Here is a 51557-nt window from a genome sequence, read left to right on the forward strand (position 1 = left end):
GCAGCCGGGTGTTCCACCGCGGCGACCAGCGCACCGCCACGTCGCCGAGGGCGAGGACCCCCGGCAGCGAGGTGCGCAGGTGCTCGTCGACCACCACGCCCCGGTCCAGTTCGATGCCGGAGCCCTCCAGCCAGCCGGTGTCGGGGCGGACCCCGACACCCACCACGACGACGTCGGCGTCCACGTGGCCGCCGTCGGTCAGCCGGACCCCGGTCTCGGTGACCTCCGCGACCCCCGTGTCGAGCCGCAGGTCCACCTCCGACCACCAGGGCAGGAAGCGGGAGCCCACCGCCGGCCCCAGCGCGGCGGCCAGCGGCGCCGGTCCCGCCTCGACGCAGGTCACCGAGCAGCCCTGGCGCAGCGCCGCGGTGGCGACCTCGGCGCTGATCCAGCTCGCGCCCACCAGCACCACCCGCTGGCCGGGCTTCAGCTCGGCCCTGAGCCGGACCGCGTCGTCCACGGTGCGCACCGTGAACTGGCGGCCCGGACCGGGAAGCCGCACGGGGGAGGCGCCGGTGGCGATGACGAGCGTGTCGTAGGACAGTTCGCCCTCGCTGGTCCGCACCGTGCGGGAGGCGGGGTCCAGACCGGTGGCGGCGACGCCGAGACGCACGTCCACCGACAGCTCCGCGTAGTCGGTGGGGAAGGTGGAGTCGTGCTCCTCCTCCGTGAGCGCGGCCTTCGACAGCGGCGGCCGGTCGTAGGGCGGGTGCGGCTCGGCGCAGAGCATGACCAGCTCGCCCGTGTAGCCGCGGGAGCGGAGCTGCTCGCAGGTCCGGACCGCGGCCAGGCCGCCGCCCGCGATGACCATCCGTTCCATGTTCGGGACGTCCCTGTCAGTTCGGTCAGCCGATGACGGCTTCGGACTCGGGGAGCACGCGCTTGCCGGGGGTGAACCGGGCGGGGATGCTCCGGAAGCCCACGTTGGTCCCCTGGTCGTGGAAGTGCTTCAGAGCGTCGAAGTCGATCGTGTAGTCGGGCATGCGGGTGAGGATCTCCTGCAGCAGCCGCTTGGCCATCAGGCGGCCGAGGTGGGAGCCCGCGCACCGGTGGACGCCGATGCCGAAGGCGACGTGGCGGTTGGGCCACCGCCGGATGTCGATGGTGTCGGGGTTCTCGAACTGCTCCTCGTCGCGGTTGGCCGAGGCCCACGACAGCAGGACCCGGTCGCCCTTCTTCATCGGGCAGCCGTGGAACTCCACGTCGCGGGTGACGGTCCGGGCCAGCGCCTGGGTGGGGGAGAAGACGCGCAGGAACTCCTCGACCGCGCGGTCGAGCAGGCTCAGGTCGTCGATGAGCTCCTGGCGGACGTCGGGGTTCTTGGCCAGCCACACCAGGGCCTGGCTCACCAGCGAGGCCGTGGTGCCGGTGCCGCCGGAGACGAGCAGGTCGACGATGGCGAAGACCTCGTCGTCGGTGATCGGGCGGCCGTCGATCTCCTGGGCGACCAGGAAGCTGATGACGTCGTCGGTGGGCTGCTCGCGCCGGGCCCGGATGGTGTCCCACATCTGCTGGGCCAGGGCGGGCATCTCCACCTCGACGGCGTGGCGGAACGCCTCGCTGTCCTGGGGCTCGGCCAGGGTGGCGCGGTGGGCGTCGGCGTAGCGCTTCCAGTCCTTCACGGGCAGGCCCAGCCAGTCGATGGTGACGATCGCGGGCACGCCGATGACCGTGGTGAAGTCGCACTCGCCGGACTCGATGACGCTGTCGACGAAGGCGACGGTGTAGCGCTCGACCATCTCCGTCATCCGGTCCACCGCGGAGGGAGCGGTGATCCGGTTGACGATCTTGCGGTACTTGCGGAACTCCGGCGGGTCCACCTCGATGGGGATGTGGTGGTGCACCGGGGTCGGGGGGATGACGATCGCCAGGCCGTCGGTGCCGGCCGCCTCGCGGGTGGAGGAGAACAGGTCGTCGTCACGGGCCGCGTCGAACACGCTCTGGTAGTCCGACAGCACCCAGTAGCCGCCGTGAGCCTCGGTCCAGCCCCGCTTGTGGGACTGCCGCAGGGCTCGGTACGAGGCGACCGGGTCCGCCGCGTGCTCTGGTGAGTGGTGGTCGAAGTGGATCACCGGGCAACGCGTGGGGTTGCTCATGCTCAATACCCTTCCTGTAGTGCGCGGAAGTCCGTTGTGACCTGGGCGGCTGTCGTCTGTGACGAAGGCGCGTATTCATGTGATCTTTATTGCGGTCCTACTGATAATCGTTATACTGAAAATCATCGATGTCAAGACGGCTGGAGGACAGGAACTCCGGCTTCGAGGAGGGCAACATGCGCGTCCGAGTCGACGGAAAGCAGTGCCAGGGGCACGGCGTGTGCTACATGACCGCGCCCGACGTCTTCGCACCGCGCGAGGAGGACGGGCACGCCGAGGTGCTCCTCGACGAGGTGGGACCGGACCTGGAGGCGGCGGCGCGCGACGGCGCGGAGGCCTGCCCGGAGCGGGCCATCACCGTCGAGTAGCGGCCACGACTCCGCGGCGGGGCGTGTCCCGGAGCCGGGCCTCCGCGGGGCGCGGCCCCGGGACACGCCCCGGGGGCAGTGGATTCCGCAGATGGGGGCGGGTTCTATACTCCGGCAGACCGATGGCGGCCACGAGTGAGGGGGAAGTGGATGTTCGCTGTCTACGCCGAGAGTTTTTCGCCCGATGATCCGCTGTCCGCGCTGCGCCTGGGGGAGCGCCCCGAGCCCGAGCCGGCGGAGGACTGGGCGGTCGTCACGGTCCGGGCCGCGGCGCTCAACCACCACGACCTCTGGTCGCTGCGCGGTGTGGGCCTGCGCGAGGAGTACCTGCCGATGATCCTCGGCTGCGACGCCGCCGGCTACGACGAGGACGGCAACGAGGTGGTCGTCCACGCCGTCGTCGGCAGTGCCGACTGGACCGGCGACGAGACCCTCGACCCGGGCCGCACCCTGCTCAGCGAGCGCTACCAGGGCACCCTGGCCGAGAAGGTGGCCGTGCCCAGGAGCAACCTCGTCCCCAAGCCGAAGTCGCTGTCGTTCGAGGAGGCCGCCTGCCTGCCGACCGCGTGGCTGACCGCCTACCGGATGCTGTTCACCCAGGCCCAGCTCAAGCCGGGCGACAGCGTGCTGGTGCAGGGGGCGGGCGGCGGCGTGGCCACCGCGCTGATCGCCCTGGCCCGCGCCGCGGGGCTGCGGGTCTTCGCCACCAGCCGCGACGAGGCCAAGCGCAGGCGCGCCCTGGAGCTGGGCGCACACGAGGCCCTCGCCTCCGGTGAGCGCCTCCCGGTCAGGGTGGACGCCGTCATGGAGACCGTCGGCCGGGCCACCTGGTCGCACTCGATCCGGTCGCTGCGTCCGGGCGGCACCCTGGTGATCTCGGGGGCGACCTCGGGCGCCAACCCCGACGACGCCGAGCTGACCCGGATCTTCTTCAAGCAGTTGCGGGTGCTGGGCTCCACCATGGGCAGCCGCCGCGAGCTCGCCCAGTTGCTGGACTTCCTCGACGTCACCGGGGTGCGTCCGGTCATCCACGACACGATGCCGCTGGAGCGGGCGCGCGACGGCTTCGCGGCCATGGCCGAGGGGGAGCTGTTCGGCAAGATCGTCTTCACCCGGTGAGCGCCCGGCCCTGACCGAGTGCCTCCGGCGAGCCACGACCGTGTGGGCCGCCGCTCCTCACGGAGCGGCGGCCCACACGCTTTTCCCCGACGCGCCGACGCTGCGGCCGGGACCGCTCGTAACGAACGTGTTTCGCAACGTAGCAGGGAAAAGGTAAAATGAACTAACTATGCGTATCATTAGTCTATCTGGTGACGTCTGTGTCGCCGGAGGACCGACCGAGACGTGAGGTGCTTGCCATGGCACAGCCGCCGCTGCGGCCGCAGAAGACGGCGATGCTGGTCGCCCAGCAGATCGTCGCCGACATCAACCGACGGGGCAACACGGTGGGCGACCGGCTGCCCCCCGAACGGGTCATGCTCGACGAGTACTCCGTGGGGCGGGGGACCCTGCGCGAGTCGCTGCGCTTCCTGGAGCTCCAGGGGGTCATCTCGCTGCGCCCGGGTCCGGGCGGCGGCCCCGTCGTCCAGCAGCCGGACGCCAGCAGCCTGACCACCACGCTGACCCTGCTCATGCAGTTCGAGAAGGCGCCCTTCCGCACCATCACCGAGGCGCGCACCGCGCTGGAGCCCATGATGGCGCGGCTGGCCTCGGAGCGCATGAGCGACGAGAAGCTGGAAGAGCTCAAGCAGAGCCTGGACACCATGTACGACAACCTGGAGGACCAGGAGGTCTTCCTGGAGGAGAACAAGCGCTTCCACGACCTCATCGCCCACGGCTCCGGCAACGTGATGTTCGGCTACCTGGTGGACTCCCTGCTCGGCATCCTGGACGGCTCGGCCATCGGCATCGACTACCCCCAGTTCCGGCGCGCCGCGGTGCACAAGGCCCACCTGAGCATCTACGAGGCGATCGCCTCGCGCGACCCCGACGCCTCCGCCGAGGCGATGTCCCGGCACATCCAGGAGTACGTCCGCTACGCCGAGAAGAAGTTCCCCGACGTGCTCGACGCCCCCATCGTCTGGAGCTCCTGACCGCTGCTGTGGTGACGGCGACGCCGTCCCCCTCCCCAGGAGCAGCGTCGCCGGGGATCGCGCTGTGCCCAGATATAGACGAATGATCCAAATCATGATAAGAAATATTCATGTCAAAAGCGCGATCCAACGATGTGGTCATCGTCGACGCGGTGCGCACCGCCGCCGGTCGCGGCCGTGAGGGCGGAGCCCTCGCCGACGTTCACCCGGTGGACCTGCTCGCCCAGACCCTCCAGCAGTTGATCTCGCGCCACGACCTCGACCCGGGGACCGTGGACGACGTCATCATCGGCTGCGTGTCGCAGGTGGGCGAGCAGTCCGCGACACCGGGACGGATGGCCTGGCTGGGCGCCGGCTTCCCCACCCACGTCCCGGCCACCACGATCGACCGCAAGTGCGGCTCCAGCCAGCAGGCGGTCCACTTCGCCGCCCAGGGCATCATGGCCGGCTCCTACGACATCGTGGTCGCCGGCGGCGTGGAGTCGATGAGCCGCGTCGTCATGGGCTCCGCGCGCATGGGAGCCGACCCCTACGGCACCATGGTCGCCGAGCGCTACGCGCCCGGGCTGGTCTCCCAGGGAGTGGCGGCCGAGCTGGTCGCGGCACGCTGGAAGCTGGACCGCACCGCGCTGGACGAGTACTCCGTCCGCTCCCACCAACTGGCCGCCCGGGCCCAGGAGGCCGGCCAGTTCGACCGGGAGATCGTCCCGGTGCGCACCCCGGCCGGCGTCGTCGACCGCGACGAGACGATCCGCCCCGGCAGCACCGTCGAGAAGCTCGCCGGCCTCAAGACCGTCTTCGCCACCCACGAGCTGTCCGAGCGCTTCCCCGAGATCGACTGGAGCATCACCGCGGGCAACTCCTCGCAGATCACCGACGGGGCCAGCGCGCTGCTGCTGATGAGCCGTGCCAAGTGCGAGGAGCTCGGCTACACCCCGCGCGCCCGCGTCCACTCCATGGCGGTGTGCGGCGACGACCCGCTGCTCATGCTGACCGCTCCCATCCCGGCCACCCGCAAGGTCCTGGAGCGCTCTGGCCTGTCGCTGTCCGACATCGACCACGTCGAGATCAACGAGGCGTTCGCCCCCGTCCCCCTGGCCTGGCTCGCCGAGTTCGACGTCGACATCGCCAAGGTCAACCCGCGGGGCGGTGCGATCGCGCTCGGCCACCCGCTCGGCGCCTCGGGCGCGCGGCTGATGACCACGATGCTGCACGCGCTGGAGGACAACGACCAGCAGTTCGGCCTGCAACTGATGTGCGAGGCCGGGGGCATGGCCAACGCCACCATCATCGAACGCATCTGACAGCGACTTTCGGAGGAGACAGCGTGGACGTCAACGGAGCTTCCGTCGTGGTGACCGGAGGGGCCTCCGGTCTGGGCGCGGCGACCGCGGCGCGGCTGGCGAAGCAGGGGGCGCACGTGGTCATCGTCGACCTGCCCCAGTCGAAGGGAGCCGAGGTGGCCGAGCAGATCGGCGGGACGTTCGCCCCCGCGGACGTGACCGACCCCGCGGCGGTCGACGCGGCGCTCGACCGCGCCGAGGCCGCCGCCCCGCTGCGCGCTCTGGTGCACTGCGCCGGACGGGGCGCCACCGTGCGCGTGGTCGAGAAGGACGGCAGCCCCGGCTCCCTGGAGACCTACGAGGAGATCGTCCGGATCAACCTGTTCGGCACCTTCAACGTGCTGCGCCTGGCCGCCGCCCGCATGGCGAAGAACGAGGTCGTCGACGAGGAGCGGGGCGTGTGCGTGCTGACCGCCTCGGTCGCCGCCTACGAGGGCCAGATCGGGCAGATCCCCTACGCCTCCGCCAAGGCCGGCGTGGCCGGCATGACCATCGTCGCCGCCCGCGACCTGGCCTCCAAGAAGATCCGGGTCGCCACGATCGCCCCGGGCGTGTTCGACACCCCCATCCTCAGCCGCTTCTCCCAGGAGATCCGCGACGCCCTCGGCCGGTCGGTGCCGCACCCCAACCGCCTGGGCCACGTCGACGAGTACGCCATGCTCGCCCAGCACATCATCGAGAACAAGATGCTCAACGGCGAGGTCATCCGCCTGGACGGCGCCCTGCGCATGAGCGCGCGCTGAGGACACCGGACCCGCCCGCCCCGGCGGGCAGCAGGAGAGAGAACCCAAGATGAGCAGCACCACCAACGACGACGCACCCGAGCTCCTCGTCGAGGAACGCGGGCGGGTGCTCGTGCTCACCATGAACCGCCCCCGGGCCCGCAACGCGATGTCGCAGGCGATGGCCTTCCAGATCGCCGAGGCCCTGGAGACCCTGGACAGCCGACCCGACCTCAGCGTCGGCGTCATCACCGGGGCGGGCGGCACGTTCTGCGCGGGGATGGACCTCAAGGGCTTCGCCCGCGGTGAGCGGCCGATCGTGCCGGGCCGCGGGTTCGCCGGACTGGTGCAGCAGCCGCCGAAGAAGCCGCTCATCGCGGCGGTGGAGGGCTACGCCCTGGCCGGGGGCTTCGAGATCGTGCTCTCGTGCGACCTGATCGTGGCCTCCTCGGAGGCCAAGTTCGGCCTGCCCGAGGTCAAGCGCGGCCTCACCGCCGCCGCGGGCGGCCTGCTGCGCCTGCAGCACCGCATCCCCTACCACCTGGCCATGGAGCTCGTCCTCACCGGCCGGATGTGGCCGGCCACCGAGGCCGCCGAGGTGCGCCTGGTCAACCGGCTCACCGAGCCCGGCAAGGCGTTCGAGGCCGCGCTCGACCTCGCGGAGGAGGTCGCCGCCAACGCGCCCCTCGCCCTGGCCGCCTCCAAGCAGGTGCTGGTCAACTCGGTGGACTGGCCGCTGGACACCCAGTTCGAACGCCAGGAGGAGTACGTCGACCCGGTGCGCAAGTCGGCGGACGCCAAGGAGGGCGCGCTCGCGTTCGTCGAGAAGCGCGAGCCGCGCTGGACCGGCCGGTAGCTCCGACCCGGGGCGCGCCGCCGCGCTGTTTCGCCCGTCTCCACGCATGCCGGGGGCGTCCCGACACGGGGCGCCCCCGGCATGTTGTGGCGTCTGAGGAGGATCGGAACCCAACATTCCCATAATTGCTGATCAACATAACAATGATTATGGTACGCTGATCTCCAATGCCGGAGGTGTGCGACGGTCCCGCCGGCGCCTCCCGGGGGTGCCCGTCCCGGGGTGGCTCGCGGGCGGGGTCGGCGGGGCGTACGGCTTTCCGGTGCCCCCGGGGCTGCAGAGGGCTGCTTCGGAGGCGGGTTGCGGTGGCGGCGCGGCGGCTGTTGACCCGGGGACTGCTGGATGCTGAAATCTAGTATAATGATTAACCAAGACCGGAAGGGGGTAGCCCCATGACGGCCAGACCCGTCGATGAGTACACGGAGATCCGTGAACTTGCTGCGAAGGTCGCCCGCGAGGTGTACGGGCCGATCGCCGAGCAGTTGGACGTCGAGCGCAAGCCGATCTCGCGCGAGGAGCGGCTCCGCCTGGGCGAGCTCGGGTTCCTCGGTATCGCCCACCAGGAGCGCTACGGCGGCGCCGGTGCGCCGCTGGCCCAGGCGCTGGCGGTGATCGAGGAGTTCGGCCGGGTCTGCCGGCCGGCCGCCTTCCAGATCTTCGAGGCCAACACCGGACCGGCCCAGGTGATCAACTACCTGGGCACCGAGGAGCAGCGCGAGCGCTGGCTCCCCGACATCATCTCCGGTGCCAAGACCATGGCCGTCGCCATCTCCGAGCCCGACGCCGGCTCCGCCGCGACCGACATGCGCACCACGGCCCGCCCCTCCGGCGACGGCTACGTCATCACCGGCACCAAGCGCTGGATCTCCAACGGCGGCGAGGCCGACCAGTACCTCGTCTACGCCCGGCTCAACGACGAGCCCGGCTCCCGGGCGATCGGCGCGCTCGTCGTCGACAAGGGCACCCCCGGTCTCAGCTTCGGCCCCCCCGAGCGGCTCATGGGCTTCCGCGGCATCCCCTCGGCCGACGTCATCCTCGACGAGGTGTGGGTGCCCAAGGAGAACCTGGTCGTCCCCGCGGGCGGTTTCGGCAAGCTGTTCGGCGTCTTCTCCATCGAGCGCCTGGGCAACACCACGATGAGCCTGGCCATCGGCCAGGAGGCGCTGGACCGGACCATCAAGTACGTCCAGGAGCGCGAGCAGTTCGGCAAGCAGCTCATCGAGTTCCAGAGCGTCCAGCTCACCCTGGCCGACATGGTGATGCAGGTCGACTCCTCGCGGCTGTTGCAGCAGCGCGCCGCGGCCAGCGCCGAGGGCGGCAAGCTGCCCGACCCGCTGCTGGTCTCCCTGGCCAAGTGCTCCGCCAACGAGATGGCCAAGCGGGTCACCGACCTGGCCATGCAGTTGCACGGCGGAAACGGGTACACGGAGGAGTACGGCCTGGAGCGGCTGCACCGCGACGCCCACGGCTGGGCCATCGCGGGCGGCACGCCGAACATGCAGCGCATGCGCATCGTCTCCGAGCTGCTGGGCCGCAAGTTCAACCAGCGCCGCTGAGCCGTCCGGCGGCGGCCTCCGGCGGGCGGACGGCCCGCCGACCGCACCCGGGGGAGCCGCCGGACCGGCCCGGACCGTTTCAGCACACCGCTTCGAGGGAGAAGGCGATCGTGGAAGAGGGGCAGTTGTTCGACCTGGGTCCGCGCCACCGCGAGATCCAGCAGCTCGCGCGTTCCGTGGCCGAGCGGGTCGAGGAGTTCGCCGACGAGGCGGACGCCGCAGTGGAGGTGCACGAGGGCGTGGCCGAGGTGCTGCGCGACAGCGGCCTGGCGCGCCAGGTGGTGCCCGCGGCCTACGGGGGTGAGAGCGACGTCCTCGACCCGCTCGCGATCGCCGTCGTGCGCGAGGCGCTCATGTACACCTCGGCCCACCTGGACTCGCTGTTCGGCATGCAGGGGGTGGGCAGCTACTCGCTCACCGTCGGCGGCACCGAGGAGCTCAAGCGCGAGTGGCTGCCCCGGGTGGCGCGCCTGGAGGCGATCGCCGGGCTCGCCCTGACCGAGCCGGACATCGGCTCCGACCTGCGCGGCGTCACCACGACGATCCAGGCCACCGCCGCGGGCGTGCGGGTCGACGGCCGCAAGTCGTTCATCACCAACGGCGGCGCCGCCGACTTCTACTGCGTCCTCGGCCGCGAGGGCGAGGGCTACTCCATGGTGCTGGTCCCCGCCGACGCGCCGGGCCTCACCGTGCGGCGCGGCGACGACCTGATCGCCCCCCACATCCTGGGCGAGCTGCACTTCGACGGCGTCGAGGTGCCCGAGAACCACCGCCTGGGCGTTCCCGGCAAGGCGTTCTCCCTGATGTTGCAGACCCTGGCGGTGTTCCGGGTGACCGTGGCGGGCTCGGCGGTCGGCCTGGCCCAGGCCGCCCTGGACGAGGCCCTGCGCCACGCCCGGAACCGCAAGCAGTTCGGCCGCCCGCTGCTGGAGCTGGGCGCGGTCTCGCAGAGCCTGGCCCTGTCGTGGAGCGAGGTCGAGACGGCCCGGGCCATCACCTACCGGGCGGCGGCGCTGGCCAAGAGCGACCCGCTGGGCCACCTGGACTACTCTTCGATCGCCAAGGTCAGCGCCACGGAGGCCGCCGGAAGGGTGGTCGACCGCTCGGTGCAGACCATGGGGCGCTTCGGGCTGGTCCGCGGCTCCAAGATCGAACGCCTCTACCGGAACGCGCGTCCGCTGCGCATCTACGAGGGGGCCACCGAGGTGCTGCTCGACTCCCTGGCCCGCCGACTCGCCAAGCAGCGCGGCTGACCCCGCCGCGGCAACCGCCCCGGACCGTGTGGCCTGGGCCGGGGACACCCTTGACCTACATCACATAAACCATTATGATGATTAGAAGTAATAGGGTGCGCGGATTGTGTGAGCCGCGGTGGACGCAGGACGGCGCACCCCCGCCGGTGCGCCCCGCACGACGACCAGGCCGAACAAACCACTGTTGGGAAAGGACGCGATAATGCGCCGTTTTGAAGGACGTGTCGCCGCCATCGTCGGTGGCGGATCCGGCATGGGCCGTGCCATCTCGCACCGCCTGGCCTCCGAGGGAGCCACCGTCTACGTGGCCGACCTCAGCGAGGACGCGGCGCGCAAGGTCGCCGAGGAGATCACCACCGCGGGCGGCAAGGCGACCCCGGTCCAGGTCGACGCCACCGACAACGACAGCCTCAAGGCGCTGTTCGACCGCATCCGCTCCGAGCACGGCGTCCTGCACGTCCTGCACGCCCAGGTCGGCATGCCCGGCCCGGCCGGCATCGAGACCGACGACGCCCAGTGGCAGAAGAACATCGACGTCAACATCAAGAGCGCCTACTACACCTGCACCCTCGGCTACGACCTGCTCAAGGCCGCCGAGGGCAAGGGGTCGATCACCATGACCTCCTCCACCTCGGCGCTCGTCGGCTCCCCCTTCAGCCCGCTCTACTCGCTGACCAAGGGCGCCCTCGTCCCCTTCACCCGCGCCCTCGCCCTCAAGGGGGCCCCCGACGGCATCCGTGTCAACGTGATCTGCCCCGGGACCGTGCAGACCCCCATGCTCGCCCAGTTCTTCGGCCGTGAGCCGGGGGCCGACGTCTCCGAGCTGACCAAGGACTTCATCAGCGGCATCCCGCTCGGCCGCGGCGCCCAGCCCGAGGAGATCGCCTCCGTCATCGCCTTCCTCGCCAGCGACGACGCGAGCTACGTCACCGGCGTCACCATCCCCGTCGACGGCGGGCTGACCGCCAAGTAGCGACTGGACACCGACCCGCCCGCGCGGCCCGAGCCCCGCGCGGGCGGGCCCACCGGGAGGACCCCATGGACTTCAGCAAGGACACGGTGCACGAGGACATCCGCGCCGCGGTGCGCGACCTGTGCGCCAACTTCTCCGACGACTACTGGATGGAGCACGACCAGTCGCAGGAGTTCCCCTGGGACTTCTACAACGCCGTGGTCAAGGGCGGCTGGCTGGGCCTGACCGTGCCCACCGAGTACGGCGGCGGCGGACTCGGCGTCACCGAGGCCGCCATCGTGGAGCAGGAGATCGCCGCCTCCGGCGCCGGCATGAACGGCTGCAGCGCGGTCCACATCGGCATCTTCGGCTTCGAGCCGATCATCAAGTACGGCAGCGAGGACCTCAAGCAGCGCTTCCTGCCCCGCCTCGTCACCGGCGACCTGCACGTGTCCTTCGCCGTCACCGAACCCGACGCGGGCACCGACACCACCAACCTGTCCACCTTCGCCCGCAAGGTCGACGGCGGCTGGCTGATCTCCGGCAAGAAGGTGTGGATCACCAAGGCCCAGGAGGCCGAGCGGCTGATCCTGCTGGCCCGCACCACCCCGCGCGACCAGGTCGCCAAGAAGACCGACGGGCTGACCCTGTTCTTCGCGCCCCTGGACCGCGAGCGCGTCACGGTGCGCCGCATCCCCAAGATGGGCCGCAACGCCATCGACACCAACGAGCTGTTCATCGACGACCTGTTCGTCGCCGACGAGGACGTCATCGGCGAGGTCGGCAAGGGCTTCAAGACCATCCTCGCCGGCCTCAACGCCGAGCGGGTCATCTCCGCCAACGCCGCGATCGGCATCGGCCGCGCCGCGCTGCGCCGGGCCACCAACTACGCCAAGGAGCGCACCGTCTTCGGCCGCCCCATCGGCAAGAACCAGGGCATCGCCTTCCCGCTGGCCGAGGCCCTGATCAAGCTCGACGCCGCCGACGTGATGTGCCAGCGCGCCGCCTGGCTCATCGACAACGGCCAGCCCAGCGGCCGTGAGGCCAACGCCGCCAAGTACCTGGCCGCCGAGGCCGGGTTCTTCGCCGCCGACGCCGCGCTGAGCGTCCACGGCGGCTACGGCTACAGCAAGGAGTACCACGTCGAGCGGTACTTCCGCGAGGCCCGGCTGATGCGCATCGCGCCGATCAGCCAGGAGATGGTCCTCAACTACGTGGCCGAGCACGTCCTGGGCCTGCCGAGGAGCTACTGATGCAGCCCTACCGTTCCGTCCTCTTCGTCCCCGGCCACCGCCCCACCTGGGTGGCCAAGGCGCTGGCGTCCGGAGCCGACGCGATCGTGCTCGACCTGGAGGACTCGGTGCCCCAGGCGGAGAAGGCCGCCGCCCGGGCCACGGTCGCCGAGTCCATCCGCCGGGTGCGCGCCGACCACCCCGACGTCGGCCTGTTCGTCCGGGTCAACCCGCTGCACACCAAGATGACCGGCGCCGACCTGGAGGAGGTCGTGGTCCCCGGGCTGACCGGCATCTTCGCCCCCAAGGTGGAGCAGGCCACCGACGTGCTGCGCTACGACGCGCTGCTGGACCACTTCGAGGCCCGCAACGGCGTCAGCGGTCTGGAGTACATCATCCCGGTGGAGACGGTGCGCGCCATCCACTCCTGCCTGGAGGTGGCCACCGCGTCCCCGCGGGTGGGCGCCATGATCGGCCCGACCGCCGAGCACGCCGACATCGCCCGGGCCGTGGGCTACGAGTGGACGCTGGAGGGCACCGAGACGCTCTACCACCGCAGCCGCATCCTGCTCGCCTGCCGCGAGGCCGGCATCCACGCCCTCACCGGGCTGTGGGAGGACCTGGAGAACCTCGACGGCCTGCGCGAGTTCGCGCGGCGGGGCCGCCAGCTCGGCTACCGGGGCATGATCGCGATCCACCCCAGCCACGTCGCGGTCATCAACGACGTGTTCACCCCCTCCGACGCCGACGTCGCCTTCTACCGGGGTCTGGTCGAAGCCTACGAGAAGGCCGCAGCCGAGGGGATCGGAGCGCTGCGCTACCGGGGCGTGCACATCGACAAGGCCCACTACGACAAGGCACTGGAGTGGCTGGAGCGTGCCGAGCGCCTGCGGGCACGCGACGCGAAGAGCGCGGAGGAAGCGAAATGACGATGAGAGGGCTGTACTTCGAGGAGTTCGAGGTGGGCAAGGTGTACAAGCACCCGTTCACCCGGACCGTCACCGAGATGGACAACATTATGTTCACCTCGCTGACGATGAACCTCCAGCCGCTGCACCTGGACGAGGAGTTCGCCAAGACCACCATCCACGGCCGCCGCGTCTTCAACAGCCTGTTCACCCTGGCGCTCATCGGCGCGTTCCACGTGCCCGAGCTGACCATGGGCACCACCCTGGGCAACCTCGGCTACGACGAGGTCAAGTTCCCGCACCCGGTCTTCCACGGCGACACCCTGCGCGCCGAGACCACCATCCTCGACAAGCGCGAGTCCAAGAGCCGCAACGACTCCGGGATCGTCTGGTTCGAGCACCGCGGCTACAACCAGGACGACGTCCTGGTCTGCCTGTGCCGCCGGGTGGGCCTCATGCTCAAGAAGCCCGCCGACGCCGACAAGAAGGAGGAAGAGGCCTGATGGCCATCAGCGCTGAGACCATCGCCGCCATCCGCGACTACGTCCCCGGGGTGCGGGACCTGACCATCGGAGGCCGGCCGGTCGAGCCGGCCGGCGAGCAGTGGGACGTCTACAACCCCACCACCGAGGAGGTCATCGCCACCGTCCGGGGCGCCTCCCTGGAGCAGGTCGACCAGGCCATCCGGGCGGCCCGGGACGCCTTCGGCCCCTGGTCGAGGATGTCGGGCGAGGAGCGGTGCGCCGCCATCAACAGCCTCGCCGACCTGATGGAGGAGCGCTGGGAGAAGCTGCTCGCCTCCATCGTCAACGAGGTGGGCACCCCCGTCTCCCTCGCCGAGTTCCTCCAGGTGAAGATGGGCATCGGCCACCTGCGCTGGCAGGCCGAGGCGGCCAAGAAGGACCGCACGGTCCACCTGGGCTCCTACGACATCCCGGTGCCCACGATGAGCGACGTCGACCACTTCCCGGTGGGCGTGGTCGCCGCGATCACCGGCTACAACTACCCGCTCAACCTGGCGATCTTCAAGTTCGGCGCGGCGCTGGCCGCGGGCTGCACCGTGGTGCTGCTGCCCTCGCCCCGCACCCCGCTGACCACCCTGCTGCTGGGCGAGCTGGTCCGCGAGTCGGACCTGCCCGACGGCGTGCTCAACATCATCATCGGCGGCGCCGACGTCGGCCAGTACCTCTCCTCCCACGCGGGCGTGGACAAGGTGTCCTTCACCGGCTCCGACGCGGTGGGCGCCAAGATCATGGCCCAGGCCGCGGCCAACCTCAACGGCGTCACCCTGGAGCTGGGCGGCAAGTCCGCCAACATCGTGCTGCCCGGCTGCGAGGTCGAGTCCTTCGCGGTCGACATGCACCTGCGCTGGTCCCGCAACGCCGGCCAGGGCTGCGCGGCGCTGGCCCGGCTGCTGGTCCACGAGGACCTCTACGAGCGCTTCCTGGCGGCCGGGGCCGAGGCCTTCAAGCACATGAAGGTCGGCGACCCGTGGGACCCGGCCACCAACATCGGCCCGCTGATCCGCCCCGACCACCGCGACCGGGTCAACGGCTTCATCACCGAGGCGCTGGAGCAGGGCGGCAAGGCGCTGCTCCAGGTGGAGACCCCGCTGCCGGAGAAGGGCTGGTACGTCAACCCCGTGCTGCTGGGCAACCTGCCGCACAGCGCCCGCGCGGTGCAGGAGGAGATCTTCGGCCCGGTCGCCGTGGTCCTGCCGTTCCGCGACACCGACGAGGCGATCCGCCTGGCCAACGACACCGCCTACGGCCTGGCCGCCAACGTGTGGGCGCCCGACCTGGCGGAGGGCCGCCGCGTCGCCGAGCAGTTGCGCGCCGGCACGGTGTGGATCAACGGCGGCGGCGCGATGCGCCCCGACGCCCCCTTCGGCGGCGCGGGACGCTCCGGTGTCGGCCGGGAGCTCGGCGAGTGGGGAATCCTGGAGTTCCTGGAGCCCCGCCACATCCAGTGGGTCGTCTGACCCCGTGTCCCCCTTTCGGTCGGCAGGGTTGCGAAGGTAGGCGAACATGACGGAGCACAGGGCCGCAGCGGACGGCCCCCTCACCGGAGTGCGGGTGCTCGAACTCGGCTCGATGTACGCCGCTCCCACCGCGGGGCGGATGCTGCGGGACTTCGGCGCCCAGGTCATCAAGGTCGAGGACCCGGTCGCCGGGGACTACGCCCGGCAGTGGGTCCCCCAGAAGGACGGGCTGTCGCTGGGCTTCGCCCGGCTCAACGCGGGCAAGCGCTCGGTCGGCATCGACCTGCGCCGGCCGGAGGGCCAGCAGTTGGTCCGGCGGCTGGCCGCCGAGGTGGACGTCGTGGTCGAGTCCTTCCGTCCGGGACGCCTGGAGGAGTGGGGGCTGGGCTACGACGCGCTCAGCGAGCACAACCCCGGCCTGGTGCTGACCCGGGTCTCCGGGTTCGGGCAGACCGGCCCCTACCGGGAGCGGCCCGGTTTCGGCACCGTGGCCGAGACCTCGTGCGGGTTCGCCAACATCAACGGGTGGCCGGACACCCCGCCGACCGCACCGCCGTTCGGGTTCGCGGACTCCATCGCCGGGATCTCGGCGGCCCTGGGCACGGCCATGGCCCTGTACCGCAGGGAGCGCACCGGCCGGGGCGACGTGGTGGACGTGGCGCTGTACGAGCCGCTGATGTTCATCATCGGCGACCTGGTGCTGCGCTACACCGGACTGGGCGAGATCCAGACCCGCATCGGCAACGACACCGGAGCGGCCTCGCCCCGCGGCATCTACCAGGCCGCCGACGGCAAGTACCTGGCCATCGCCGCCTCCAGCCAGACGATCGCGGCGCGGCTGTTCGCGGCCATGGGGCAGCCCGACCTCATCAAGGACCCGAGGTTCGCGACCAACGCGGCCCGGCTCGCCAACAACGAGCTGGTGCAGAAGCAGGTCGCCGACTGGGTCGGCTCCCTCCCGCGCGACCAGGCCCTGGCCGTGCTGGAGGAGTACGAGGTGGTCAGCTCCCCGGTCAACGACGCCAGCGACATCGTGGCCGATCCGCACTTCCTGGAGCGCACCCTGGTGCCGATCACCGGCAACGAGACGCTCCGGTCGGTGCTGATGCCCGGCCCGGTGCTGCACCTGGCCAGCTACGCGGGCCCCAGTTACCACGGGGTGCCCGCGGTCGGAGAGCACACCCACGAGGTGCTGTCCGAGGAGTTCCGGCTCACCGACGAAGAGCTGGCGGAACTGGTCGGCAGCGGGGTCGTCAGCGCCACTGCGGGCCGGTGAGCTGAGAAATCGCGAAGCCACTCCTCCGCCGCCTCCGCGAAACGGTGACATTCGGGATTTGGGTCCTGTTCTTTTCCCGGAGATAAACCGCCGCGAAATCGGCGGGGGAGTGGAACAGCGGTATGCTGCCGAACATTATGAGTGGATTTGGGTCATCCGGCGTCACATGGGAACGGCGCAGTGAGAAGGTCTCGGAGATCGTCGCTCGGGAGATCGTGCGCGACATCGCCAAGAGGCGCCCCGCGCCGAATTCCGTACTGGAATCCGAGAGCGCCATGATCAAGCGCTACCAGGTGGCGCGCGGTTCACTCCGCGAGGCACTGCGCATCCTCGAAGTGCACGGACTGATCCGGATGAAACCGGGACCGGGCGGCGGCCCGGTGCTGTCGGAGGTGGACAGCCGCGATTTCGGGCGGATGGCCACCCTGTTCTTCCAGGTCCTCGACATCCGGTTCAGCGAACTCGTCGAGGCGCGGCTGATGCTGGAGCCGTTCATCGCCCGGCTCGCCGCCGAGCGGCACGATCCGGACGACAACGAGGAACTGCGGGCCATCGTGCAGCAGGGTTTCGAGGCGCGCAGTACCGATCCCTGGTTGCAGGCCACCGACGCATTCCACACCAAGGTGCTGTCGATGTCCGGCAACGGCTTGCTCACCCTTATCGCCTGCGCGTTGAAGGACATCTTCACCGAACGGGCCTCGACCGTCTATATCGCCAATGAGGGCGACCACGTCAGGGAGACGCACGCCCGGATTGCCGAGGCCGTCATCAACGGCGACGCCGAGACGGCGGAGCGGCTGATGCGCGAGCACCTCCAGGAATACGCGGACACGGTCGCCGAACGCGAGCCGAATCTGATGAACGAAGTCGTCGACTGGCGGTAGCGCGGGAATTCCCGCGCTACCGCCGTCCGGCGGTCCTGTCCTCTCTCCCGCGGCGCCCCGGTCGCCGCCGACCCCGCACGGGGTCGGCGGCGACCGGGGCGCCGCCGTTGGTCCCCCCGTCGGTCGGCGTCGGCGGGAGGGATGCGCGCCACTACAGGACTCGCCAGGTAATGATGTTAATAGTTATAATCTCGTGAATCTTTAGAGCGTTGCGCCCCAGTTGGGTGACTTTCGGTTGTTTGCGCAGGTCGCGAGCGGTGTGACGGGGGTCCTGCGGCGCTCGGGCGGGTCTCATCCGTGCCGACGGGGTGCAGCGGGGGGCTGGACAGGGGTGACCCAGGCCTCTAACGTGACAACCATCACGATAATCATCATGATTATGTGGTTGCGATTGGATGGTCCATGAACATGCGTAAGAGTTGGTCTCGTTCCGTCTTCGCGGTCACCGGGATCGCGGCGCTGCTCGCAGGGGCTGCCGGCTGCGGAAACGGCAGCTCTGAGGGGACCCAGGCCTCCGAAGGCCTGCCGGAGACGATCACCATCATGTCCATCAAGGAGATGACCGGCCCCGTCTCCTTCGCCGGCGAGAACAGCACCAAGGGCATCGACCTGGCGGTCGAGCAGATCAACGAGCAGGGCTTCCTCGGCGACACCAAGCTGGAGGTCGAGCTCAAGGACGCCTCCGACAGCACCCAGGAGGCCGCCAGCCTCGCGACGCAGGCGGTGTCGGACAGCACCTACTCCGCGATCCTCGGCCCCGGCCTGAGCAGCCAGGCGTCCGCCATCTCGCCGATCGCCGAGAAGGGCCAGATCCCGGTCGTCTACTACCAGGCGGGCAGCGACGGCGTCCTGGTCGGCGACTACACCTACCGGGTCACCGCACCGGCCCACTCCTACTACCACATCATCGGCGACTACCTGGCGGAGAAGAAGGTCGAGACCGCCGCAGTCCTCTACACCAGCGGCAACCCCACCCTCACCGAGCTCGGTGAGAACGCGGTTCCCGGCGTGATCGAGGACAACGGCGTCGAGATCAAGCGCTCCGACACCGTCGCCAACGACACCCAGGACTTCACCGCGGTCACCTCCGAGATCGTCAAGGCCGACCCGGACGCGGTCTTCCTGCTGCTCCTCGGCCCGCAGAACCCCCGCGCCGTCAGCCAGCTCAAGCAGAAGGGCTACGACGGCGAGATCATCGGCATGAGCACGATGGGCGCCGGAAACCTGGAGACCGCGGGCGAGGACGCCGCCGGCGTCGTGTGGCCCAGCAACTTCAGCGCCCGCAGCGAGGTGCCCTCCACCCAGGAGTTCGTCAAGGCCTACCAGGAAAAGTACGGCGAGATGCCCAACAACTACGCCGCTGAGGGCTACGACGCCGTGTGGCTGCTGGCCCGCGGCATCAAGGAGGCCAACAGCGCCGACCGCACCGCCATCCAGGAGGGGATCGCCAAGGTCGCCGCGGAGGGCTTCGACGGCGCCCAGGGACCGCTCACCTTCGAGGGCAACGACGTGCGGGTCGAGGGCGTGCTGGCCAGTTGGGACGGCTCCGAGGAGGTCGTCATCACCCTGGGCGAGTCCTGACCTGTCCGATCCGCGGCCAGCGGAGTCCAACAACCATTCGGAACCGTGATGAACAGGCATGACACAGGCGTGCGACAGGAGACGAGCGAGAGGAGGTGCCCGCTGTGCTGGAGATCCTGATCAACGCGGTCACCCTCGGGTCGCTCTACCTGCTGTTCGCACTCGGTATGAGCGTGGCGTGGGGAACGATCGGCATCCTCAACTTCGCCCACGGCAGCACCTTCATGTTCTCGGCGATGGTCGCCTACTTCGTGGTGCAGACGGTGGCGCTGCCGATGTGGGCCATGGTCCTGCTCGGCGCCGCCGTGGGCACGGTGCTGTCGGTACTGACCCAGGCGCTGGTCTTCAACCTCATCCTGCGCCGCAACCCCGATCTGCTCAAAGCCGAGATGCAGATCGTCGTGGGCGGTATCGGCACCGCCAGTGTCCTGCTGGCGATCGCCCAGCACTACACCAAGAGTGTGCCGTTCGGTTTCTCCGCCAGCACGTTCAAGGTCGCCACCTACCAGCTCGGCCCGGTGCACATCTCCAACGTGCAACTGGTCATCCTGGTGGCGGCCCTCGGCCTGGCGGGCCTGGCCGCGTGGTGGCTCAAGTCCGCCCGCGCCGGCCTGGCCCTGCGAGCCATCGGCGTCAACCCCGAGGTCGCCAGCCTCATGGGGGTCGACCGCAGCCGGATGGCGTTGGGCACCATGGCCGCGGCCGGAGCACTCGCCGGCATCGCCGGCGTCCTGCTCACCTACTACCTGGGATCGATCGCGGCCGAAACCGGTGACAGCTTCCTGATCAGCGCTTTCGCCGCGATCATCCTGGGTGGCATCGGATCGGTCGCCGGAGTGGTCACCGGGTCGATGATCCTGGCGCTCGCCGAGACGCTCGTGGTGACCCAGTTGTCGGGCACCTGGGCCAGCGCGGTCGCCTTCGGGCTCATCTTCGTGGTGCTGCTCTTCCTGCCCCGCGGCATCTTCGGCCGTAAGGAGGTACGGCGGACATGATCGGCTGGTACGAGGCCAACCTGGTCCTCATCGAGGCCACCTTCCTCAACTTCCTGCTGGCCCTGAGCATCCAGGTGCCGCTGCGGCTGGGCGTCTTCTCCTTCGCCGGGGTCGGCAGCTACGGGCTCGGCGCCTACACCGCGGCCATCCTCACCCTCCGCTACGACGTTCCGGCGTTCGTCGCGATCGGTGCGGCCGTCCTCCTCGCCGCGGTGGTCGGCTACCTGTTCTCCCTGCTGGTCGCCCGCCTCAACGGGCTGTACCTGGCCATGGCCACGATCGCGTTCGTGCTCATCATCGCGGTGCTCGCCACCAACGGCGGCGAGCTGACCGGCGGCGCGAACGGGCTGTACGGGGCGCTCAGCGACCTGACCACCGGCGGTGTGGTCGCGGTGTGCGTCGTGGTGGCGGTGCTGCTGGCGCTCACCGAGCGCGGTCCGCTGCGCCGCCGGATCGAGGCGGTCCGCGAGGACCCGGAGCTGTCGCTGTCCATGGGCATCGGAGTGGTGCCGATGCGGCAGATGGCCTTCGCGGTCAGCGGCGCGCTGGGCGCGTGCGCCGGCGCGATGAACGCCCTGCTGCGCACCACGGTCTCCCCCGAGGAGATCAACTTCCACCTGATCGTGCTCGCGCTGACGATGGTCATCATCGGCGGCTCGCGGTCGTGGATCGGGGCGTTCATCGGCTCCGTCATCTTCACCTGGCTGCCGAGCGTGCTGGCCTCCGCGGGCCGGTGGCAGGACGTGGTCTACGGCGTGATCATCATCCTCGCCGCGATCTTCATGCCCACCGGACTGCTCGGCCTGGTCCAGACGCTCTACCAGAAGCTGCGCGGACGGCGGTCGGCCGCGGTGACCGCCGAGGCGCCGGCCGACGACACCGCGGAGGAGCGCGCCCTGCTCCAGGCCCTCGGCGGCGAGTCCAGGGGAGGGGTGCAATGACGACCACCGAGACCGCGCCCCCCGTCCTCGAAGCCGAGGACGTGGCGGTGCACTACGGCGGCATCAAGGCCGTGGACGGCTTCGGACTGCGGCTGCCCGCCGGGAGGATTTACGGCATCCTCGGCCCCAACGGCTCCGGGAAGAGCACCTTCCTGGCCGCGGTGACGCGGCTGGTGCCGCTCACCCGGGGGCGCCTCCTCATCGACGGCGAGGAGTACCACACCGCGCCGCCGACGAAACTGGCCCGTCGGGGACTGGCCCGCACCTTCCAGACCGTGCGGCTGCTGCCGGAGCTGACCGTGCTGCAGAACGTCCAGCTCGGCGCGGACCTGCACGCTCCGGGCGGGAGGCTGCGGTCCTGGCTGGGCCGCGACCGGCCCTCCGAGGCGGTCGAGGAGGCGATCGAGCGGACCGGCCTGGGCGACGTCCGCGACGCCTGGCCCACCGAGCTGTCCTACGGCATGGCCCGCCGGGTGGAGATCGCACGCGCCCTGGCGTCACGGCCCAGGCTGCTCCTGCTCGACGAGCCCACCGCGGGCATGAACCACTCCGAACGGCAGGAAGTCTCGGAGTTGATGCGCAAGCTGCGGGACGAGGGACTGGCCCAACTGATCGTCGAACACGACGTCCAGATGATGGTCGACACCTGCGACCACCTCGTGGCGATGAACTCCGGCACGCTCGTGGCCGAGGGCTCGCCCCAGGAGGTCGTCTCCCATCCCGCGGTACAGGAGGCCTACCTGGGAAAGCGGTGGCGGTCCCATGCTTGAGATCCGAGATCTGCACGTCAGCTACGGCAAGGTCGACGCGGTGCGCGGGGTCAGCGCGTCCGCGGCCCCGGGCAGGATCACCCTGGTCCTGGGGGCCAACGGCGCGGGCAAGACCACGACGCTGCGGGCGGCCATGGGGCTGCTGCCGGTGCGCTCCGGGCAGGTGCTGCTCGACGGCAAGCCGATCACCGGCCGCCCGACCCACCGCATCGTCCGCGACGGCCTGGTGCTGGTCCCCGAGGGGCGGCAGGTCTTCGCGCCCCTGACCGTGGAGGAGAACCTCGTCCTCGGCGGCTACACCACCTCCCGGGACAAGGCCGCCGAGACCATGGAGCGGGTCTACGAGATGTTCCCCATCCTCAAGGAGCGGCGGAACGGACCGGCGGGCCTGCTCAGCGGCGGCGAGCAGCAGATGCTCGCCTTCGGACGGGCGCTGATGTCCTCCCCGCGGGCGATGATGCTGGACGAGCCCTCCATGGGCCTGGCCCCCACGATGGTCGAGTCCGTGCTGGGCACGGTCCGCACCATCGCCGACTCCGGCATCGCGCTGCTCATGGTGGAGCAGAACGCCGACATGGGGCTGGAGATCGCCGACGACGTCGTGGTCGTGGCGCGCGGCGAGGTCGTGTTCAGCGGCCCCGCCGAGCAGGCCCGACGCAACACCTCGGTGGTCCGCGCCTTCCTGGGGGAGGCGGCGCTGGGCGCCTGACCCCCGCGGCGGCGGGGCCGTGCGCGGCACGGCCCCGCCGCCGCGCGTCCGGCACCCGTCCCGGACGCGTGTCCGTTCCCACAGCGAAGGCGGTGAAGCGTGTCGCCCACCCCCACCGGTCCGCCCGAGGTCCCCGCGGCGCGGATCGTCGCCCCCCTGGTCCTCGGCGGGCTGACCTACGCCATGTCGCAGAACGCGATCGTCCCGGTCCTCGCCGAGATCCAGCGCGCCACCGGCTCCACCGCCAGCGAGGCGGCCTGGGTGGTCACCGGCTTCTTCATCTCCTCGGCGGTGCTGACCGTGATCGCCGGACGGCTGGGCGACCTGCTCGGCCGCAAACCGGTGCTGCTGGCCGTGCTGGCGCTGTTCGCGCTGGGCAGCGTGGTCGCCGCGGCGGGCGGCTCGCTGGGCGCTGTGGTCGCCGGACGGGTGGTCATGGGCGTGGCGGGCGGCATCTTCCCGCTGGCCTTCGCCATCCTCGGCCGGCAGCTTCCCCCGGAGCGGGCCGCGGTCGGCATGGGCATGGTCAGCTCCATGCTCGGCCTGGGCGGCGCGCTCGGGCTGCCCGTGGGCGGCCTGGTCGCCGACCACTTCGGCTACCAGGGGCTCTTCTGGGGGTCGGCGGGCATGGCGGCGGTGTCGCTGGCCGCGATCGCGCTCCTGGTGCCCAGGGCGCCCGGGCACGGCGGCGGCCGGATCGACTGGGTCGGCGCGCTCCTGCTCACCTTCGCGCTGAGCACCGCGCTGCTCGCGGTCAGCCGGGGCGCGGAGTGGGGCTGGCTGACGCCGCCGGTCGTCGCCCTGTTCGGCGCGGGGGCCGTCGGCCTGGCCGCGCTGGTGGCGGTGGAGCGCCGCGTCCGCGACCCGCTGATCGACCTGGACCTGATGCGGCAGCGCAACGTGTGGCTGGCGCACGCCATCGGGTTCCTGGTGAACTGCGGGCAGATCACGGCCTTCCTGCTGGTGCCGCAGATGGTCCAGATGCCCGCCGGGGGCGGGGTCGGCCTGGGGGCGGGGGCGACCCAGGCCGGGATGTACCTGCTGCCCTTCTCGCTGACCACCCTGGTGGCGGGGGCGCTGACCGGCAGGGCCGTCGCGCGGTTCGGCACCCGGCCGCCGCTGGCGGTGGGCGCGGCCTCGGCCGTCGTCGGCCTGGCGGTCCTGGCCTTCGCCCCGGTCGGCCCGGCCGCGGTCCTGCTCGGGGCGGGGATCACCGGGATCGGGGGCGGGACGGTCTACAGCGTGCTGCCGGTCCTCATCTCCCAGACGGTGCCCGAGCACGAGGTGGGCACGACCAACGGGATCAACACCATCGTCCGCACCCTCTCCATGGCGATCCTGTCTCAGGTCACCACGGTGGTGCTGGTGCTGTGGACCCCCGAGGGGCAGGAGCACCCGCTGCGGACGGCGTTCACGATCGACTACGGCCTGGCCGCGCTGCTCAACCTGCTGGCCCTGGTCCTGGTGCCGCTGGTGCTTCCCGCGGCGCGTGTCCGGGGAGCGCACGGGCGGCCCGGAGGGGCACAGCCGCGCCCAGAGACATCGGATGACAGGAGGACAGGGAGATGAGTGGAGACGTCGAGCGGCGCCTGCGCCGCCTGGAGGACCGCGCCGCGATCCACGACCTGGTCGCGCGCTACGCCCTCGCGGTGGACGACCGCGACTACGCCGCGCTGGCCGGGATGTACGCCGCCGACGCGGTCTTCGACCACGCCGGGGCCGTCCTGCGCGGCCGCGAGGCGATCGTGGACTTCCTGCGCGAGCGGGCGCGCCTGAACGGCAGGACCGTGCACTCGCCGCACACTGTCGCGATCGAGTGGCTGGACGACGACACGGCGCGGGGCACCGTCGCCGGCCACGCCGAGATCGAACGCGGCGGGGAGTTCCTCGTCGCCGCGTTCCGCTACCACGACTCCTACGTCCGCGAGCAGGGCGTCTGGCGGTTCCGGGAGCGCAGGTCGAAGTTCCTCTACGTCTCCCCGGTGCAGCACCTCGCCGAGCTCTTCCGCACCCCGCTGCGGGTGCGCTGGCCGGGGGCCGACCCCGCGCCCAGCGAACTGTAGCCGACGGAGCAGGGGCGGACCCGCGACCGGGTCCGCCCCTGCCGTGTCCGGGGGCCGCCGGGCACCTGGCCGCCCCCGCGGACCGGTTCCGGCACCGGTCCGGGCCCGCCCTGTGCCGCCGCACCAGGGGGAAGAACAGGGGCACGGGGCGGGAGTCCCGCGGCGCGGCGGGTGCGGTTCCGCGCCGCGGCGGCCTGCAGGCCTGCGGGCTCAGCTCTGCATGCCGAGGATCCGGGCGAGGTTGCCGCCCAGGATCGCGGCCTCGTCGTCGGGGTGCAGCTCCAGCCGGCGGATGGCCTCGATCTCGTCGGCCGGGTCGACCATCGGCCAGTCGGAGCCGAAGATCATCCGGTCCGGGCCGTGCCGGTGCACCAGGGCGCGCAGCCGCTCGGTGGGGATCTCGGACAGGCCCGGCGGCCAGGAGGTCTCCAGCACCACGGGCAGCCCGACCACGTACTTCTCCGCGTCGTCCAGCCGCCGGAAGCCGCCGAAGTGGCAGGCCATCAGCCGCAGCTTGGGGAAGTTGCGCACCACCTCGGCGAGCATCTGCGGGGTGGAGTTCTCGTTGGCCGAGCCCTCCCCGCCGAAGCCCACGTGGGCGATGACCGCGATGTCGGAGCCGAAGGCGTCGAACAGGGCCCACAGGCGCCGGTCGTCCAGGGCGAAGCGCTGGAACAGCGGGTGCAGCTTCACGCCCTTGATGCCGTGGCGTTGCAGGATCTCCATGTTCTCCTCGACCGACAGGTCGAGGTGGACGGTGCCGAACGGGGTGAGCCAGTCGCTGCGCTGGGAGGAGATGAACTCGTTGGCACGCTCGACGTGGCGGGCGTGGTCGGCGATACCGAAGGCGACGCAGTGGTCGATCCCGGCGGCCTCCATGGAGCGCTTCAGCCCGGGGACGGTGCCGTCGAACCGCGCCTCCATGCCGGGAACGCGTCCGGCCAGGGCCTTGGCCGCGATCTTCTCCGGCCAGACGTGGGTGTGCGCGTCGATGATCATGGTTGCCTCACAGTTTTCCGGACTCGCCGCCGTCGACGACGAAGACCGACCCGGTGATGAAGTCGGAGCCGGGCGCGGCCAGCAGGCAGGCCAGCGGCACCAGTTCGGAGACGTCTCCCATGCGCTTGGCCGGGATGCGCCGCACCCTGCGGTGCAGCAGGTCGGGCGACTCCAGCACCGCGCTCTGCGCGTCGGTGGCGAAGGCGCCGGGAGCGATGCAGTTGACCTGGATGTTGTGGCGGGCCCACTCCGCGGCCAGCGACTCGGTGAACCGCACCATCGCGCCCTTGGAGGCGGAGTAGCCGACCAGGCCGGGCTTGCCGCGCACGCCGGTGGTCGAGGCGATGTTGATGATCTTGCCGCCGCCCTGGGCGATGAAGTGGCGTCCGGCGGCCTGGGCCAGCGTCATCGGGGCGATGACGTTGACCTCCAGGGTGTTGCGCCACTGCGCGACGGGTTCGGTGGCGAAGTCGGCGGCGGGGGCCACGCCGGCGTTGTTGACCAGGACGTCGATCCGGCCGTGCCGTTCGACGACGAGGTCGACCAGGCCGCTCAGCGACTCCTCGTCGCGCAGGTCCACGGTGGCGGTGGAGATGTGCTCCGGGTCGGTGGCCGCCAGCGCGCGCAACTGGTCGGCGGAGCGGGCCGCGCCGACCACCAGTGCGCCGCGCTCGGCGTAGCCGCGGGCGATCGCGGCCCCGATGCCCCGGCTGGCACCGGTGACGAGCGCGACCTTGCCTTCGAGCTCTCCCGCCATCAGGCCCACCTCCCGGTGCGACGCGGAGCCGGGAGTGCGGGGCGGGGATGGGTCAGGGGTCGGTCCAACACCGGTGACTCTCCTACTCGTGGTTGACTGCTGCGGTACCTCTGCCGTCGGCCGGGCGGGCGCCGCGGTGGGCCCGGGATCCGCACCGGACCTCTGCCGCCAGAAGCCGCAATTAATTATTATAATGATTATGACGCCATGGCGCCAGGGGGTGTCGGACTGGGTGGTGGAGGGGTGTGACCCCTCGAACATTAATCATGAATATGATTATATGGTAAGCATGGGAGGTGCCATGGCAGAGGAAGACGTGCTCGTCGAACGGCGAGGACAGGTCGCCTGGATCCGGCTGAACCGCCCGGAGCGGTTCAACGCCTTCGACGGGCCGATGGCGAGGTCCGTGGTCAGGGCGATCGAGGACAGCGTCGACAGCGGTGTGATCGTCATCACGGGTCAGGGGAGGGGGTTCTGCGCGGGCGGCTACCTGGCCACCATGGACGACCCCGACCCGCGCGAGGTGCGCGCCATGTACGAGGGCTCGCTCGCCCTCCTCGACGCGATCCGCACCTCCCCGCGCCCGGTCATCGCCGCCGTCAACGGCGCGGCGGCCGGCGGCGGCAACGAGCTGGTCATCGCCTGCGACCTGGCCATCGCCTCGTCGAAGGCCACGTTCGGCCAGACCGGCCCCCGGGTCGGCAGCGCCCCCGTCCTCGGCGGCACCAACATCATGCCGATCCAGATCGGGGAGAAGCGCGCCAAGGAGCTGTCCTTCCTCTGCCGCCGCTACACCGCGGCCCAGGCACTGGAGATGGGACTGGTCAACGCGGTCGTCGAACCCGAGGAGCTGGAGTCCACCGTCGAGGAGTGGGCCGCCGAGCTCCTCGCGCTCAGCCCCCGCTACCTGGAGATCGCCAAGATCAGCTCCAACCTGTGGTGGAACAGCGCCCGCGACTCCTTCCGCTCCGGCATCGGCATGCTCGCCCAGGCCATCGCCAGCCACGACATGCTCGAAGGCGCCCGGGCCTTCGCCGAGAAGCGGCCCCCCCGTTTCGCCCCCCTCTTCACCAGCCCCGAGGAGAACTGATGCGCACCTACAAGGATCTCCGCCCCGCCTTCCCCGACCGCGAGGACTGGGCACTGCCCACGGTGCTGCGCCGCCGTGCCGAGCAGGCGCCCGACGCGATCTACCTCGACGCCCCGGAGGAGGGCCGGCGCTGGACCTACGCCGAGACGCTGGCCACCGCCGAGAACGTGGGCCGCTCCCTGCTCGTCGACGGCGCGCCCGGCGACCGGGTGCTCATCATGGCCCGCAACTCCTCGGCGTTCATCTTCACCTGGCTGGGCAGCGCCATGGCGGGCATGGTCGAGGTCCCCATCAACACCGCCTACAAGGGCGACTTCCTCACCCACCAGGTGCGCACCTCGCGCCCCCGCTGGGCGGTCGTCGACGCCGAACTCGCCGAGCGCTTCACCGAGGTCGCCGAGGAGTGCTCCGACATCGAGCGCTTCTGGGTGATCGACAACGGCGACGTCGACGCGGCGATCGCCGCCCTGCGCGCGGCGGGCTGGCAGGCCGAGCGCTGGGAGACACTGACCACCGAGCGCGAGGGCGACCTGCCCGAGGTCTCGCCGCGCTCCCTGGCCTCCATCTTCTTCACCTCCGGCACCACCGGCCCGTCCAAGGGCGTGGCGATGCCGCACGCGCAGATGTTCTTCTTCTCCGCGGAGACCGCCTGCCTGACCCGGCTCACCGACCGCGACGCGGCCATGGCGGTCACCCCGCTGTTCCACGGCAACGCCCAGTTCATGTCGGCCTACCCGGCCCTGCTCAGCGGCGCCCGGTTCGTGCTGCGCAGCCGGTTCAGCGCCAGCCGGTGGATCGACCAGATCCGGGAGTCCCAGGTCACGGTCACCAACTTCATCGGCGTGATGATGGACTTCGTCTACAAGCAGCCGCGCCGCCCCGACGACGCCGACAACCCGCTGCGCTGCATCTTCGCCGCGCCCACCGCCTCCTCCATCCTCGAGGACTTCAAGAAGCGCTTCGGCGTCGAGGCCTTCGTCGAGGTCTTCGGCCTCACCGAGACCTCCGCGCCGATCCTGTCGCCCTACGGCGAGGACCGCCCCGCGGGCGCGGCCGGGCTCGCCGCCGACGACTGGTTCGACGTGCGCCTGGTCGACCCCGAGACCGACGAGGAGGTCCCCGTCGGCGAGGTCGGCGAGCTGGTCGTGCGCCCCAAGGTGCCGTGGATCACCAGCATGGGCTACTACGGGATGCCCGAGAAGACCGCCGAGGCGTGGCGCAACCTGTGGTTCCACACCGGCGACGCGCTGCGCCGCGACGCCGACGGCTGGTACTACTTCGTCGACCGCTACAAGGACGCGCTGCGCCGCCGCGGCGAGAACATCAGCTCCTACGAGGTGGAGCAGGCCATCCTCGGCTACGACGCGGTGGTGGAGTGCGCGGTCATCGCGGTGCCCGCCGACGTCGACGCGGGCGAGGACGAGGTCATGGCGTGCGTGGTCGTGCGCGAGCCGGTCTCCCCCGAGGAGCTGTGGAAGTGGTGCGACAGCCGCCTTCCGGCCTTCGCCGTCCCGCGCTACCTGCGCTTCGTGCCGGAGCTGCCCAAGACGCCCTCGGAGAAGGTGCAGAAGGCCGTGCTGCGGGAGGACGGCGTCACCGCCGACACCCACGACCGGCTGGCCGTGCAGCAGGCCTGAGCCCGGCGGGGCCGGTCGTCGGCGAGCAGGCCGGCCCCGTCCGCCCCGGCGCGGTCCGCGGATGCCGGACGGACCGCGCCCGACCGCCGGGCCGCCCGCCACGGGCGGTCCGGCCCGTGACGCGGACGCGGGCCGCTCCGGGAGCACCGGAAGGCCCGCACCGGCGCGCGGGAACGCCGCGGCCCGGACTCCTGACGGGGGAGTCCGGGCCGCGGCCGTGTGCGGGGTCAGCGGAACGCGGGCAGCACCTCGTTCTTGAACAGCTCCAGCGTCGCCAGGACCTGCTCCTGGGGGGTGTCGTACCACTGCGCGCGCAGCACGATGTAGGTCAGCCCCTGGCTCTCCAGCTCCTTGAGCGCGCGGACCGCGCCCTCGGGGTCGGTGAACAGGTAGGAGGCGTCGGCGACCTCCACGGCGGCCTGCTCGGTGCTCAGGTGGCGGTAGTTCTCGCCCTGCTCCGGCGCGTTGAACTCCGCGTACTTGCGGGTGAGCGCGCCGCGGTAGCGCAGTCCCAGCTCCCGGGCGCGCCCGGCGTCGCGGTCGAGCAGCAGCTCCCGGCGCGCCACCAGTTCGGAGGGGCCGCGGCCCAGGCGCTCGCGCTCGGCCTGGTAGTGGCCCAGGACGACCTTGAGCTTCTCCGGGCTGGCGTGCGGCGGGACGATCCAGGCGTCGCCCAGCCGTGCGGCGCGCTGGGCGCCCTTCTTGTGCGGGCCGGCGCCGATCCAGATCTGCGGGCCGCCCTGCTGGACCGGCGTGAGGCTGATGTGCTGGTCGCGGACGGCGTAGTGGGTCCCCTCGAAGGTGACGCGCTCACCCGACCACAGTCGGCGGATCAGCTCGACGCTCTCCTCGAAGCGCGCCACGCGCTGGTCCATCGGGACGCCGAAGGACTCGAACTCGTTCTCCCGGTAGCCCATGCCGAACCCGGCGATGACCCGGCCGCCGGTGATGTGGTCGAGGGTCGCGAAGTCCTCGGCCACCTGGACCGGGTGGTGCAGGGGCAGGATGAACATGTTGGTGCCCAGCATCATGTCGCCCGCGTCCTGGGCCAGCGCGGACAGGATCGGCACCGGTTGCAGCGTCGGCATGTTGCCGAGGTAGTGCTGCAGCACCCAGATGGACGAGATCCCCGCGTCGCGGGCCGCGCGGACCTGCTCCCGCATGGCCGCGATGCGGTCGGCCGGGACCACGTCCGGGGGGAAGTCGTTCATGATGGCGAGACCGAACTTCAGCGCCATGAGCACCCCACTCATTCGATGTTATTGATGATAATCAAATTAGCCCACTTGGCGTCGGGGGGCAACGGGGGGTGGGCTTGAGGGTTGGGTATTAATTATGTTAATGATTGTTTTGATAGGTGCGATACGGTTCCCATACCCCAGGACGGCAAGGCATGGCTCTGGACCTCAAACCGCTGATCAACCCGGACTCGGTGGCCATCATCGGCGCGTCGCCCAACGAGGCCGGACACGCAGGACGCTGCCTGGCCAACCTGGAGCGGACCGGCTACCCCGGACGCATCTACCCGGTCAACCCCAAGTACGACAGCATCGGCGGGCACACCTGCTACGCCTCGGCCCGAGACCTGCCCGAACAGGTCGACGCAGCCTACCTGCTGGTGCCCGCCCGAGCGGTGGAGAGCGCCCTGGAGGACTGCCTGGAGCGCGGCATCCGCACGGTCACCATCTGCTCGGCGGGCTACGCCGAACTCGGTGAGGAGGGGGCGCGGCGCCAGCAGCGCCTGGTGGAGCGCGCCCGGGAACGCGGAGTCCGCCTGCTCGGCCCCAACTGCATCGGCGTGCTCAACCCCGTCGACACCTACGTCGGCTGCCCCACCTTCAACATCACCTACTCCTACACGCCCGGCTCCATCGCGCTGCTCAGCCAGAGCGGCGGCATGGCCGCCGCGCTGTTCAACCGCGCCCAGGGCCGCTCCATCGGCATCCGGGCCATGGTCAGCCTCGGCAACGAGGCCGACATTCGGCTGGGTGAACTGCTCGACGCCTTCGTCGCCGACCCGCAGACCCAGGTGATCGCGGTCTACGTCGAGCAGTTGCGCGACGCCGAACGCTTCGCCGCGGCCGCCGAGCGCGCCCGCGCGGCCGGAAAGCCGGTCGTGCTGCTCAAGGTCGGCGGCTCGGAGGCCGGACGGCGCACCGTGCTGGGCCACACCGGGGCCATGGCCGGAGAGCAGGCCGTCTTCTCCGGCATGATGCACCACCTGGGCGTCCTGGAGGTCGCCACGGTCGACGAACTGCTCAACGCCGCCTACGCGCTCAGCCGCCTGCCGCTCCCGGCCGGCCCCCGCCTCGGCGCGCTCAGCCCCTCCGGCGGCGAGTGCGGCTACATCGCCGACCGCGCCAGCGCCCACGGCCTGGACATGCCCCTGCCCACCCGGCAGACCCTCGACGAGCTGCGCGAGAAGCTCAAGCTGGCCCTGCCCGGCAACCCGCTGGACACCACCGGGCAGGTCATCGGCGACGGCGAACTGCTCAGCGAGGTCATGCGGATCTTCACCGCCGACCCCAACCTGGACATGGTCAACCTGGGCATCCCCACCTGGGGCCCCTACGACTCCGAGGCGCTGCTGCCGCGCATCATCGAGGCGGTCAAGAACTGCGACAAGCCCGCCGTGATCTCCGCCTGGACCGCCCGCGACCTCACCGAACGCGCCGAGGAACTGCTGCGCGAGTCCGGGGTGTGCTGGTTCGCCAGCTCCGACGACGCCATGGCCGCGCTGGCCAACCTGCACCGCTACGCCGAACTCGCCCGGATCCCCTCCGCCGCGCCCCCCGCCCCCGTCGCCCTGCCCCGGCCCGACACCGACGAGCTCAACGAGCACGCCGCCAAGCGGCTGCTCGCCGAGGGCGGAGTGCCCGTCGTCGCCGAGACCCTCGTCGTCGACGCCGACACGGCGTTGCAGGCCGCCCGACGGATCGGCGGGCCCCTCGTGGTCAAACTGGTCGCCTCCGGCGTCACCCACAAGTCCGAACTGGGCCTGGTACGACTGCTCGACACGGTCGAGGAGGCCGAAGCCGCCCTCGCCGACCTGGCCCGCGTCGCCGCCAAGGAGAACCTCGCCGTCGAGGGCTACCTCGTCGCCGAACGGCTGTCGGGAACCGAGATCATCCTCGGCGCGGTCCGCGACGACACCTTCGGCCCGGTCCTCATGGTCGGCGCCGGCGGAATCCTCGCCGAGCACTTCGCCGACCGGGTCTTCCTGCCCTGCCCCGCCGCCCCCGAGCAGGTGCGCGCCGCGATCGAGAGACTGGCCGTCCACCCCGTCCTCGCGGGCGCCCGCGGCCGCCACCACGACGTGGACGCACTGGTCGACGCCGCCGTCGCGCTCTCCCGGGTCTTCGCCGGCAGCCCGTGGATGACCGAGGTCGACCTCAACCCCGTCATCGTCGGACTCCGCGGCCAGGGCGCGGCCGCCGTCGACGCCGTCATCGGCCTGGCCCCCCGCGACTGACTGCCCCGCACCGGACCGCCGTCCGAGCGCCGAGGAGGCCGCACCGTGCCCGGGGCCGCGCCCCGGGCACGCCCGCTCCCGCTCGCAGCGGAGCCAGGACTCCCACCACACCAACCACGAGTGAGGAAGCAGCATGCAGAGCACGGGCACCCGGCAGGGGCAGGACGCGCAGACCGGAGGCGCCACCGCCTTCCCCCACCTGTTCCAGCCCTTCCAGATCGGGCCGATGAAGCTGCGCAACCGCGTCATGGCCCCGCCGCACTCCTCGGCCATCGGCAACCTGTGGGGCCCCGACGAGAAGGAGGCCGAACGCACCTTCGCCTACTGGCGCTCCCGCGTCGCCGACGGCGGCCCCGCCTGGGTCGGCGGAGTCACCGGACGGGTCGCCAACAAGCTGATCCCCGGGTTCGAGCCGCACGGCTACGGCGCCGAGACCAAGGGCTACTTCCGCCTCCCCTTCTACGTGGAGCGCATCGGACGGTTCGTCGACAAGATGCACTCCGCCGGAGCGGTGGTCACCACCCAGTTGACCCTGCTCGGCGGGGTGCCGCACGCCCCGTCGAACAGGCGCAGCTCGACGCTGTACAACCACCGCCCGCACGTGCTGCGCACCGACGAGATCGCCGAGTTCGTCGAGGAGTACCGGTTCTCGGCAGGCCAGGCCCGCAAGGCCGGGCTCGACGGCATCGAACTGCACCTCAACCACGACGACATGCTGGAGTGGTTCCTGTCGCCGCTGACCAACCAGCGCGACGACGCCTACGGCGGCTCCCTGGAGAACCGGGCGCGCTTCGCCGTCGAGGTGCTCACCGCCGTCCGCGAGGAGATCGGCACCGACATGGCGCTGGGAGTCCGCCTCAACCTGCGCGAGGAGGAGCCCGGCGGCTACACCGAGGCCGACGGCATCGAGATCGCCCAGTACCTGGAGTCCACCGGCCTGCTGGACTTCCTGCACGCCGTCATCGGCAGCCCGTGGGGCGACCCCAGCTACATCCAGCCCTACTTCTACGAGCCCGCGCAGTGGGCCGACCTCGCCGGCAGGCTGCGCCGGGCGGTGTCGCTGCCGGTCGTCTACTCGGGCCGGGTCAACAGCGTCGAGGTCGCCGAACAGGTGCTCGCCGACGGCAACGCCGACGTGGTGGGCATGGCCCGGGCGCTCATCGCCGACGGCGACATCCTGCGCAAGGCGCGCGAGGGCCGCCCCGAGGACATCCGGCCCTGCGTCGGCGGCAACGAGTGCATCACCCGCCGCTACGTCGACAAGCTGCCGTTCGGCTGCGCGGTCAACCCGCACACCAGCCACGAGATCGAGGGGCCGTGGCGGCGGGCGGCCCGCCCCCGACGGCTGCTGGTCGTGGGCGGCGGCCCCGCCGGGATGGAGCTGGCGGCCCTCACCGCCGAGAGCGGCCACACCGTGGAGCTGTGGGAGGCCGCCGACCATCTGGGCGGACAACTGCGCGCGGTGGTCAACGCGCCCTTCCAGCAGCAGATGGCCCGCTACCTGGACTGGCAGGAGCGCCGCCTGGCCAAGGCGGGGGTGCGCGTCCACTGCGGCAGGCGCGCCACCGTCGAGAACGTGCTCGCCGCGGACTTCGACGTGGTCGCGGTCGCCACGGGGGCCACCCCGCGGCGGCCCGCCGAGATCGAGGGGGTCGACCAGGACCACTTCGTCTACGACGTCCGCGACGTGCTCCTGGGCAACGTGGCGGTCGGCCAGGAGGTCCTGGTGGTCGCCCAGGACGACCACCTGCCGCCGCTGATGGTCGCCGACCACCTCAGCGAGCGCGGACACGACGTCACCATCGTCTACCCCACCGCGGGCCCCGCCCCGATGCTCGGCCGCTACATCCTGGGCGGCATGCTGGCGCGGCTGTCGGCCCGGGGCGTGGTGTTCCGCTTCATGGAGGACGTCATCGGCATCGAGGAGGACCGCATCCGGCTGCGCCACACCTACTCGCACCGGGAGAGCGAGCTGGGCGCCTTCGACTCGGTGGTGCTGGCCTGCGGCGGCGACGCCGACTCGGCGCTCCACGACGAGCTGATCGGCCGCGTGCCCGAGCTGCACCTCCTCGGCGACGCCTTCGCCCCCACCCGCCTGGTGGCCGTCACCCGCCAGGCCTACGCGCTGGCCAAGGAGCTGCAGAAGTAGCCCCGGCCCGGCCCTCCCGACGGACCCCGCGCACCCGAGCGCCCCGGTGCGCGGGGTCCGCCGTCCCGGCAGCGGACCGCCGTCGGGGAAGACCCGGTCCGCTGCCGGGGCCGTCGCGGGAGGCGTTCGGAAACGCGCGGAACGGAGGGGGAAGCGTTCAGATCTGTTCGGATTCCCGGTCGAGGGGGAGCAGATCCGCGATTTCGCCACGCGGGGCCGGTCGTCGCCGCTAGCGTCGTCCCCATGCCGACCCAAGAGCACGAGATGCTCATCGAACTGTTCCGCCACCGGCCCGGTCTGGCTGCGGCGCTGCTCGACGGCGTGTTCGACGTCGACGTGCCCGCCGACGCCCAGGCGAGACTGGAGTCGGGGGACCTCACCGAGTGCGCGCCCACCGAGTACCGCGCCGACGCGGTGGTCACCCTGAACGGCGAGCGCGAGCGCAGGGCGGTGGTGGTGGTGGAGGTCCAGCGCGACGGCGCGCACGCCCGGCGGTCCAAGCAGTGAAGCTGGCCCGCCTACCTGGCCACGCTGCGTTCCCGGCTGCGCTGCCCCACCGTGCTGCTCGTGGTCTGCCCCGACGACGCCACCGCCCGCTGGTGCGCCGAGCCCATCGACACCGGCCATCCCGGCTGGGTGCTGCGGCCCCTGGTGGTGGGACCGGGCGTGCTGCCCGTCGTGACCGACGCGGAGGAGGCCGCCCGCCTGCCCGAACTGGCCGTGCTGTCGGCCCTCGCCCACGGCGAGTCCCAGCCCCGGGTCCTGGACGCGCTGTACGCGGCCCTGGCGAGTGCCCAGGACACCGAACAGGCCCAGTTGTACGCTGACTACGTACTGGCCGCACTCCCCGAGGCCGCCCGTAAGCACCTGGAGGAACTCATGGCGACCGGAACCTACGAGTACCAGAGCGACTTCGCCCGCCGGTACGTGGAGCAGGGCCGCGCGGAAGGGCGTGAAGAAGGGCGCGCGGAGGGTGAGGCGCGTGCGGTGTTGCGGGTGCTGGCCGCGCGGCGGGTCGAGGTGTCCGAGGAGGTCCGTGAGCGGGTGCTGGGGTGCACGGACCCGGAGGTGCTGGACCGGTGGCTGGAGCGCGCCCTGACCGCACGCACCGCCCACGACCTGTTCACCGACTGAAGCCCCGGGACCGGGAAGGCAGCGACCGCTGAGGCCCGCGTCAGCGTGGCGGCCGGACCGCCACCACCCGCAGCCGCCGGTAGTCCGCCCACCAGGAGCCGTCCCGGTACAGGGTCGCACGCAGGCGCTCGCCCAGCTCGGCGAGGAACGTGTCGGGGTCGCCGACCCCTGCCAGCAGGTGCGGGGCGAACATGCGGACCCAGACGGCCAGGCCGTCCGCGCCGGTCAATCGGGTGGGGCGGTCGAACAACCAGGCGGCGCGCACCTCGAATCCGGCGTCCTCCAGCACGCGCGCATACCCGGCGACGGTGGGGAAGTACCAGGGCGAGGCGGCCTCGGGCAGGCCGTGCCCGGCGCGCAGGGCACGGGCCGCGGTGTCGATGGCGGAGACGTTGCCCGCACCGCCGAACTCGGCGACCAGGCGTCCGCCCGGACGCAGCGCGGAGTACAGGCAGGCGGCGGCGCGGCCGGCCTCGGGCACCCAGTGCAGCACGGCATTGCTCAGCACCGCGTCGAACTCCTCGCGGAACGGCAGGTCGCGCAGGTCGGCCACGCTGACCCGGATGCCGGGGAAGCGCGCCGCGGCCCGCCGCACCATCGCGGGGCTGGCGTCCACCCCGACCGCGTCCACGCCCGCCGCGGCCAGTTGCGCCACGTGCTCCCCGGTGCCGCACCCGGCGTCCAGGACCCGCTCACCGGGGGCCGCGTCGAGCAGGTCGAGCAGTGCCGCGCCGTATCCGGTGACGAAGGAGTGGCGGGCGTCGTACAGCTCGGCGTCCCAGGTCTGCGGGGTCATGCCGCGACCCTACCAGGTCGTCTCATGATAAGAAACGGGAGTCTCGAATGATGAGACATCGAGCGGGCGGGGCCGGGACCGGCGCGCGTCCCGGCCGCCGCCGTGCCGCACCCGCGGCGGGGAGCGGCCGGGGGTCAGGGAGTCCCGGCCGCGCGGCCGCCGTCCAGCAGGGCGGCGACCGCGCCGGGCGTCCACGCCTCCCGCGCCCCGGGAAGACCGGCGAGGTGGGCAGCGATCCGGGAGACCGGCCAGCCGTGCGACTCGGCGAGCCCTACGCCGATCGTGCGCAGGTAGGCGGCACTGGGCGGCACCGGCCGCACCGACGCCATCGGCCACGGCGCGGCCAGCGTCACCATGGGCAGGCCCTCCAGGCGGCCCAGCACCACCAGCAGGTCGTAGCGTCCCGGCCCCAGCCGCAGCCGCCCGGCCGCCAGGAGCGCTCCCAGGTCTACGTCGGCCCCCGGCTCCCGGTACATCTCCTGCGCGGCGACGTCGCTGAACTGGGAGACGGTGACCAGGTAGGCGCGGGCGGGCGTCACCGCGGGCAGGTCCGGGTCGTACACCGCCAACCCGCCTCCCCACATCGGCGACTCCAGCGCGAAGTACACCCCGCCCCCGATCCACACCGCGCGCCGCCGGGCAGGCGGGGTGCGGTCGCGGCAGCCGGGGTTGGCGCGCCTTCCGCCGGGCGGCCGCCCGCCCCGCAGGTACCGGTCGAACCGGTGCGCGGCCATGTTCGCGCCGTAGCTGACGTACCAGACGCGGTCGGCGGGCACGGTCACGCCGCCGAGGGCACCAGGATCCGCTCGAAGCAGATGCTCTCCTCGCAGTCGACGTAGTGCCCGAACCGTTCGATCCGCTGGTAGCCGCACCGCTCGTACAGCCGTAGCGCCTCGGGCTGCTGGGTGCCCGCCTCCAGGCGCATGCGCAGCGCCCCCCGGCTGATCGCGGCCTCCTCCAGAGCGCGCAGCAGCACCTCGCCGATGCGGCGGCCCCGCCAGGCCGGGGTGACGTACATGCGTTTGATCTCGTAGGTCACGCTGTCGAGGCGGCGCAGCCCCCCGCAACCCACGGACACCGAGGTCTCGGCGTCCCTGGCGAGCAGGAACACGTCCACGTCCGCGGCCGAGGGTTTGGGACCGCGCTCCAGGTCGGCTCCGTACCGTCTGATGATCTCCGTCTCCTGCTCCTGGCGCAGTTTCACGCCGACGGGGTCGTCCCAGCTTGTGGCTTCCACGATCACTCCCACGCGAAGCAGGCTACCCCGATCGGAGAGGTGTGCTCCGGCGATCCGAGTGATTGGTCGTCACTGAGAGTGTCCATATCGGGATGAGGGCGACGATTCGGGCTGCCGGGAGGAGAGGATCCCCACCCCCGGAGGAGCGGGGGCACGGACCGCGCGGCGGCTCCGGGCCGTCCGGTGAGCGCTCCCAGGACGTGTGTAAAAGAAGGCGCCTCGGTCAGCAGGACGGGAGACGCGACCGCACGGCGGGCTGCGGTCGCGCCCGGGACCGGGGAACGGCCCGGCGGGGAGGAGCCCGGCGAGGAGCGACGGTGGCCAGAGCGGCTGAGGCCCCCGGCGGCGGAGTGAGCATCGCCCACGTGGTGATGATCGCGGCAGCCGCGGCGATGGGCGGATTCCTGTTCGGATACGACAGCGCCGTCATCAACGGCGCGGTGAGCGCGATCGAGGCGACCTTCCGGGTCAGTCCGACCGTGATCGGATTCACGGTGGCGGCGGCCCTGGTCGGCTCCGCCGCGGGCGCAGCGATCGCGGGCGGACTGGCCGACCGGATCGGCCGCATCAGGGTCATGCAGCTCGCGGCGGTGCTGTTCGCGGCCAGCGCCGTCGGCTCCGCGGTGCCCTTCACCGTCTGGGACCTGGCCTGGTGGCGGGTGGTCGGCGGAGTGGCGATCGGCATCGCCTCGGTGATCGCGCCCACCTACATCGCCGAGGTGTCGCCGCCCGCCTTCCGCGGCCGCCTCTCCTCACTGCAACAGTTGGCGATCGTCCTGGGCATCGCCATCTCCCAACTGGTCAACTACGGACTGGCCGCCGCGGCCGGAGGCAGCGCCCTGGACCGCTTCGGCCCGCTGCAAGCATGGCAGTGGATGCTCGGGATCGAGGTGCTCCCGGCGCTCCTGTACTTCCTGCTGTCGCTGGTCATCCCCGAGTCGCCGCGCCACCTGGTGCGCGTCGGCCGCGACGCCCAGGCCCGCCGGGTGCTCGCCGAGGTGGAGGGCGGTGACGTGGACGGACGCATCGCCGAGATCCGCCGCGCCCTCGGCACGGAGCGCCGACCCCACCTGCGCGACCTGCGCGGCCGCTACGGGCTGCTCGGCATCGTGTGGACCGGCATGGCACTGTCGGCGTTCCAGCAGCTTGTCGGCATCAACGTGATCTTCTACTACTCGGCGTCGCTGTGGCAGTCGGTGGGCGTCGCCGAGACCGACTCGCTGCTGCTGAGCCTCTTCACCTCCGTCGTCAACATCGTCGGCACCTTCATCGCGATCGCCCTGGTCGACCGGGTGGGCCGCAGACCGCTGCTGCTGGTCGGCTCGGTGGGCATGGCCGTGGCGCTGGCCGTGACCTCCTTCGCGTTCAGCCACGCCCGGGGCAGCGGGGACAGCGTGGTGCTGCCGCAGGAGTGGGGACTGGCGGCCCTGGCCTCGGCCAGCATGTTCGTGCTGTTCTTCGCCCTGTCGTGGGGCGTGGTCACCTGGGTGCTGCTGGGCGAGATGTTCCCGCTGCCCATCCGCGCCGCCGCCATGGCCGTGGCCACCGCCACCCAGTGGATCGCCAACTGGCTGGTGACCGTCACCTTCCCGGCGCTGAGCGACTGGAACCTGCCGTTCACCTACCTGGTGTACACGGCCTTCGCGGTACTGTCCTTCGCCTTCGTGCTCCGCTTCGTCCGCGAGACCAAGGGACGCACCCTGGAGTCGATGGCCGAACTCGCGGGGCGCTGAGGGCCGGGCCGCCGGAGGACCGGGCCTCAGCGCCCCTCCCGGCCCGCGGCGGGCACGCCCTGACATGGCCCGACGCCCGCGCCGACGAGACCCTGGCCCGGTCGCGGGTCGGACGGCGGGCGTACCCTGGGCGCTGTGGCGGCAGGAAACGGAGGACCGGCGTGCGGGTGCTGATCGTGGACAACCACGACTCCTACACCTACAACCTCTTCCAACTGATCGCCGGGACCCTCGGCAGCGAACCGCTGGTCGTCGCCAACGACGACCCGCGCTGGCAGGACCTGGACCCGGCCGGCTTCGACGCCGCGGTGATCTCCCCCGGCCCCGGCACCCCGCGGCGCGCCGCCGACCTGGGGCAGGCGCGGCGGGTGCTGGCCGAGCCGGACCTGCCGGTCCTGGGCGTGTGCCTGGGCCACCAGGCCATCGCGCACCACGCCGGAGCCGTGGTCGCCGCGGCCCCCGTCCCGCGGCACGGCCACCTGAGCCGGGTGCGCCACGACGGCTCCGCGCTGTTCACGGGGGTCCCGCAGGACTTCACCGCGGTGCGCTACCACTCGCTGTGCGTGGTCCCGCCGCTGCCCGAGGAGCTGGAGGCCACCGCGTGGGCCGAGGACGGCGTGGTCATGGCGCTGCGCCACCGCGCACTGCCCCGCTGGGGCGTGCAGTTCCACCCCGAGTCCGTGGCCAGCGAGCACGGCCGCACCCTCGTCGCCAACTTCGCCCGCCTGGCCGCCGACCACCGACGCCTGGCCGCCGGACGCCCCGGGGCACCGGGCAGGCAGCACGCCCCCCGCGCGGCGGCCGCGTCCCGCACGCCCCCGAGGCGGCGGCCGGACACGAGCCCGCCGCCGCCCGGGGCGCTGCGGTTCCGCGTGCTGGAGCGCGCCCTGGACGCCGAGGCGGTGTTCCTGTCCCGCTACGCCGACCGCGAGTACGCCTTCTGGCTGGACAGCAGCCTCGTCGGCGGCCCCGCCCGCTTCTCCTTCCTGGGCGGCCCCGACGGCCCGCGCGGCGAGGTGCTCACCTACCGGGTGGGCGACGGCGCGGTCCGGGTGCGCCGCGCCGACGGCACGGCGGTCGAGGAGCCCGGCACGGTGTTCGACGTACTCGCCGCGCGCGTCGCCGCCACCCCCACCGCCCACCCCGACCTGCCCTTCGACTTCGTCGGCGGCTACGTCGGCTACTTCGGCTACGAGCTCAAGGCCCACTGCGGGGGCGCGGCCGCGCACCGCGCCGTCACCCCCGACGCGGTGTGGCTGCGCTGCGACCGGTTCGTGGCGGTCGACCACGTCGCGGACCGCACCTACCTGGTCGCCGCCGACGGGGACGAGGAGTGGCTGGAGCAGACCGAACGCGCCCTGGCCGACCTGCCCAGCCCGCCCGACCCGCCCGAGGTGCACGGCACGGACCCGGCTGCTGCCGCGGAGCGCTCCCGCGCCGAGTACCTGGCCGACGTCAAGGAGTGCCTGGGCGAGCTCGCGGCGGGGGAGAGCTACGAGATCTGCCTGACCAACCGGGTGCGGCTGCCCGCCCCCGCCGACGGCACGGCCTTCTACCGGCGGCTGCGCCGCGCCAGCCCGGCACCCTACGCCGCGCTGCTGCACCTGGGGCCGACCGCCGTGTACAGCGCCTCCCCGGAGCGGTTCCTGCGCGTGGGACGGGACGGCACCGCGGAGAGCCGCCCCATCAAGGGCACCGCGCCGCGCCACGGCGACCCGGTCCGCGACGCGCACAACAGGCAGGCGCTGCTGCGCGACCCCAAGACGCGGGCGGAGAACCTGATGATCGTGGACCTGCTCCGCAACGACCTGGGACGGGTCTGCGCGGTGGGCAGCGTCGAGGTCCCCGGCTTCCTGTACACCGAGTCCTACGCCACGGTGCACCAACTGGTCTCCACGATCCGCGGAAGGCTGCGCCCGGACCGCTCGGCACTGGACGCGGTCGTGGCGTGCTTCCCGCCCGGGTCGATGACGGGGGCGCCCAAGGAGCGCACCATGCAGATCCTGGACCGGCTGGAGACCAGCGCCCGGGGGGTGTACTCGGGGGCGCTGGGCTACCTGTCGTACTCGGGGACGGCCGACCTGAGCGTGGTGATCCGCACCGCGGTGTGCCACGGCGGGGAGCTGACGGTGGGGGCGGGAGGCGCCGTCGTGCTCGACTCGGTCCCGGCACACGAGCACGACGAGATGCTGCTCAAGGCCGCCGTCCCGCTGCGGGCGCTGGAACGGCGGGAGCCCGCCCCGGTGCACGGCCGGGACGGGCTCGGGGCGCGGTGACGACGGGGAGGGGGGACGCCGTCACCACGCCGGGAGGGAGAAACATCAGGCCACGGAGCAGAGGCTTCCGTTGAGCTTGAAGTTCTCGGGGGTACCCGGGTTGTTCGTGGAGTTGGCGACGAAGCCGAACTCGACCGAGCCGTGGTGCGGAATCGTGCTGTTCCACGAGGCGTTGGTGACGGTCACGGTGGTCCCGGACTGCTGGGCCGTGGCGCTCCACGCCTGGGTGATGGACTCACCCTGGGTGAAGTCCCACGTCAGCTCCCAGCCGTTGATGGGTTCGTGGCCGCCGTTGTAGATGCGCACCTCGGCGGTGAAGCCGCCGTACCAGGTGGTGGGCGTCGTGTACTCGATCTCGCAGGAGGTGGCGGGTGCGCTGCCGGAGTTGAAGGTCAGCGTCGGCGACGGGCTGGAGGTGTTGCCCGCCGCGTCACGCGCCACGACGTAGATCGAGTAGCTGGTGTTGGGGGTCAGCCCGGTCAGGGTCGCACCGGTGTTCCTGGTGGTGGCCAGGAGCTGGTCGTTGGCGGCGTTGTAGACCCGGTACTCGGTGACGCCGACGTTGTCGCTGGCAGCGGGCCAACTGATCTGCGCGGAGGTGCCGTTCACCGTGTTGGCGACGGGGGTGCCGGGCGCGGTGGGCGCCTGGGTGTCGCTGCCGTTGCCCGGGCCGTTCCCGTTGCCGCCGGTGAAGATCACGTCGGTGCAGTCGTAGAAGGCCTCCGGGCTGTCGGAGCGCTGCCAGATCGAGTAGATGATGTGGCGGCCCGACTTGTTGGGCAGCGTCGACTCCCAGTAGTACTCCGGGCCCTCGGGGCCGCCCTGGCGGATCGGCGGGTTGGTGACCTGGTCGAACGGGACGGGCTCCAGGTCGTCCCAGCCCAGCGGGCTGTTGGGGTCCCAGCCGTCCTTGGTGACGTACAGGTACCAGGTGCCCGGGTGGGGAGCCCAGGCGTTGTACTGGAAGGTGATGGTGCTGCCGGCCTGCAGCGTGGTGGTGGGCCAGTGTTCGCTGACCGCGTTCAGCCCGCTGAACTGCGGGTGGGGGCCGCACAGCTTGCCGTCGGGGATGATCTCCCGGTGCCGGCCGCCGGCGTTGCTGATGAGGTTGCCGAACCAGTTGTAGAACGGGTAGTTGCCGTTCTCCGCGAGCAGGTTCTGACAGACGGGGTTGGTGGGGGCGAGGCCGCCGCCGACGCCGTTGTCGATACCGTCGCGGTAGCACTGGTAGCTGCGGGTTGCGGGGTAGGTCATCGCGCCGTGCGCATAGGCCTCTTCGGCCGGTGTGACGGCGGCGAGCGTAGCGGTCAAGCCAGCGAGTGCGCCGAGAGCGGCGAGCCGGCTTCTCATTCTCACAGTGGAACTCCTTGAGAGACGTTACGACTGGGCGGCCGCCGCGGCCTATGGGGGCTGGTCGCGGCGGCCGAAGTCCGGGGTGCCATAGGGCGGTCCGGAACCGTTTCCCCAGCTAGGAGCGCTCCCGGATGGGGATGGATGCGGAAAGGAAGTGGGAGCGCTCCCAGAGGAGAGTGGTACCAGAATCGTGATACGTATCACGCCTGATGTCAACAGACTGTCACGTGCAAATGACGTAACGAAAGGGGGCTCGGGTTTCGGCTGACCCGAAAACCGCAGATCATCCCGGGAGGTGCTGGAGAAGCGATGAGCGAAAAAACAACCGGACCGGCGCCTCGCACGGAGAGCGGGCGCTCCGTTCCCCGGTGTTCCGGACAACTCGGAGGGAACGCGATAGCGTGGCCGTATGGCGACTGCTGCGAACCGGCCGTCGACGTCGGTTGAGGACTACGTCAAGGTCATCTACGACCTCCAGGAGCGCGGCAGCGGCCCGGTCACCATCTCCCGGGTCGCCGAGCGGCTCGCGATCTCCAACTCCTCGGTCTCGGGCATGCTGCGCAAGCTCGGCGAGCTGGGGCTGGTCGACCACCAGCGCTACGGCGACGTGCGGCTGACGCCCACCGGCGACAAGGTCGCCCTGGCCGTGCTACGCCGCCACAGGCTGATCGAGCTGTACCTCGTCGAGGCGCTCGGCTACTCCTGGGACGAGGTCCACGACGAGGCCGAGATCCTGGAGCACGTCGTCTCCGACCGCTTCGTCGAACGCATCGCCGAGCGCCTGGGGCACCCCACCGTCGACCCGCACGGCGACCCCATCCCCACCAGCGACGGCCGCATCCTCGCCCGCGAGACCCGCCTGCTGGCCCGGATGGAGCCCGGCAGCGGCGGCGTCATCGTGCGCGTCAACGACTCCGACCCCGCCCTGCTGCGCTACCTGGCCAGCCAGCGCATCGGCATCGGCATGCGGGTCGAGCTCGTGGAACGCCAGCCCTTCGGCGGCCCCCTCGTGGTGCGCCTGGAGTCCGAGGAGGGACAGCAGGAGCGCTCCATCGGCCTCGGCGTGGCCGAGGCGCTGTGGATCTCGACCGACCACTGACACAGCGTCGCCCCGCATCTCGTCAAAACACGCGCCCGGCGGTGATTGGCGGGCCGTCGTGGTGGTAAAAGTTTGGCGTGACGAACTTTGAAGATCGCCGCGCCTTGAAACCGGTGGTGGCCGCGCTCCTGGCCTGCGTCCTCACCGCGTGCGGCCTGTCCACCGCCGAACAGGCCGACGACGGCCGCCCCGTCGTGCTCACCACGTTCACCGTCCTGGCCGACATGGCCGGCAACGTCGCGGGAGAGCACGCCCGGGTCGAGTCCCTCACCAGGGTCGGCGCCGAGATCCACGAGTACGACCCCACCCCCGGCGACCTGGTCCGCGCCCAGGCCGCCGACCTCCTCCTCGCCAACGGCATGAACCTGGAACTGTGGTTCGAGCAGTTCACCGACCCCCTCGACGTCCCCACCCGGGTCGTCAGCGAAGGAGTGGAGACCATCCCGGTGGCCTCCGGCAGATACGAGGGAAAACCCAACCCGCACGCGTGGATGTCCCCCGAGGAGGCCCTGGTCTACGTCGACAACATCCGTGACGCGCTCAGCGAGCTCGACCCCGACCACGCCGCCGACTACGCGGCCAACGCCGAGGCCTACCAGGCCGAGATCACCGAGGTCGGCGAGTTCCTGCGCAGCGAACTGGCCGACCTGCCCGAGAAGCAGCGGGTCCTGGTCACCTGCGAGGGCGCCTTCTCCTACCTGGCCCGCGACGTCGGACTGACCGAGAAGTACCTGTGGCCGGTCAACTCCGACGGCGAGGGCACCCCCCAGCAGATCGCCTCGGTCGTGGAGTTCGTCCGCGAACGCGAGGTCCCCGCCGTCTTCTGCGAGAGCACCGTCAACGACGACGCCCAGCGCCAGGTGGCCCGCGAGACCGGCGCGGTCCTCGGCGAGGCCCTGTACGTGGACTCCCTCTCCGACGCCGACGGCCCGGTCCCCACCTACCTGGACCTGCTGCGCCACGACGCCCGCGCCATCGCCGCCGGGCTCACCGGAGAGGAGAGCCGCCCGTGACCGCCCCTCCCGCCCTCCAGGTGCGCGGCGTCACCGTCCGCTACGGCGACGTCCTGGCCCTCGACGACGTCTCCCTGGACATCGGCCGCGGCGTGGTGTGCGGCCTGCTCGGCGCCAACGGCTCCGGCAAGTCCACCCTGTTCAAGACCATCGCCGAGATCGTCACCCCGCAGTCGGGGAGCGTGCGGATCCACGGCCTGCCCCCGGCCCGGGCCCGCAGGCGCGGCCTGCTGGGCTACGTCCCCCAGAGCGAACAGGTCGACTGGGCCTTCCCGGTGCGGGTGGTCGACGTGGTGATGATGGGACGCTACGGCCACATGGGGCCCACCCGCCGCCCCCGCAGGGCCGACCACGAGGCGGTGGCCGAGGCGCTGGAACGCACCGGGCTGACCGCCCTGGCCCACCGGCAGATCGGCGAACTCTCCGGCGGCCAGCGCAAACGCGTCTTCGTGGCCCGCGGCATCGCCCAGGGAGCCGACGTGTTCCTGCTGGACGAGCCGTTCGCCGGCGTGGACAAGCCCTCCGAGCACACCATCGTCCGCGTGCTGCGCGACATGCGCGACGCCGGAGCCACCCTGCTGGTGTCCACCCACGACCTGGCCGGGGTGGCCGGACTGTGCGACGAGGCGGTGCTGCTGCACCGGCGCGTCGTGGCGCACGGCAGCCCCGAACAGGTCCTCGCCCCCGAGACGCTGCTGCGCGCCTTCGGCCTGCAAGAGGAGACCGCATGACCCTCGTCGACTGGATCACCGTCCCCTTCACCTTCGAGTTCATGCAGCGGGCTCTGCTGGTCAGCGTGCTCGCGGGCACGGTGTGCGCGGTGCTGTCCTGCTGGGTGACCCTGATCGGCTGGTCGCTGATGGGCGACGCCGTCTCCCACGCGGTGCTGCCCGGCGTGGTCCTGTCCTACCTGCTGGGGCTGCCCTTCGCGGTCGGGGCGCTGGTGTTCGGCGTGGGCTCGGTGGCGCTGATCGGCGCGGTCAACCGCACCTCCCGGGTCAAGGAGGACGCCGCGATCGGCATCGTGTTCACCGCGATGTTCGCCCTGGGGGTCGTGGTGATCTCCCGGATCTCCAGCGACACCGACCTGCGGCACATCCTCTTCGGCGACCCGCTGGGCGTCAGCGACGCCGAGATCGTGCAGATCGTCGCGCTGACCGCGGTGGCGCTGGCCGTCGCGGCGCTCAAGCACCGCGACCTGACCCTGTACGCCTTCGACCCCGTCCACGCGCACGCCATCGGGCTGAGCCCGCGCCGCCTGGAGACCCTGCTGCTGGGCCTGCTGGCGGTGACGGTGGTCGTCGCGCTACAGGTGCTCGGCATCATCATGGTCGTCGCCATGCTGATCATCCCCGGCGCCACCGCCTACCTGCTCACCGACCGCTTCGAGCGGATGGTGCTCATCGCGGTGGCGGTGTCGACGGCCGCCTCCGTCGTGGGCGTCTACGCCAGCTTCCTGCTGGACGTGACCCCCGGCGGCATGATCGTCCTGGTCCAGGCGCTGGCCTTCGCCGCCGCCTACCTGGCGGCCCCCCGCCACGGCCTGCTCGCCCGCCGGGTGCTCCCGCGACGGGCCGCCGCGCGTACCACCGGAGACGCGCGCTGAGGCAGCGAGCCCCGGCCCGGCCGGCAGGGCCGCCCGCAACGGGGACCAGCAGCGCCGTAAGCTGGTCCCCGTGGAGACCGTCGCCCGCACGTGCTGGGGTAACGAGCGGTGGCGGGCTTCGGTCGCCAGACCCGTCGGCCGACTGGTCCTCGGATCCGACGCGACAGGGACCCCGGGCACGGAGGGAGTGACACGCCCCCCGTTCCCGGGGCCTCTCCTGCCCCTGGGACGTGTCGCCGGACGCCCCGACACCCCTCCACGGACCGGAGGCCGCGCCCAGAGGAGAGGAGCCGGACCGGGCTCCTGCTCCGGTGCGTCCGGGCACCGCACCCGCCCCGAAACGTGAGATCGACGTGTCCGGCTGAGGAGGCCCGTCCGTCCCGGCTTCCTCCAGAGGATGCGCCCGCTTGCCGGGCAGCGGGGCCGGCGAAAGCCGCGGTGGCCGACGGCTCAGGGCAGGAGACCTCCGCCGGAGCCGGAAGAACCGGTCACACCCGAGACGGTCGGCTTGTGCGCGTACTTCGGCGACCAGCTCGGAGACCTCGGCCGTGAGGTCGACATGCACCTCACCACGGCCCAGGGCACTGACCTCGGCCAGGTCGACAGCCAGCCGCCGCCGTAGCGCCGGGATCGGCCGCCATGCGTGCGGCGACGGCCTCGTCAGCGGAAGGCCGTTCATTCATCCTTCTTGTCCTTCTTCTTCTTTTCCTCCAGGAAACCCATGGCATCGTAGAAGGCGAAGTTGATTCTTCGATCCCGCTCTTCTGGGCTCATGTCCTTCCTTATCGGGACGTTCCACCACCAGTGTGACTCGGGAACCCAGTCGGGAAAGTCCTCTTCCAGAACCGGGGGAATCTCCCAGGCGAAGTTTCTGAAGGTCTCGTCGATTTCTTCGATGTGTTCCTCGTAGACTTCGCGGACAGCCGTGCTGTCGGGGTGGTCCCAGTCTATGCAGATGTCGTAGAGGAGTTGTGCGGCGGAGCGCATCCAGCACGCTTGTTCGAAGCCGTCGTAGGGGCTTTGCTGGGCATAATAAAGACAGTCGAGAAGGTAGAAGTCCAAATCTACGAGGCAGCACTCATGTGCCATGAGTTCTGTGAACCGGGTTTGGAAATCTTTGATTCCTTCGGGTGGTTCCCCTTCTTTGGCGACGAGTCGGTGCAGTTCTATTATTTGATCCACCAGCACTCTTGCCTCAGAGGAATTGGCGCGTTTCGGGGGGAGGGGTGCTCTTTCTTCGAGGTGGGAGAGTATTCTGTTTTCGATTTCTTTGATCGAGGGGGAGTAGATGATTCTTCCTTTCTGCTGGGCTGTGGGTGACGTGTCCGAGTGGGAAGATGCTCGCTTGACTGCAGCCGTCGGCCGCCTGGGTCGTGTCCGGGTTGGCAGGAGGCTCAGGACTTGTGGGCGGGATCAGGGGAAAGCCGTTGGCTTCGGTCATTCGTCAAATCGTCCTTCGGCGGCCGTGGCGACACTTCTTCGCAGCGGGAATCCCCTCACAGTCCCGAAACTCTCCGATGGCCAGGCGAGGGCTGCTCTTCGGGACCGTGCTGCGGGTCAGTTCCGGAGGGCAGTCTGCCACCACCAGTGGTGCTCTGGAATTCCTGCCGGAACGGCGGCCGTGGTGGCGGGCGCTTCAGGAAGCAGTTCACGCAGCAGACGGTCAACCTCGTCGACTTCGGCCATGTCCACCAGGGAGAAAGCCACGCTGCCGAGGAAGTTCTCGAACACCGCCTCCAGGGCTGAGCGGTACAGACAGGCTCCGAACCATTCTCTGCCGAAGGCCGCATAGGCGTAGTTGCGGGCTTGGGCAAGGTAGCCGTTGAGGTCCTGGCGTCTGCGGGCGATCTGCTGGGCTGCCGCGATCCGCTGCTCGTTGTCCGGGGGTGACGGGGCGGTGTCGAGGACGCTTGCCAGCAGCATCAACATCGCCCGGTCGAAGGGGACTGTGTCGTCGGCCAGGTCGGTCACCGCCTGGTCGAAGTATGCACCGCCGGTAAACGTGTACACCGGTACGGGGGTGGTCGGCCATCCGAAAGAGTCCAACCAGACTGTGCCGTCCGGTTCTGTCCGTACCTGGGCCTCCAGGGTCACGGTGGTGCCTGCGGCCTCCTCTGCGGCGCGGTGGAAGGTGAGGAGCTGTTCGCCGGTGGGGGACGTGTGGTGGGCGGTGACTCGGCCCTCACGCAGGGTGCGGGAGGCGGCTCGGTGGTAGGCAGCGATTCCCGAGCCCGGTGTGCGTTCGGCTGCCGGGAGTTCGTTCAGGTGTTTCTTGGCCAGAGTGGCTGCCCGGATCGGGGAGTCGAACCCGAGACGGTCGGCTTGTGCGCGTACTTCGGCGACCAGCGCGGAGACCTCGGCCGCGAGGTCGACATGCACCTCACCACGGCCCAGGGCACTGACCTCGGCCAGGTCGGCAGCCAGCCGCCGCCGTACCGTGCCGGGATCGGCTGCCATGCGTGCGGCGACGGCCTCGTCAGCGGAAGACCGTTCATTCATCCTTCTTGTCCCTCTTCTTCTTTTCCTCCAGGAAACCCATGGCATCGTAGAAGGCGAAGTTGATTCTTCGATCCCGCTCTTCTGGGCTCATGTCCTTCCTTATCGGGACGTTCCACCACCAGTGTGACTCGGGAACCCAGTCGGGAAAGTCCTCTTCCAGAACCGGGGGAATCTCCCAGGCGAAGTTTCTGAAGGTCTCGTCGATTTCTTCGATGTGTTCCTCGTAGACTTCGCGGACAGCCGTGCTGTCGGGGTGGTCCCAGTCTATGCAGATGTCGTAGAGGAGTTGTGCGGCGGAGCGCATCCAGCACGCTTGTTCGAAGCCGTCGTAGGGGCTTTGCTGGGCATAACACAGACAGTCAAAAAGGTAGATGCTCAACTCTGCGAGGCAGCACTCATGTGCTATGAGTTCTGTGAACCGGGTTTGGAAATCTTTGATTCCTTTGGGTGGTTCCCCTTCTTTGGAGAGGAGTTGGTGCAGTTCTATTATTTGATTCACCAGCGCGCTTGCCTCGGAGACGTGAGCGCGTTCCATGGAGAGGCGTGCTCTTTCTTCGAGGTGGGAGAGTATTCTGTTTTCGATTTCTTTGATCGAGGGTTTTGGATTGTTCTCGTCGGTCATCTTGTTGCTCCGTATGTTGCCATGGTCAACGATCCGTCTCGGCCCACGAAAACTATGGCTTTGAGAGTCCTGGTTCTGTTGTCCTGGAGTACTGCTGTTCGGGTGAACTCAAGTTTTATCCTGCCGTTGTCTTGGGTTTCCATCAGAGTTAGTTCTCCTTCTCTGATGGTTCTTTCTGCGCTGTTGAAATAGTTGTTGACTCGGTGGCCGGTTGCTTCTTGTTCTGGAATTTCTTGATGATGTTTGAGGGCGTGGTAGGCGGCTGAAAATTCGTGTCCCATATTGATTTGTCCGGCGTGGTCCCTCACGGCCTGCTCGAGTTCTCCTGCTGGTAGGGAAGGGTTGATTCTGGCTGTCTCTGTGTGTGGTCGAATCTCTTGCACGACTTCCAGATCTGCTCTCAAGGCGGATGTGACATCACTGGAAGCGGTGAGTTCTGCTGCAAATTCGTTCTTCGATTTGGAAGAGGTTTGGAATTGGCTTGCCAGGTTGGGGTCTCTGGAAATCAGCCTGCGATTCTCGTCGTGTGTTGCAATATAGTATTCATAGAGATATGCAAACTCCTTGGGGTTCGAGGCGAGGTCAAAGGCAAATCTTGTCGCTCCTGGGTGGAGAATTTCGAAGGCCTTCTTGTTGATGCCAAGAGTGAAACTCCCGTCGGTTTTCTCTCCCATCCTCATCGCCTTGAAGATTCTTTGCCAATCAAGGCTGTCGCGAGAGTGGTTCCCCCGGAGTTGAGCGATCTCCTCGTCTGTCAGTCCTCCTTCCCGCAGCTTCTCCTCAAGGGCCTCTGCCTTCCGGATGAGGGATTCCTGCTCTGGGGTCAGTATCTCCTGATCGGCGGCCCCGTCCCCATCCCGTTGGGGGGAGTTGTCCTCGGCGTTCTGGCCGCTGCTCTGCTCGACAGCTTCCTCACGCTCGCCGCGAGGCCACGAATCCTCTTGGGCAGAGCCATGATGACCGTTCCGGTCGATGTGACTGCCGTCGCTGTTCCCGTTGGCCGTACGGCTGTCCCATGGCTCCTGGGGCCTCGAGCCAGACACGGTACCGCCTTCAGGGCCGTTGTGACCGTTCCCGGAGGGCCTGCCGCTATGACCGTCGAAGACGGTGCCGCCGCCTGCGGAGCCGTCGTTACCGCCTTTGAACGGGGTGTTTCCGCTGCCTTTGTCTGGATTTCCTGCTCCGGGCAGGTCAAAGGGGCCGCCCGCACTCCCGCCACGGGTGCCGGGGGTGTCGTGGTGGGCGTTGAGGGACAGGTCGGAGGAGGCACCGCCGGTGCCGGGGCCGTTGCCGGCGTTGGCAGTGACCAGGTCCCGTTCGGGAAGGTCGGCGTTGAGTTCCGTGTCGCGGCTGGCTTCGATGAGTCGGAGGAGGTCGTCGGGGGTGTCGACGTAGGAGTGGAGCAGGTCCAGGATCTCCTCGATCTCCCCGGTGGTGGCCAGCCGCACCTGTTCGCGTTCGTGGGCGTTCATGCCGCCGTGCAGCACCTGTCTCTTATACACATCT

At 70.6% G+C, this 51557-nt stretch carries 46 protein-coding genes and 1 pseudogene (1 of these 47 running past the window's edge); 34 read left to right on the forward strand and 13 right to left on the reverse strand.

Features of this window, described 5'->3' with window-relative positions; genetic code table 11:
• Positions 1-820 carry the 5' portion of an NAD(P)/FAD-dependent oxidoreductase gene (locus AC529_RS08185; protein WP_068755247.1) on the reverse strand. The gene continues 371 nt to the left of window position 1, outside the view, so 820 of the gene's 1191 nt are visible here — the first part of the coding sequence; the start codon lies at positions 818-820; its stop codon lies off the left edge, out of view.
• Positions 821-845: 25 nt separating this feature from the next.
• Positions 846-2096: a cytochrome P450 gene (locus tag AC529_RS08190; RefSeq protein WP_068755249.1), complete on the reverse strand. Its 1251-nt coding sequence runs from the start codon at positions 2094-2096 to the stop codon at positions 846-848.
• 128 nt (positions 2097-2224) lie between these two features.
• Here AC529_RS08190 and AC529_RS08195 point away from each other — a divergent pair, with 128 nt between their 5' ends.
• The 22 genes from AC529_RS08195 (at position 2225) to AC529_RS08300 (ending at position 24579) form a co-directional block, all read left to right on the forward strand.
• Positions 2225-2464: a ferredoxin gene (locus tag AC529_RS08195; RefSeq protein ID WP_232306633.1), complete on the forward strand. Its 240-nt coding sequence runs from the start codon at positions 2225-2227 to the stop codon at positions 2462-2464.
• A 150-nt stretch (positions 2465-2614) separates the two neighbouring features.
• A complete protein-coding gene (locus AC529_RS08200) occupies positions 2615-3583 on the forward strand; it encodes a zinc-binding dehydrogenase (RefSeq protein ID WP_068755250.1) in 969 nt (322 codons plus the stop codon).
• A gap of 239 nt (positions 3584-3822) precedes the next feature.
• Positions 3823-4557 (forward strand): FadR/GntR family transcriptional regulator, encoded by a 735-nt coding sequence (locus tag AC529_RS08205; protein WP_068755252.1) that lies wholly within the window; start codon positions 3823-3825, stop codon positions 4555-4557.
• Between the two features lie 110 nt (positions 4558-4667).
• Positions 4668-5861 (forward strand): thiolase family protein, encoded by a 1194-nt coding sequence (locus AC529_RS08210; protein WP_068755254.1) that lies wholly within the window; start codon positions 4668-4670, stop codon positions 5859-5861.
• A 23-nt stretch (positions 5862-5884) separates the two neighbouring features.
• Entirely contained in the window at positions 5885-6643 is a 759-nt protein-coding gene (locus AC529_RS08215) for an SDR family NAD(P)-dependent oxidoreductase (RefSeq protein WP_068755256.1), read from the forward strand.
• Between the two features lie 49 nt (positions 6644-6692).
• On the forward strand, positions 6693-7478 hold the full coding sequence (locus AC529_RS08220; RefSeq protein WP_068755257.1) for a crotonase/enoyl-CoA hydratase family protein: 786 nt from the start codon (positions 6693-6695) through the stop codon (positions 7476-7478).
• A gap of 392 nt (positions 7479-7870) precedes the next feature.
• A complete protein-coding gene (locus AC529_RS08225; protein WP_068755259.1) occupies positions 7871-9034 on the forward strand; it encodes an acyl-CoA dehydrogenase family protein in 1164 nt (387 codons plus the stop codon).
• A 110-nt stretch (positions 9035-9144) separates the two neighbouring features.
• Positions 9145-10287 carry an acyl-CoA dehydrogenase family protein gene (locus AC529_RS08230; protein WP_232306634.1) on the forward strand — a complete coding sequence of 381 codons (1143 nt, stop codon included), beginning with the start codon at positions 9145-9147 and terminating at the stop codon, positions 10285-10287.
• A 202-nt stretch (positions 10288-10489) separates the two neighbouring features.
• The gene (locus AC529_RS08235; RefSeq protein ID WP_068755262.1) at positions 10490-11260 is read left to right on the forward strand and encodes an SDR family NAD(P)-dependent oxidoreductase; all 771 of its coding nucleotides are present in this window, start codon (positions 10490-10492) and stop codon (positions 11258-11260) included.
• A 65-nt stretch (positions 11261-11325) separates the two neighbouring features.
• Complete coding sequence (locus AC529_RS08240) at positions 11326-12492, forward strand: acyl-CoA dehydrogenase family protein (protein ID WP_068755265.1); 1167 nt, start codon at positions 11326-11328, stop codon at positions 12490-12492.
• Positions 12492-13400, forward strand: coding sequence for an HpcH/HpaI aldolase/citrate lyase family protein (locus AC529_RS08245; RefSeq protein ID WP_068755267.1), 909 nt, complete (start codon positions 12492-12494; stop codon positions 13398-13400). The genes AC529_RS08240 and AC529_RS08245 overlap by 1 nt, the downstream gene beginning before the upstream one ends.
• Positions 13397-13882 (forward strand): MaoC family dehydratase, encoded by a 486-nt coding sequence (locus tag AC529_RS08250; protein ID WP_232306635.1) that lies wholly within the window; start codon positions 13397-13399, stop codon positions 13880-13882. Before AC529_RS08245 ends, AC529_RS08250 begins: the two co-directional genes overlap by 4 nt.
• Positions 13882-15360 carry an aldehyde dehydrogenase family protein gene (locus tag AC529_RS08255; protein ID WP_068755271.1) on the forward strand — a complete coding sequence of 493 codons (1479 nt, stop codon included), beginning with the start codon at positions 13882-13884 and terminating at the stop codon, positions 15358-15360. Before AC529_RS08250 ends, AC529_RS08255 begins: the two co-directional genes overlap by 1 nt.
• A 46-nt stretch (positions 15361-15406) precedes the next feature.
• Positions 15407-16636 (forward strand): CaiB/BaiF CoA transferase family protein, encoded by a 1230-nt coding sequence (locus AC529_RS08260; RefSeq protein ID WP_068755273.1) that lies wholly within the window; start codon positions 15407-15409, stop codon positions 16634-16636.
• A 122-nt stretch (positions 16637-16758) separates the two neighbouring features.
• On the forward strand, positions 16759-17520 hold the full coding sequence (locus tag AC529_RS08265) for a FadR/GntR family transcriptional regulator (RefSeq protein WP_068755275.1): 762 nt from the start codon (positions 16759-16761) through the stop codon (positions 17518-17520).
• A 402-nt stretch (positions 17521-17922) separates the two neighbouring features.
• Positions 17923-19101, forward strand: a complete 1179-nt coding sequence (locus tag AC529_RS08270) for an ABC transporter substrate-binding protein (RefSeq protein WP_068755277.1) — start codon at positions 17923-17925, stop codon at positions 19099-19101.
• Positions 19102-19205: 104 nt separating this feature from the next.
• Positions 19206-20096, forward strand: coding sequence for a branched-chain amino acid ABC transporter permease (locus tag AC529_RS08275; protein WP_232306636.1), 891 nt, complete (start codon positions 19206-19208; stop codon positions 20094-20096).
• A complete protein-coding gene (locus tag AC529_RS08280) occupies positions 20093-21037 on the forward strand; it encodes a branched-chain amino acid ABC transporter permease (RefSeq protein ID WP_068755279.1) in 945 nt (314 codons plus the stop codon). The genes AC529_RS08275 and AC529_RS08280 overlap by 4 nt, the downstream gene beginning before the upstream one ends.
• Positions 21034-21807 carry an ABC transporter ATP-binding protein gene (locus tag AC529_RS08285; protein WP_068755281.1) on the forward strand — a complete coding sequence of 258 codons (774 nt, stop codon included), beginning with the start codon at positions 21034-21036 and terminating at the stop codon, positions 21805-21807. Before AC529_RS08280 ends, AC529_RS08285 begins: the two co-directional genes overlap by 4 nt.
• Positions 21800-22516 carry an ABC transporter ATP-binding protein gene (locus AC529_RS08290; RefSeq protein WP_068755283.1) on the forward strand — a complete coding sequence of 239 codons (717 nt, stop codon included), beginning with the start codon at positions 21800-21802 and terminating at the stop codon, positions 22514-22516. The genes AC529_RS08285 and AC529_RS08290 overlap by 8 nt, the downstream gene beginning before the upstream one ends.
• 99 nt (positions 22517-22615) lie before the next feature.
• Complete coding sequence (locus tag AC529_RS08295) at positions 22616-24085, forward strand: MFS transporter (RefSeq protein ID WP_068755284.1); 1470 nt, start codon at positions 22616-22618, stop codon at positions 24083-24085.
• Positions 24082-24579, forward strand: a complete 498-nt coding sequence (locus tag AC529_RS08300) for a nuclear transport factor 2 family protein (RefSeq protein ID WP_068755286.1) — start codon at positions 24082-24084, stop codon at positions 24577-24579. The genes AC529_RS08295 and AC529_RS08300 overlap by 4 nt, the downstream gene beginning before the upstream one ends.
• Positions 24580-24789: 210 nt before the next feature.
• Here AC529_RS08300 and AC529_RS08305 read toward each other — a convergent pair whose 3' ends face one another.
• Together AC529_RS08305 and AC529_RS08310 are read right to left on the reverse strand one after the other, a co-directional pair.
• Positions 24790-25578 (reverse strand): amidohydrolase family protein, encoded by a 789-nt coding sequence (locus tag AC529_RS08305; RefSeq protein WP_068755288.1) that lies wholly within the window; start codon positions 25576-25578, stop codon positions 24790-24792.
• Positions 25579-25585: 7 nt separating this feature from the next.
• On the reverse strand, positions 25586-26335 hold the full coding sequence (locus tag AC529_RS08310; protein WP_068755290.1) for an SDR family NAD(P)-dependent oxidoreductase: 750 nt from the start codon (positions 26333-26335) through the stop codon (positions 25586-25588).
• Positions 26336-26636: 301 nt separating this feature from the next.
• Between AC529_RS08310 and AC529_RS08315 the strand changes: the two genes are divergently transcribed.
• Together AC529_RS08315 and AC529_RS08320 are read left to right on the forward strand one after the other, a co-directional pair.
• Positions 26637-27425 (forward strand): enoyl-CoA hydratase/isomerase family protein, encoded by a 789-nt coding sequence (locus AC529_RS08315; RefSeq protein ID WP_068755293.1) that lies wholly within the window; start codon positions 26637-26639, stop codon positions 27423-27425.
• Positions 27425-29062, forward strand: a complete 1638-nt coding sequence (locus tag AC529_RS08320; RefSeq protein WP_068755295.1) for an ATP-dependent acyl-CoA ligase — start codon at positions 27425-27427, stop codon at positions 29060-29062. Before AC529_RS08315 ends, AC529_RS08320 begins: the two co-directional genes overlap by 1 nt.
• A gap of 227 nt (positions 29063-29289) precedes the next feature.
• Here AC529_RS08320 and AC529_RS08325 read toward each other — a convergent pair whose 3' ends face one another.
• Positions 29290-30315 (reverse strand): LLM class flavin-dependent oxidoreductase, encoded by a 1026-nt coding sequence (locus AC529_RS08325; protein WP_232306637.1) that lies wholly within the window; start codon positions 30313-30315, stop codon positions 29290-29292.
• 140 nt (positions 30316-30455) lie between these two features.
• Here AC529_RS08325 and AC529_RS08330 point away from each other — a divergent pair, with 140 nt between their 5' ends.
• From AC529_RS08330 to AC529_RS20840, 4 genes are all read left to right on the forward strand, one after another.
• Positions 30456-32534, forward strand: a complete 2079-nt coding sequence (locus tag AC529_RS08330; RefSeq protein ID WP_068755297.1) for an acetate--CoA ligase family protein — start codon at positions 30456-30458, stop codon at positions 32532-32534.
• Between the two features lie 133 nt (positions 32535-32667).
• On the forward strand, positions 32668-34683 hold the full coding sequence (locus AC529_RS08335; protein ID WP_068755299.1) for an oxidoreductase: 2016 nt from the start codon (positions 32668-32670) through the stop codon (positions 34681-34683).
• Positions 34684-34926: 243 nt separating this feature from the next.
• Positions 34927-35190, forward strand: a complete 264-nt coding sequence (locus AC529_RS20835; protein ID WP_232306638.1) for a hypothetical protein — start codon at positions 34927-34929, stop codon at positions 35188-35190.
• Between the two features lie 51 nt (positions 35191-35241).
• Positions 35242-35817 (forward strand): RpnC/YadD family protein, encoded by a 576-nt coding sequence (locus AC529_RS20840; protein WP_232306639.1) that lies wholly within the window; start codon positions 35242-35244, stop codon positions 35815-35817.
• A 40-nt stretch (positions 35818-35857) separates the two neighbouring features.
• Here the strand turns inward: AC529_RS20840 and AC529_RS08345 are convergent, their stop codons facing one another.
• The 3 genes from AC529_RS08345 to AC529_RS08355 form a co-directional block, all read right to left on the reverse strand.
• Complete coding sequence (locus AC529_RS08345; RefSeq protein WP_068755301.1) at positions 35858-36613, reverse strand: class I SAM-dependent methyltransferase; 756 nt, start codon at positions 36611-36613, stop codon at positions 35858-35860.
• A gap of 134 nt (positions 36614-36747) precedes the next feature.
• Positions 36748-37395, reverse strand: coding sequence for a histone deacetylase (locus AC529_RS08350; protein ID WP_232306640.1), 648 nt, complete (start codon positions 37393-37395; stop codon positions 36748-36750).
• On the reverse strand, positions 37392-37862 hold the full coding sequence (locus AC529_RS08355; RefSeq protein ID WP_068755303.1) for a GNAT family N-acetyltransferase: 471 nt from the start codon (positions 37860-37862) through the stop codon (positions 37392-37394). The genes AC529_RS08350 and AC529_RS08355 overlap by 4 nt, the downstream gene beginning before the upstream one ends.
• A gap of 305 nt (positions 37863-38167) precedes the next feature.
• Here AC529_RS08355 and AC529_RS08360 point away from each other — a divergent pair, with 305 nt between their 5' ends.
• Together AC529_RS08360 and pabB are read left to right on the forward strand one after the other, a co-directional pair.
• Positions 38168-39583: a sugar porter family MFS transporter gene (locus tag AC529_RS08360; protein WP_068755305.1), complete on the forward strand. Its 1416-nt coding sequence runs from the start codon at positions 38168-38170 to the stop codon at positions 39581-39583.
• Between the two features lie 161 nt (positions 39584-39744).
• On the forward strand, positions 39745-41859 hold the full coding sequence (gene pabB, locus AC529_RS08365; RefSeq protein ID WP_068755307.1) for an aminodeoxychorismate synthase component I: 2115 nt from the start codon (positions 39745-39747) through the stop codon (positions 41857-41859).
• Positions 41860-41904: 45 nt separating this feature from the next.
• On the opposite strand, the gene AC529_RS08370 is transcribed toward pabB, so the two are convergent.
• On the reverse strand, positions 41905-43170 hold the full coding sequence (locus tag AC529_RS08370; protein WP_232306641.1) for a lytic polysaccharide monooxygenase: 1266 nt from the start codon (positions 43168-43170) through the stop codon (positions 41905-41907).
• A 451-nt stretch (positions 43171-43621) separates the two neighbouring features.
• On the opposite strand from AC529_RS08370, the gene AC529_RS08375 reads away from it, so the two are divergent.
• The 4 genes from AC529_RS08375 to AC529_RS08390 all read left to right on the forward strand — a co-directional run bounded on the left by AC529_RS08375 (position 43622) and on the right by AC529_RS08390 (position 46930).
• Positions 43622-44311, forward strand: a complete 690-nt coding sequence (locus tag AC529_RS08375; protein WP_068755311.1) for a metal-dependent transcriptional regulator — start codon at positions 43622-43624, stop codon at positions 44309-44311.
• 77 nt (positions 44312-44388) lie between these two features.
• A complete protein-coding gene (locus tag AC529_RS08380) occupies positions 44389-45324 on the forward strand; it encodes a metal ABC transporter substrate-binding protein (RefSeq protein ID WP_068755313.1) in 936 nt (311 codons plus the stop codon).
• Positions 45321-46055: a metal ABC transporter ATP-binding protein gene (locus AC529_RS08385; RefSeq protein WP_068755315.1), complete on the forward strand. Its 735-nt coding sequence runs from the start codon at positions 45321-45323 to the stop codon at positions 46053-46055. Before AC529_RS08380 ends, AC529_RS08385 begins: the two co-directional genes overlap by 4 nt.
• Positions 46052-46930 carry a metal ABC transporter permease gene (locus AC529_RS08390; protein ID WP_068755316.1) on the forward strand — a complete coding sequence of 293 codons (879 nt, stop codon included), beginning with the start codon at positions 46052-46054 and terminating at the stop codon, positions 46928-46930. Before AC529_RS08385 ends, AC529_RS08390 begins: the two co-directional genes overlap by 4 nt.
• A 675-nt stretch (positions 46931-47605) precedes the next feature.
• Here the strand turns inward: AC529_RS08390 and AC529_RS08395 are convergent.
• The 4 genes and pseudogenes from AC529_RS08395 to AC529_RS20030 all read right to left on the reverse strand — a co-directional run.
• Positions 47606-48118, reverse strand: coding sequence for a hypothetical protein (locus tag AC529_RS08395; RefSeq protein WP_157080119.1), 513 nt, complete (start codon positions 48116-48118; stop codon positions 47606-47608).
• Positions 48119-48487: 369 nt separating this feature from the next.
• The gene (locus AC529_RS08400; RefSeq protein WP_157080120.1) at positions 48488-49429 is read right to left on the reverse strand and encodes a hypothetical protein; all 942 of its coding nucleotides are present in this window, start codon (positions 49427-49429) and stop codon (positions 48488-48490) included.
• Positions 49422-50051, reverse strand: coding sequence for a hypothetical protein (locus AC529_RS20025; protein ID WP_157080121.1), 630 nt, complete (start codon positions 50049-50051; stop codon positions 49422-49424). The genes AC529_RS08400 and AC529_RS20025 overlap by 8 nt, the downstream gene beginning before the upstream one ends.
• Positions 50048-51557 (reverse strand): annotated as a pseudogene (locus AC529_RS20030) (hypothetical protein); the annotation flags it as partial. The pseudogene AC529_RS20030 and the gene AC529_RS20025, both read right to left, overlap by 4 nt.

The organism is Thermobifida cellulosilytica TB100 (genome assembly GCF_001517975.1).
GTDB lineage: Bacteria > Actinomycetota > Actinomycetes > Streptosporangiales > Streptosporangiaceae > Thermobifida > Thermobifida cellulosilytica.

Excerpts from the sequence above, each read along its gene's own strand:
- AC529_RS08190 (WP_068755249.1), bottom strand. The coding sequence starts at position 2,096 with ATGAGCAACCCCACGCGTTGCCCGGTGATCCACTTCGACCACCACTCA.
- AC529_RS08195 (WP_232306633.1), top strand. The coding sequence starts at position 2,225 with ATGTCAAGACGGCTGGAGGACAGGAACTCCGGCTTCGAGGAGGGCAAC.
- AC529_RS08200 (WP_068755250.1), top strand. The coding sequence starts at position 2,615 with ATGTTCGCTGTCTACGCCGAGAGTTTTTCGCCCGATGATCCGCTGTCC.
- AC529_RS08205 (WP_068755252.1), top strand. The coding sequence starts at position 3,823 with ATGGCACAGCCGCCGCTGCGGCCGCAGAAGACGGCGATGCTGGTCGCC.
- AC529_RS08210 (WP_068755254.1), top strand. The coding sequence starts at position 4,668 with ATGTCAAAAGCGCGATCCAACGATGTGGTCATCGTCGACGCGGTGCGC.
- AC529_RS08220 (WP_068755257.1), top strand. The coding sequence starts at position 6,693 with ATGAGCAGCACCACCAACGACGACGCACCCGAGCTCCTCGTCGAGGAA.
- AC529_RS08225 (WP_068755259.1), top strand. The coding sequence starts at position 7,871 with ATGACGGCCAGACCCGTCGATGAGTACACGGAGATCCGTGAACTTGCT.
- AC529_RS08235 (WP_068755262.1), top strand. The coding sequence starts at position 10,490 with ATGCGCCGTTTTGAAGGACGTGTCGCCGCCATCGTCGGTGGCGGATCC.
- AC529_RS08240 (WP_068755265.1), top strand. The coding sequence starts at position 11,326 with ATGGACTTCAGCAAGGACACGGTGCACGAGGACATCCGCGCCGCGGTG.
- AC529_RS08245 (WP_068755267.1), top strand. The coding sequence starts at position 12,492 with ATGCAGCCCTACCGTTCCGTCCTCTTCGTCCCCGGCCACCGCCCCACC.
- AC529_RS08250 (WP_232306635.1), top strand. The coding sequence starts at position 13,397 with ATGACGATGAGAGGGCTGTACTTCGAGGAGTTCGAGGTGGGCAAGGTG.
- AC529_RS08255 (WP_068755271.1), top strand. The coding sequence starts at position 13,882 with ATGGCCATCAGCGCTGAGACCATCGCCGCCATCCGCGACTACGTCCCC.
- AC529_RS08260 (WP_068755273.1), top strand. The coding sequence starts at position 15,407 with ATGACGGAGCACAGGGCCGCAGCGGACGGCCCCCTCACCGGAGTGCGG.
- AC529_RS08265 (WP_068755275.1), top strand. The coding sequence starts at position 16,759 with ATGCTGCCGAACATTATGAGTGGATTTGGGTCATCCGGCGTCACATGG.
- AC529_RS08270 (WP_068755277.1), top strand. The coding sequence starts at position 17,923 with ATGAACATGCGTAAGAGTTGGTCTCGTTCCGTCTTCGCGGTCACCGGG.
- AC529_RS08280 (WP_068755279.1), top strand. The coding sequence starts at position 20,093 with ATGATCGGCTGGTACGAGGCCAACCTGGTCCTCATCGAGGCCACCTTC.
- AC529_RS08285 (WP_068755281.1), top strand. The coding sequence starts at position 21,034 with ATGACGACCACCGAGACCGCGCCCCCCGTCCTCGAAGCCGAGGACGTG.
- AC529_RS08290 (WP_068755283.1), top strand. The coding sequence starts at position 21,800 with ATGCTTGAGATCCGAGATCTGCACGTCAGCTACGGCAAGGTCGACGCG.
- AC529_RS08300 (WP_068755286.1), top strand. The coding sequence starts at position 24,082 with ATGAGTGGAGACGTCGAGCGGCGCCTGCGCCGCCTGGAGGACCGCGCC.
- AC529_RS08305 (WP_068755288.1), bottom strand. The coding sequence starts at position 25,578 with ATGATCATCGACGCGCACACCCACGTCTGGCCGGAGAAGATCGCGGCC.
- AC529_RS08310 (WP_068755290.1), bottom strand. The coding sequence starts at position 26,335 with ATGGCGGGAGAGCTCGAAGGCAAGGTCGCGCTCGTCACCGGTGCCAGC.
- AC529_RS08315 (WP_068755293.1), top strand. The coding sequence starts at position 26,637 with ATGGCAGAGGAAGACGTGCTCGTCGAACGGCGAGGACAGGTCGCCTGG.
- AC529_RS08320 (WP_068755295.1), top strand. The coding sequence starts at position 27,425 with ATGCGCACCTACAAGGATCTCCGCCCCGCCTTCCCCGACCGCGAGGAC.
- AC529_RS08325 (WP_232306637.1), bottom strand. The coding sequence starts at position 30,315 with ATGAGTGGGGTGCTCATGGCGCTGAAGTTCGGTCTCGCCATCATGAAC.
- AC529_RS08330 (WP_068755297.1), top strand. The coding sequence starts at position 30,456 with ATGGCTCTGGACCTCAAACCGCTGATCAACCCGGACTCGGTGGCCATC.
- AC529_RS08335 (WP_068755299.1), top strand. The coding sequence starts at position 32,668 with ATGCAGAGCACGGGCACCCGGCAGGGGCAGGACGCGCAGACCGGAGGC.
- AC529_RS20835 (WP_232306638.1), top strand. The coding sequence starts at position 34,927 with ATGCCGACCCAAGAGCACGAGATGCTCATCGAACTGTTCCGCCACCGG.
- AC529_RS08345 (WP_068755301.1), bottom strand. The coding sequence starts at position 36,613 with ATGACCCCGCAGACCTGGGACGCCGAGCTGTACGACGCCCGCCACTCC.
- AC529_RS08375 (WP_068755311.1), top strand. The coding sequence starts at position 43,622 with ATGGCGACTGCTGCGAACCGGCCGTCGACGTCGGTTGAGGACTACGTC.
- AC529_RS08390 (WP_068755316.1), top strand. The coding sequence starts at position 46,052 with ATGACCCTCGTCGACTGGATCACCGTCCCCTTCACCTTCGAGTTCATG.
- AC529_RS08400 (WP_157080120.1), bottom strand. The coding sequence starts at position 49,429 with ATGAATGAACGGTCTTCCGCTGACGAGGCCGTCGCCGCACGCATGGCA.
- AC529_RS20025 (WP_157080121.1), bottom strand. The coding sequence starts at position 50,051 with ATGACCGACGAGAACAATCCAAAACCCTCGATCAAAGAAATCGAAAAC.